Origin of the sequence: Algibacter pectinivorans (assembly GCF_900112595.1) — a bacterium.
Lineage (GTDB): Bacteria > Bacteroidota > Bacteroidia > Flavobacteriales > Flavobacteriaceae > Algibacter_B > Algibacter_B pectinivorans.
This window is the reverse complement of sequence record NZ_FOMI01000011.1, coordinates 22,269-79,939: the sequence shown is the minus strand read 5'-3', so window position 1 is coordinate 79,939 and position 57,671 is coordinate 22,269. Positions and strand designations below refer to the sequence as shown.

General features: G+C 33.4%; 45 protein-coding genes (1 of these 45 only partly in view). 21 read left to right on the top strand and 24 right to left on the bottom strand.

All coding sequences use genetic code 11. The annotated features are described in order from the left end of the window. From BMY96_RS14500 to BMY96_RS14470, 7 genes are all read right to left on the bottom strand, one after another. Nucleotides 1-87, bottom strand: partial view of a hypothetical protein gene (locus tag BMY96_RS14500; protein WP_092853463.1) — the 5' portion only. 357 nt of this gene lie to the left of the window's left edge; 87 of the gene's 444 nt are visible here — the first part of the coding sequence; its start codon is at nucleotides 85-87; its stop codon lies off the left edge, out of view. Between the two features lie 17 nt (nucleotides 88-104). Further along, entirely contained in the window at nucleotides 105-611 is a 507-nt protein-coding gene (locus tag BMY96_RS14495) for a hypothetical protein (protein ID WP_092853461.1), read from the bottom strand. A gap of 45 nt (nucleotides 612-656) precedes the next feature. Further along, a complete protein-coding gene (locus BMY96_RS14490) occupies nucleotides 657-1,199 on the bottom strand; it encodes an RNA polymerase sigma factor (RefSeq protein WP_092853459.1) in 543 nt (180 codons plus the stop codon). A 293-nt stretch (nucleotides 1,200-1,492) separates the two neighbouring features. Further along, complete coding sequence (locus tag BMY96_RS14485) at nucleotides 1,493-3,322, bottom strand: ABC transporter ATP-binding protein (protein ID WP_092853457.1); 1,830 nt, start codon at nucleotides 3,320-3,322, stop codon at nucleotides 1,493-1,495. 32 nt (nucleotides 3,323-3,354) lie between these two features. Continuing rightward, entirely contained in the window at nucleotides 3,355-5,085 is a 1,731-nt protein-coding gene (locus BMY96_RS14480; protein ID WP_092853455.1) for a phospho-sugar mutase, read from the bottom strand. Nucleotides 5,086-5,164: 79 nt separating this feature from the next. Next, nucleotides 5,165-6,112, bottom strand: a complete 948-nt coding sequence (locus tag BMY96_RS14475) for a glycosyltransferase family 2 protein (RefSeq protein ID WP_092853453.1) — start codon at nucleotides 6,110-6,112, stop codon at nucleotides 5,165-5,167. Nucleotides 6,113-6,150: 38 nt separating this feature from the next. Continuing rightward, entirely contained in the window at nucleotides 6,151-6,684 is a 534-nt protein-coding gene (locus BMY96_RS14470) for a DUF4199 domain-containing protein (protein WP_092853451.1), read from the bottom strand. A 229-nt stretch (nucleotides 6,685-6,913) separates the two neighbouring features. Here BMY96_RS14470 and BMY96_RS14465 point away from each other — a divergent pair, with 229 nt between their 5' ends. The 4 genes from BMY96_RS14465 (at nucleotide 6,914) to BMY96_RS14450 (ending at nucleotide 11,789) form a co-directional block, all read left to right on the top strand. Next, a complete protein-coding gene (locus BMY96_RS14465) occupies nucleotides 6,914-7,165 on the top strand; it encodes a type B 50S ribosomal protein L31 (RefSeq protein ID WP_092853449.1) in 252 nt (83 codons plus the stop codon). Between the two features lie 191 nt (nucleotides 7,166-7,356). Then, the gene (locus BMY96_RS14460) at nucleotides 7,357-8,532 is read left to right on the top strand and encodes a GlmU family protein (RefSeq protein WP_092853447.1); all 1,176 of its coding nucleotides are present in this window, start codon (nucleotides 7,357-7,359) and stop codon (nucleotides 8,530-8,532) included. 72 nt (nucleotides 8,533-8,604) lie between these two features. Next, complete coding sequence (locus BMY96_RS14455) at nucleotides 8,605-9,324, top strand: lysoplasmalogenase family protein (RefSeq protein WP_092853445.1); 720 nt, start codon at nucleotides 8,605-8,607, stop codon at nucleotides 9,322-9,324. 194 nt (nucleotides 9,325-9,518) lie between these two features. Beyond that, nucleotides 9,519-11,789 (top strand): aconitate hydratase, encoded by a 2,271-nt coding sequence (locus BMY96_RS14450; RefSeq protein ID WP_092853443.1) that lies wholly within the window; start codon nucleotides 9,519-9,521, stop codon nucleotides 11,787-11,789. Nucleotides 11,790-11,872: 83 nt separating this feature from the next. Here the strand turns inward: BMY96_RS14450 and BMY96_RS14445 are convergent, their stop codons facing one another. Continuing rightward, nucleotides 11,873-12,544, bottom strand: a complete 672-nt coding sequence (locus tag BMY96_RS14445) for a hypothetical protein (protein WP_139205269.1) — start codon at nucleotides 12,542-12,544, stop codon at nucleotides 11,873-11,875. 544 nt (nucleotides 12,545-13,088) lie between these two features. Between BMY96_RS14445 and mazG the strand changes: the two genes are divergently transcribed. The 6 genes from mazG (at nucleotide 13,089) to BMY96_RS14415 (ending at nucleotide 17,675) form a co-directional block, all read left to right on the top strand. Beyond that, entirely contained in the window at nucleotides 13,089-13,865 is a 777-nt protein-coding gene (mazG, locus tag BMY96_RS14440) for a nucleoside triphosphate pyrophosphohydrolase (RefSeq protein WP_092853439.1), read from the top strand. 326 nt (nucleotides 13,866-14,191) lie between these two features. Continuing rightward, nucleotides 14,192-14,647 carry a GNAT family N-acetyltransferase gene (locus BMY96_RS14435; RefSeq protein WP_092853437.1) on the top strand — a complete coding sequence of 152 codons (456 nt, stop codon included), beginning with the start codon at nucleotides 14,192-14,194 and terminating at the stop codon, nucleotides 14,645-14,647. 17 nt (nucleotides 14,648-14,664) lie between these two features. Further along, nucleotides 14,665-14,856: a hypothetical protein gene (locus BMY96_RS14430; protein WP_092853435.1), complete on the top strand. Its 192-nt coding sequence runs from the start codon at nucleotides 14,665-14,667 to the stop codon at nucleotides 14,854-14,856. 27 nt (nucleotides 14,857-14,883) lie between these two features. After that, nucleotides 14,884-15,690 (top strand): pyrroline-5-carboxylate reductase, encoded by an 807-nt coding sequence (gene proC, locus BMY96_RS14425; RefSeq protein WP_092853433.1) that lies wholly within the window; start codon nucleotides 14,884-14,886, stop codon nucleotides 15,688-15,690. A gap of 1 nt (nucleotide 15,691) precedes the next feature. After that, nucleotides 15,692-16,462 carry a glutamate 5-kinase gene (gene proB, locus BMY96_RS14420; RefSeq protein WP_092853431.1) on the top strand — a complete coding sequence of 257 codons (771 nt, stop codon included), beginning with the start codon at nucleotides 15,692-15,694 and terminating at the stop codon, nucleotides 16,460-16,462. 13 nt (nucleotides 16,463-16,475) lie between these two features. Then, nucleotides 16,476-17,675, top strand: coding sequence for a glutamate-5-semialdehyde dehydrogenase (locus BMY96_RS14415; protein WP_092853429.1), 1,200 nt, complete (start codon nucleotides 16,476-16,478; stop codon nucleotides 17,673-17,675). Nucleotides 17,676-17,746: 71 nt separating this feature from the next. Here BMY96_RS14415 and BMY96_RS14410 read toward each other — a convergent pair whose 3' ends face one another. From BMY96_RS14410 to BMY96_RS14360, 11 genes are all read right to left on the bottom strand, one after another. Continuing rightward, nucleotides 17,747-19,705 (bottom strand): DUF349 domain-containing protein, encoded by a 1,959-nt coding sequence (locus BMY96_RS14410; protein ID WP_092853427.1) that lies wholly within the window; start codon nucleotides 19,703-19,705, stop codon nucleotides 17,747-17,749. 85 nt (nucleotides 19,706-19,790) lie between these two features. Continuing rightward, nucleotides 19,791-20,531: a shikimate dehydrogenase family protein gene (locus tag BMY96_RS14405; protein ID WP_092853425.1), complete on the bottom strand. Its 741-nt coding sequence runs from the start codon at nucleotides 20,529-20,531 to the stop codon at nucleotides 19,791-19,793. Continuing rightward, on the bottom strand, nucleotides 20,528-21,544 hold the full coding sequence (locus BMY96_RS14400) for a DUF368 domain-containing protein (RefSeq protein WP_092853423.1): 1,017 nt from the start codon (nucleotides 21,542-21,544) through the stop codon (nucleotides 20,528-20,530). Before BMY96_RS14400 ends, BMY96_RS14405 begins: the two co-directional genes overlap by 4 nt. Next, nucleotides 21,544-22,461, bottom strand: coding sequence for a polyprenyl-phosphate transporter (locus BMY96_RS14395; protein WP_092853421.1), 918 nt, complete (start codon nucleotides 22,459-22,461; stop codon nucleotides 21,544-21,546). Before BMY96_RS14395 ends, BMY96_RS14400 begins: the two co-directional genes overlap by 1 nt. A gap of 71 nt (nucleotides 22,462-22,532) precedes the next feature. Next, entirely contained in the window at nucleotides 22,533-23,924 is a 1,392-nt protein-coding gene (locus tag BMY96_RS14390; protein WP_092853419.1) for a tetratricopeptide repeat protein, read from the bottom strand. Between the two features lie 145 nt (nucleotides 23,925-24,069). Beyond that, a complete protein-coding gene (locus BMY96_RS14385; protein ID WP_092853417.1) occupies nucleotides 24,070-25,266 on the bottom strand; it encodes an aspartate aminotransferase family protein in 1,197 nt (398 codons plus the stop codon). Nucleotides 25,267-25,310: 44 nt separating this feature from the next. Further along, a complete protein-coding gene (locus BMY96_RS14380; RefSeq protein WP_092853415.1) occupies nucleotides 25,311-27,473 on the bottom strand; it encodes an OstA-like protein in 2,163 nt (720 codons plus the stop codon). A gap of 115 nt (nucleotides 27,474-27,588) precedes the next feature. Beyond that, complete coding sequence (locus BMY96_RS14375) at nucleotides 27,589-28,863, bottom strand: adenylosuccinate synthase (protein ID WP_092853413.1); 1,275 nt, start codon at nucleotides 28,861-28,863, stop codon at nucleotides 27,589-27,591. Between the two features lie 9 nt (nucleotides 28,864-28,872). After that, nucleotides 28,873-29,331 (bottom strand): Fur family transcriptional regulator, encoded by a 459-nt coding sequence (locus BMY96_RS14370; protein WP_092853411.1) that lies wholly within the window; start codon nucleotides 29,329-29,331, stop codon nucleotides 28,873-28,875. A gap of 172 nt (nucleotides 29,332-29,503) precedes the next feature. Next, entirely contained in the window at nucleotides 29,504-31,729 is a 2,226-nt protein-coding gene (locus BMY96_RS14365) for a RelA/SpoT family protein (RefSeq protein WP_092853409.1), read from the bottom strand. A 55-nt stretch (nucleotides 31,730-31,784) separates the two neighbouring features. Then, nucleotides 31,785-32,372: a non-canonical purine NTP diphosphatase gene (locus BMY96_RS14360; RefSeq protein ID WP_092853407.1), complete on the bottom strand. Its 588-nt coding sequence runs from the start codon at nucleotides 32,370-32,372 to the stop codon at nucleotides 31,785-31,787. 168 nt (nucleotides 32,373-32,540) lie between these two features. On the opposite strand from BMY96_RS14360, the gene hpf reads away from it, so the two are divergent. Continuing rightward, nucleotides 32,541-32,840, top strand: a complete 300-nt coding sequence (hpf, locus tag BMY96_RS14355) for a ribosome hibernation-promoting factor, HPF/YfiA family (protein ID WP_092853405.1) — start codon at nucleotides 32,541-32,543, stop codon at nucleotides 32,838-32,840. 137 nt (nucleotides 32,841-32,977) lie between these two features. Here the strand turns inward: hpf and rlmH are convergent, their stop codons facing one another. Next, nucleotides 32,978-33,451, bottom strand: coding sequence for a 23S rRNA (pseudouridine(1915)-N(3))-methyltransferase RlmH (rlmH, locus tag BMY96_RS14350; protein ID WP_092853403.1), 474 nt, complete (start codon nucleotides 33,449-33,451; stop codon nucleotides 32,978-32,980). A 293-nt stretch (nucleotides 33,452-33,744) separates the two neighbouring features. Here rlmH and nadC point away from each other — a divergent pair, with 293 nt between their 5' ends. The 4 genes from nadC (at nucleotide 33,745) to priA (ending at nucleotide 38,530) form a co-directional block, all read left to right on the top strand. Continuing rightward, the gene (gene nadC, locus BMY96_RS14345; protein WP_092853401.1) at nucleotides 33,745-34,605 is read left to right on the top strand and encodes a carboxylating nicotinate-nucleotide diphosphorylase; all 861 of its coding nucleotides are present in this window, start codon (nucleotides 33,745-33,747) and stop codon (nucleotides 34,603-34,605) included. Between the two features lie 77 nt (nucleotides 34,606-34,682). After that, nucleotides 34,683-35,624 carry a YihY/virulence factor BrkB family protein gene (locus BMY96_RS14340; protein ID WP_092853399.1) on the top strand — a complete coding sequence of 314 codons (942 nt, stop codon included), beginning with the start codon at nucleotides 34,683-34,685 and terminating at the stop codon, nucleotides 35,622-35,624. 2 nt (nucleotides 35,625-35,626) lie between these two features. Beyond that, nucleotides 35,627-36,049 carry a DUF2147 domain-containing protein gene (locus BMY96_RS14335; protein ID WP_092853397.1) on the top strand — a complete coding sequence of 141 codons (423 nt, stop codon included), beginning with the start codon at nucleotides 35,627-35,629 and terminating at the stop codon, nucleotides 36,047-36,049. Nucleotides 36,050-36,079: 30 nt separating this feature from the next. Continuing rightward, nucleotides 36,080-38,530 (top strand): replication restart helicase PriA, encoded by a 2,451-nt coding sequence (priA, locus tag BMY96_RS14330; protein WP_092853395.1) that lies wholly within the window; start codon nucleotides 36,080-36,082, stop codon nucleotides 38,528-38,530. Nucleotides 38,531-38,750: 220 nt separating this feature from the next. Here the strand turns inward: priA and BMY96_RS14325 are convergent, their stop codons facing one another. After that, on the bottom strand, nucleotides 38,751-39,446 hold the full coding sequence (locus BMY96_RS14325) for a LytR/AlgR family response regulator transcription factor (protein WP_019388305.1): 696 nt from the start codon (nucleotides 39,444-39,446) through the stop codon (nucleotides 38,751-38,753). Nucleotides 39,447-39,656: 210 nt separating this feature from the next. On the opposite strand from BMY96_RS14325, the gene rpsF reads away from it, so the two are divergent. The 6 genes from rpsF to hisS all read left to right on the top strand — a co-directional run bounded on the left by rpsF (nucleotide 39,657) and on the right by hisS (nucleotide 46,088). Next, entirely contained in the window at nucleotides 39,657-39,995 is a 339-nt protein-coding gene (rpsF, locus tag BMY96_RS14320) for a 30S ribosomal protein S6 (RefSeq protein ID WP_092853393.1), read from the top strand. Beyond that, the gene (rpsR, locus tag BMY96_RS14315) at nucleotides 39,995-40,294 is read left to right on the top strand and encodes a 30S ribosomal protein S18 (protein ID WP_175473589.1); all 300 of its coding nucleotides are present in this window, start codon (nucleotides 39,995-39,997) and stop codon (nucleotides 40,292-40,294) included. The genes rpsF and rpsR overlap by 1 nt, the downstream gene beginning before the upstream one ends. A gap of 13 nt (nucleotides 40,295-40,307) precedes the next feature. Then, nucleotides 40,308-40,751, top strand: coding sequence for a 50S ribosomal protein L9 (gene rplI / locus BMY96_RS14310; RefSeq protein ID WP_092853389.1), 444 nt, complete (start codon nucleotides 40,308-40,310; stop codon nucleotides 40,749-40,751). Nucleotides 40,752-40,902: 151 nt separating this feature from the next. Beyond that, nucleotides 40,903-44,013 (top strand): TonB-dependent receptor, encoded by a 3,111-nt coding sequence (locus BMY96_RS14305; protein WP_092853387.1) that lies wholly within the window; start codon nucleotides 40,903-40,905, stop codon nucleotides 44,011-44,013. Between the two features lie 61 nt (nucleotides 44,014-44,074). Next, nucleotides 44,075-44,542, top strand: a complete 468-nt coding sequence (locus BMY96_RS14300) for a DUF6495 family protein (RefSeq protein ID WP_092853385.1) — start codon at nucleotides 44,075-44,077, stop codon at nucleotides 44,540-44,542. A 172-nt stretch (nucleotides 44,543-44,714) separates the two neighbouring features. Further along, nucleotides 44,715-46,088, top strand: coding sequence for a histidine--tRNA ligase (gene hisS / locus BMY96_RS14295; protein WP_092853383.1), 1,374 nt, complete (start codon nucleotides 44,715-44,717; stop codon nucleotides 46,086-46,088). A 90-nt stretch (nucleotides 46,089-46,178) separates the two neighbouring features. On the opposite strand, the gene BMY96_RS14290 is transcribed toward hisS, so the two are convergent. From BMY96_RS14290 to BMY96_RS14280, 3 genes are all read right to left on the bottom strand, one after another. Further along, a complete protein-coding gene (locus BMY96_RS14290) occupies nucleotides 46,179-49,361 on the bottom strand; it encodes a DUF8693 domain-containing protein (protein WP_092853381.1) in 3,183 nt (1,060 codons plus the stop codon). A gap of 140 nt (nucleotides 49,362-49,501) precedes the next feature. Next, on the bottom strand, nucleotides 49,502-56,794 hold the full coding sequence (locus tag BMY96_RS14285) for a choice-of-anchor D domain-containing protein (RefSeq protein WP_092853378.1): 7,293 nt from the start codon (nucleotides 56,792-56,794) through the stop codon (nucleotides 49,502-49,504). Nucleotides 56,795-57,059: 265 nt separating this feature from the next. Next, nucleotides 57,060-57,671, bottom strand: a 612-nt coding sequence (locus tag BMY96_RS14280) for a T9SS type A sorting domain-containing protein (protein WP_175473585.1), incomplete at its 5' end; no start/stop codon positions are given.

The following is a 57,671-nucleotide window of genomic DNA, read 5'->3' as shown; positions in this document are numbered from 1 at the left end:
TAAAGATTTTATTCGTTCTCTATTTTTATGTTGTGCAGATATGCTAAAGGACATAAAAAGCACTAGTATTAGTATTATTTTTTTCATTTTCGTTTTTCTTTTTTTTAATCTAAAATTAATGTCTCTATATCGACATTGTGTAATAGGTATTCTTCAATATTATCTTCATCAAAATTGTAATCAATAATATAGTCTTCATCTATTTGCTTATCGCTAAATAGTGCAGCAATTTCGTAGGTGCTTATGCTTTCGTCTTCTAAATAATTTTCAACGGTTTCAATATCTAAATTATCAAAAGTAGGTTTGCTGTCAAAAATAGATAGGTTGAATAATAACAAAATAGCGGCAGCAATACTGGATACGTAAATTAAATTTGTTCTGCTAAACAAAGAAATAACTTTTGTTTTCTCTTCGCTTATAGTTTTGTTTAATATACGCTCGTTTAAAGATTCAAAATAGTTGTCGGGTACTTTAAATCCAGGGGCATCGACACTGTCTAGAAGAGATTCGGTATTTAATTTACTGAAAATTTTTTCTTCAACAGAATCAAAATAATCATCAGGTGTTTTAAAACCTGTAGATTTAATATTATGTAATTCTTTATTATTCATTTTCTTTTAATTACTACTTATAAGACTAAATTAAAACGGAAAGGTTTAATTTTGAGTTAAGTAGGCTTCAATTTTTTTTACTGCTATATGGTATGATGCCTTTAAAGCGCCTTCGCTTGTTTCTAATATTTCAGACATATCTTTATATTTTAAATCTTCAAAATATTTCATATTAAAAACCAATTGTTGCTTTTCTGGTAAAGTTGCAATGGCTTTTTGAAGTTTTAGTTGAATGTCGTCTCCTTCAAAATAAATATCGGAAGTTAAATTGTTAATTGCAAGTTGCTGCACTTCTTCATTACTAATTTTTAAACGGTTTGCTTTCTTGTTTAAAAATGTAATGGACTCGTTGGTTGCAATACGGTACATCCATGAGAACAATTTACTATCACCTTTAAAATTATCGATGTTTTTAAAGATTTTTATAAAGGTGTTTTGAAGCACATCGTCTGCATCGTCATGCGATTTTACAATACCGCGTATGTGCCAATATAAGCGATCTTTGTATAGTTCCAATAGAACTTTAAAGGCTTTATTTTTTTGGGTTTTAGATTTTAATTGTTCTAATAGTTGTGCTTCTTCAATCACAAATATGGTTTATATATTGGACTATGAAATATACAAAAAGTTTAATCTGAATATTAATAATTTTTGCGAATATGTAAAAGGTTGGTTTTTAGGCTTTTGGTTAGTTTTTTATCGACGAACTGTTGTTAATAACCGATAAAATGCATTTTTTTCTTGTCAATTCGATTTGTCTGTTCTATATTTGTATCAGAAACCTACTTATGTTGTTAGTCGTCCCCAAGTCTAACAAAAACTAAAAAAGGATAGAAGCCCCCAAGTCTCTATCCTTTTTATATTTTAAAACAAGCTCTATTTTATTCGAAGCTTTGCATGTCTACTAGTTTTTTATAAATACCTTTTTTGTTTATAAGGTCGTCATGTTTACCTTGCTCTACAATCTCTCCTTTGTTTAAAACCACAATGTTATCTGCGTTTTGTATGGTAGAAAGCCTGTGAGCAATTACAATTGATGTTCTGTTTTTCATCATGTTCTCTAGCGCAACTTGCACAATACGTTCGCTTTCGGTATCGAGGGCTGAGGTAGCCTCATCTAAAATCATAATTGGAGGACTTTTTAAAACTGCTCTAGCAATACTTAATCGTTGTTTTTGTCCACCTGATAGTTTACCTCCAGAATCGCCAATATTTGTATGTATGCCTTCCGGTAAATCTTTAACAAATTCCCAAGCATTTGCAATTTTTAAGGCTTCAATAACCTCTTCTTCTGTTGCATCTTGTTTTCCTAGTTTTAGATTGCTAATAATAGAATCGTTAAATAAAATAGCGTCTTGGGTTACAATACCTAATTGTTGCCTAAGTGAGCTAGTGGTTAAATTATTAATGTTTATACCATCAATTAAAATATCACCTTCGTTAACATGATAAAAACGTGTTATAAGATTGGCAATGGTAGATTTACCGCTTCCTGATTGACCAACTAAAGCCACAGTCTGTCCCTTAGGAATTGTTAATGAGAAGTTTTTTAGAACATACTCGTCTTCATATTTAAACGAAATGTTTTTGAATTCAATTTGATTTTCAAACCCTTTTAAACTAGTAGCGTCTGGTATATCTTTAATAAGGTTTGGCGAATCTATAATTTCCTGAATACGCTCTGCTGCCGCATCACCTTGTTTTATATTGTAAAGCCCTCTAGAAATCGCTTTTGCAGGTACTAGAATGTTATAAGCAAGCCCCATATATGCAATAAAAGAACTGCCGTCTAGGGTTTTATCGACTAAAACTAATTGACCACCGTACCAAAGTAAAATAGAAATCACCAATATGCCCAAAAATTCACTTGCAGGTGAAGCTAAATTTTGACGGTTTAGTAATTTGTTGGAAAAGTGATAGAATTTGTTCGTAGAATCTGAGAATTTTTCATAAAACGTACCTTCAGCATTAAAACCTTTAATAATACGTAATCCGGTTAATGTTTCTTCTAAAGTTGAAAGAGTTATTCCTTGTTCTTTTTGAACACGGTCCGATTTTCGTTTTAAACTTTTACCAATTCTTGAAATAACTAAGCCTGAAAGTGGAATAAAAATAAAGACGAAAATCGTTAGTTTTACACTTATTAAAAGCATCATTATTATGGTGAAAATAATAGTAAGTGGTTCACGAACAATAAGTTCTAGCGCTGGAAGCATAGAGTATTGTAAGGTGGAAACATCGGCGGTAACCCGTGTCATGATATCGCCTTTTTTCTGTTCAGAGAAATACGAAAGCGGTAATTCAACTGTTTTTTTATACACCGTATTTCTAATGTCTCTAACTACGCCGTTGCGTAAAAACACCATAAAATAATTGGCTAAATAACCAAAAATGTTTTTTAAGAGAAACAAAACAATAATTAAGCTTACCACCATAAGAAGCGCTTTTTGCGGATCGTTATCTGTGTATAAGCTGACTTGATATGCTAAATAATCTTTATAGTAATCTTTTAAGTTAGAAAGGCCTTCGTAAACTGGTTCTACTAATGGTGTTATTTTGTCCTTTTTTTCAAACAAAATATCAAGCATTGGTATTAATGCTATAAAAGATAGTGCCCCAAATAACGCATAAAACACATTAGAAATAATGTGTCCTATTGCGAAATTTTTATATGGTTTTGCATACCGAAGTATGTTGTAAAAATGATTCATCTAAATGATGCTAATTATTTGTTTCATGAACCTTATATAAGGTTCATGCTTTTTAAAATATCTTCGGCTTTAGTATCAAGAGCAGCTTCGGTTGATTTGAATTTTTCAATTGCTGCTAATTTTGTGTTTACACTAACGTAGAATTTTATTTTTGGTTCTGTTCCACTTGGGCGTAATGCTACTTGGCTACCATCTTCAGTATAATAAATTAATACGTTAGATTTTGGTACATCAATCGTTATTTCTTCACCTGAAATCATGTTTTTTGAGATTGATAAATCGTAATCTTCAAATTTAACAACTTTAGAACCGTTAATAACTTTAAGTGTATTGTTACGCGCATCGGTCATCATTTGTTTGATTTCTTCGGCACCTTCAATACCTTTTTTAGTTAATGAAACTAATTTTTCTTTGTAGAAACCGTGTTCTGTGTAAAGTTTTATTAATTCATTAAAGAAAGAGCTTCCGTTAGCTTTTGAAATTGCTGCAATCTCGCAAGCTAATAGGGTAGAGGTTACAGCATCTTTATCGCGAACAAAATCGCCAACCATATAGCCAAAGCTTTCCTCTCCACCACCAATAAAATCTAATTCTGGGAAATCTTTTATAAGTTTAGCTATCCATTTAAATCCGGTTAAAACAATTTTGCTTTCAACACCGTAAGATTCTGCTAATTTTGTAAGCATTGGTGTAGATACAATGGTTGATGCAATAAATTCCTTTCCTTTTATTTTGCCTTCGGCCTTCCATTGTTTTAATAAGAAATCTGTCATCATTAACATGGTTTGATTTCCGTTTAAAAGCTGTAGTTCGCCATCGTTATTTCTAACTGCTACCCCTAATCTATCACAATCTGGGTCTGTACCAATTACAATATCTGCGTTTACTTTATCGGCTAATTCTAAAGCCATTTTTAGAGCCGCTGGTTCTTCAGGATTAGGTGATTTAACTGTAGGGAAGCCACCATCTGGTTTTTCTTGTTCTGCAACAATGTGAACATTTTTATAGCCAGCACGTTTTAATGTTTCTGGAACCGCTGTTATAGAAGTACCATGAAGTGACGTAAATACAATTGTTAAATCGTCTTTGGCATTTTGTGTAGCACCTACAGATCCATTTTTAACAGAGGCATCAATAAATACATCATCAACATCTTTACCTATATATGTAATAAGATCGTTGTTGGCTTCAAATTTAATATTAGCGTAATCTAAATCGTTAATTAAACTAATTACAGCACCATCATGTGGCGGAACTAACTGACCACCATCTTGCCAATACACTTTGTAACCGTTATATTCTGGCGGGTTATGAGACGCTGTTAAAACAATACCACAATGGCAATTTAAATGCTTAACTGCAAAGGATAACTCTGGAGTAGCACGTAAATCTTCAAATAAAAATACCTCAATTCCGTTTGCCGAAAACACATCTGCAACCACCTTAGCAAGGGTTTTACTATTGTGTCTACAATCATAAGCAATAACAGCCTTTGGCGTTTCGTTTGGAAATTGTTTATGTAAATAATTACTTAAACCTTGAGTGCTTTTTCCTAGTGTATATTTGTTTATACGATTAGTGCCAACGCCCATAATACCGCGCATTCCACCGGTACCAAATTCTAAATCTTTATAAAAACTCTCTTGAATATCTTTAGGGTTGTTTGCTATGCTATCTTTTATAGTAGCTTGAGTGTCTTCATCGAAAGATGGTGTTAACCATGCGTTAATTCGGTCTAAAATTTTTGGGTCAATATGTATCATATAGTTAGTTTTATAAAACAAAAATAAGAAATTCATTACTTTATAATGAATCCATATAGCTTAATTTGTTTGGTGTTAATTATATATTTAATTGGTCTTTAATGGTGTATCTTTTTTTGTCTGTTCTATTTCTTAAAATAAGCTCGCCTAAAAAGCCTGCTACAAAAAATTGCGTTCCTATAATCATGGTAGAAAGTGCAATATAAAACTGTGGTCGTTGTGTTATAAGTCTGCCAGCTCTATTAATAAATAGTTTGTCTATGCCTAAGTATAGCGCAAAACCAAAACCTATAGCGAACATAATAAATCCTAGGGCGCCAAATAAATGCATGGGGCGTTTGCCAAAGCGGGATAAAAACCAAATGGTAATTAGGTCTAGAAAGCCGTGTACAAAACGATCCATACCAAATTTTGTAACACCATACTTTCTGGCTTGATGTTGTACTACCTTTTCTCCAATATTTGAAAAACCAGCATTTTTTGATAGTACTGGAATATAGCGATGCATTTCGCCATTAACATCTATGTTTTTCACCACATCTTTATGGTACGCCTTTAAGCCACAGTTAAAATCGTGAAGTTTTACCCCCGATGTTTTTCTAGCTGCCCAATTAAATAGTTTCGACGGCAGGTTTTTTGCAATAATAGAATCATAGCGTTTCTTTTTCCAACCAGAAACTAAATCGTACCCATCTTTAACAATCATATTGTAAAGCTCTGGGATTTCATCTGGACTATCTTGTAAATCGGCATCCATTGTGATAATCACATCGCCTTTGGCTTTGTTAAAACCAGCATGAAGTGCTTGAGATTTTCCAAAATTTTTTAAAAAACGAATACCTTTTACCAATGGGTTTTTAAGAGAAAGCTTAGTTATTAAATTCCAAGAATCATCTGTACTACCATCATCAATAAAAATAATTTCGTAGGTATACGCTTCAGATTGCATAACTTTTGCAATCCAGTCGTGTAATTCGGTTAAAGATTCTTCTTCGTTTAGTAGTGGTATAACTACAGATATATGCATCTAGAATAGTTTCAAAATAAGTTTCAAAATTAAGGAATTTAAACGTCGTCTGGGTTATTTTTTTTCATTGCCGCTGCAACAATAAGTCCCACAACGCAAAAACCAACTATTTGAAATATTAAAGATTGAAAAACATTACCAATAGAAAACATATTGCCTTGCTCTTCCATCTTTTTCATGGTTTCATCTATAACTTCCACAGGCACGTTATAAGCTTCTAATCGCTCTATTTGCGAAACCATTACTTTTTCTTGGATTACAGTAGCCGCTTCAGGGTCTATAATGTTGAATATAATAATACTTATTACAGTGCTTATTATTAGTCCGATTAAAATGGTTATAAAATAGGACACAAAAGAGTTTTTAAAACTTAAAAAACCACCATTTGCAATTTTAGTTTTGTATACCGAAATAATACCAAAAACTATTATAAGCGCTAAAATTGTTAAACCAAACCAAATTTTGGTGTACAAATCTAAGCTAATAGTATAAGCTGTAACTGTTAATATTGCTAATGCGATACCCAAATATAGACCGTGGTTTATAGCAATGGACTTTAAAAATTTTTCCATAATAGTTTTATTTACCTAAGTTATTTTCTAGTTGGTATTCAAATATAGTAAAACGTTACATTTTTAATGGAAAAGAATTATATTTTGAATGGTAATTTTAGCTTCTTTTTTTATTTGAAAGCCAAGGGATTAAAAATTGAAATAAAAAAGGGAAAAAGTATTGCGCATTTATAAAAAATACCTAAATTTGCATTTCCAAAATTGAAAGTAATAAATAAAGCATTTAGCGATGAGAAAAGGTATACATCCAGAAAATTATAGAATTGTAGCATTTAAAGATATGTCTAATGACGATGTGTTTTTAACAAAGTCTACAGCAAATACTAATGAAACTCTTGAGGTTGATGGTGTTGAATATCCATTAGTAAAAATGGAGATTTCTAGAACATCTCATCCATTTTACACAGGTAAATCTAAATTAGTAGATACAGCTGGTCGTATTGACAAGTTCAAAAACAAATATGCTAAATTTAAAAAATAAGTTTAGTCTAAAATATATTTTTAAAAAGCCTTTCTGTAATGAGAGGCTTTTTTATTTTTACAACTTTAATTTTGTTACCTAACATGGGTAAAAAAGTAACAATGAACGAATTTAATAAGTTGAAATTAAGTTTGTTTGGTATAAATTGTAAGTTTGAAGGTAAAGCTTCTAACTTTTAACTAAAACTTTAAATGAATTACATTCTATTTGATGGTCCTTCACGTAACAATTTGTTACCGTTTACATTTACAAGACCAGTGGCCGATATTCGTGTTGGAATTTTAACCATTAGAGAAAAGTGGCAAATGTATTTAGGCACTGCAACAACAACGGTAACCGAAGATTATTTGTCTGAAAAATATCCAATGGTAGAACTGGAAGAAAACATTATGATTAACGCATCATGTCTTCCCAACCAAGAGTTAGTTGAAGCTATTACTAGTTTAAAAGAAAATCAAGCCATTTTTCAAGATGAAGAATTAATAGCATTTTTTGCTACTGAAGAGCAAGATGATATTAATTTTGATGATTTTGATTGTATAGAATACCAGCAGGATATTTTAAAAATAGAACATACTTGGGATATTTTCTCTAAAAATGATGAAGCTATTAAACAAGACTTTAGTTTATTAACAAAGGACAGAACTTCACAGGCTATTCCTGCTAGTAATAACATTATAGCTCCAGAAAACATATTTATAGAAGAAGGTGCACAATTAGAATTTACAACACTTAACGCTAGTAAAGGTCCAATATATATAGGAAAGAATGCCGAAATAATGGAAGGTGCCATTGTTAGAGGTCCATTAGCGCTTTGCGAAAACGCTGTTATTAAATTAGGAGCAAAAATTTATGGGGCAACAACTGTTGGGCCTTACAGTAAAGTTGGTGGCGAAATTAGTAATTCGGTTATTTTTGGGTACTCTAGTAAAGGTCATGATGGTTTTTTAGGAGATTCGGTATTAGGCGAATGGTGTAATTTAGGTGCCGATACTAATAATTCGAATTTAAAAAATAATTATGCCGAAGTACGTTTATGGGATTATCAATCACAAGGTTTTGCTAAAACGGGCTTACAGTTTTGTGGACTTATAATGGGCGATCATAGTAAATGTGGCATCAATACCATGTTTAATACAGGGACAGTTGTGGGTGTAAGTGCTAACATTTTTGGTAGTGGTTTTCCTAGAAACTTTATACCTAGCTTTAGTTGGGGTGGTAACGGTGGTTTTTCAACCTATTTAACAAAAAAGGCGTTTGAGGTGGCACCTATTGTTATGAAACGACGTAATGTTGAATTTACCCAACAGGACAAAGCGATCTTAGAGCATGTTTTTGAAGAAACAAAGCGCTTTAGACGTTATTAATAAGAATTATAAAAAACTATCTTTTTGGTTTTAACAAAAAAAAACCTACATTGCAGTAGTATATTTTTTTGAATGTTAAAGTTTAGTAAGGAAACAGTTGTTTTTTCTTTGTTGTTTATAATAGCCCTGATAATTGATATAATTATCAAAATTAATTGGGATGCTTCTGTGTTTCGTTATATTTCCAAAAGTTCGCTATCCATATTATTAATAGGCTATTATAGCTTCTTCCACAAAGAGACTTCAAGAGTAAAACAGTTTTTTATGACTGTAGCTTTATTATTTTTCTTTATAGGCGACATCTTTTTTATTTTATATCAAATAGAATTATATTACATTTTCGCTATTTTTTCTTTTGGCTTAGCTAAATTATTTTATGTATTTAGGTTTTCTAATCAAGGCGACTTTAGGGTAAAACAAATTACACCAGCACTTGTTTTTTGTTTCTTACTAATGATGCTGGTTATGTATTTAATTAATGATAATCTAGATAATTTTTTCTTTCCAACATTATTTTACTTTTTTATCTCTACGCTGTTTGTAGTATTCGCGTTTTTACGTCGAGATTATGTGGACACTCATAGTTACGCCCTAGTTATTGTTGGCGTATTTTTGGGTTTAGCGTCCGATACTTTAGCAGCGTTGGTTTCCTTTTATGATAGCGATATACCTTTTCAAAACATTGCGGTTATGCTTTTTTATGGTTTATCACAGCTTTTTATAGTGTTAGGTATAGTTAAAGAGACTAATTTTGAGCCTACTGCAGAGGATGTAATTAATGACAAGTCATAATAAAATTTGAAATACTTCCCAATCCTATATGTAGGACACTTTATTTGTAGTTTTTTCTTTAAAAAAAATAAATTTCTCTCTGCTTTTTACAATCCATAAGTTTAATGAAACTTTAACAGGATATACACTTGGCGTAAGAAGCTTTATTTTGTATATTGAGTACTTGTAGAATAATCAAAAAATAAATAAAATTTATGGCATTTGACATTGATATGATTAAAGGGGTTTACGCTAAAATGACAGAACGAGTTGATACAGCTCGTAATATTGTTGGGAAACCACTAACATTATCAGAAAAGATATTATACACACACCTATGGGATGGTTCACCTACCGAAGCATTTACCCGAGGTAAGGATTACGTAGATTTTTCACCCGATCGCATTGCATGTCAAGATGCAACAGCTCAAATGGCATTATTGCAGTTTATGCAAGCAGGAAAACCTAAAGTCGCTGTACCAACAACGGTACATTGCGATCATTTAATTCAAGCAAAAGAAGGTGCGGCAAAAGATTTAAAACATGCTAATAGCGTAAGTAGTGAAGTGTTTAACTTTTTAGAGTCGGTCTCTAATAAATACGGTATTGGTTTCTGGAGACCAGGAGCAGGTATTATTCATCAAGTCGTTTTAGAAAATTACGCATTTCCAGGAGGAATGATGATTGGTACAGATTCGCACACCGTAAATGCCGGTGGACTAGGAATGGTGGCCATTGGAGTAGGAGGCGCAGATGCCGTAGATGTTATGGCAGGTATGGCTTGGGAACTTAAATTTCCAAAATTAATTGGTGTTAGGTTAACAGGAAAACTTTCCGGTTGGACGGCGCCAAAAGATGTAATATTAAAAGTAGCCGAAATTCTTACCGTAAAAGGAGGTACAGGCGCTATTGTTGAATATTTTGGACCAGGAGCAACAGCTATGTCATGTACAGGAAAAGGAACTATTTGTAATATGGGAGCAGAAATTGGAGCTACCACATCTACATTTGGTTACGATGAGTCGATGGAACGCTATTTACGTGCTACAGATAGAGCAGATGTTGCCGATGCTGCAAATGAGGTTAAAGCACATTTAACTGCAGATCCTGAAGTGTATGCAAACCCACAGCAATATTTCGATCAAGTTATAGAAATCAATTTATCAGAGTTAGGGCCATTATTAAACGGACCATTCACTCCAGATTTATCTACAGAAGTAGGTACATCAATGACTGAAAAAGCAAAAGCTAACGATTGGCCAATAAAAGTAGAGTGGGGATTAATAGGGTCTTGTACAAATTCATCTTACGAAGATTTATCAAGAGCTTCATCAATCGCACAACAGGCCTTAGATAAAGGTTTAAAAATAAAAGCAGAATTAGGTATTAATCCAGGATCAGAGCAAGTACGCTACACCGCAGAACGCGATGGTATTCTTGGAATTTTCGAAAAGTTAGACGCCAAAATTTTCACCAATGCTTGTGGGCCATGTATTGGGCAATGGGCTAGATATAGCGACCCTAAAAACGCACCAAAAAATAGTATTGTACACTCTTTTAATAGAAACTTTGCTAAACGTGCCGACGGAAACCCTAACACCCATGCCTTTGTTGCATCCCCCGAAATAACAGCAGCTATTGCCGTAGCGGGACGCTTAGATTTTAATCCTTTAACCGATAAGTTAATTAACGAAAACGGCGAAGAGGTGATGTTCGATGAGCCAACGGGATGGGAGTTACCACCAAAAGGTTTCGAAGTTAAGGATAATGGGTATTTAGCGCCAGAAGCCGATGGTAGTCATGTTCAAATTTCTGTAAAAGAGGATTCAGAGCGTTTACAATTATTAACACCTTTTACACCACTAGGAAGCTCCATTACGGGTGCTAAACTTTTAATTAAAGCCTTTGGTAAATGTACTACCGATCATATTTCTATGGCAGGACCTTGGTTACGTTTCCGTGGGCATCTAGATAACATTGCAAACAATACTTTAATTGGAGCAGTAAATGCCTTTAACCAAAAAACAAACTTTGTTAAAAACCAATTAACTGGCGATTATGGCGGAGTACCAGATGTACAGCGCGAATATAAAAAAGCAGGTATAAAAACAGTAGTAGTTGGCGATCATAATTATGGCGAAGGGTCTTCTAGAGAGCATGCCGCAATGCAACCAAGACATTTAGGTGTCGCTGCAGTAATTGTAAAATCGTTTGCACGTATTCATGAAACAAACCTTAAAAAACAAGGTATGTTGGGCTTAACTTTTAATAATGAAGCCGATTACGATTTAATTCAGGAAAACGATACCTTTAATTTTATCGATTTAAATGAGTTTGCACCTAATAAACAATTAACCTTAGAGGCGGTTCATGAGGATGGATCTAAAGATCTTATTAAATTAAACCATACCTATAACGAAGCTCAAATTGCTTGGTATAACGAAGGTTCTGCACTTAATTTAATTAAAAAAGAAAATAATGCTTAATTAAGCAATAACAAATTATAATATTAATGCAAAAAGCCATTTCATTTAAGTAATGAAATGGCTTTTTTATTTCAGTCATGCTGTTATCTTAATTGGTAAATCGAGCAATAGCTTTCCGTATCACTACCAAGTATATCCACGTTAGGTAACGTAGATGTTATTCTAAATTCTATAGTATCAGTAGCAACTAAATCCACTGTCGTGCTAACATATCGTATAGGCGAAGATACCTGAACGCCCAAAACCACGATACTCGTAAAACGATGTTCAGCAATTAAAACATTGTTTTTATAAATACCTAAACCAAAGTCTGTACTTACGCCAATAACGGCATTTAGTTTTATTTGAGCGTTTATGGCGTATATGCCGTCTTGTTTAGCTGTAAAAGTATTGGTCGCGGGGTCAAACTCATTATTATTATCAACCTCTACATCATCAAACATTATTTTAGAGCTACCAATACTTAATAAGTGATTAATATTTCCTGTGCCTGTAAAAGAAGCCTTTACTACAGTAGGAAGGGCAACATTAATGATATCTGGAGCAGGAACGGTATTAACAGTACCTGTTTTAGATATTACTAAAATAGAGTCGTGTATAACACCTATATCAACCTCTTTAATAGTCGATCTAATTTTAAAGGTTCCATTAACATCTAAGGTTGCGGTTGGTGAAGTTGTGTTTATACCAATTTGCGCAAATATTCCATTTGTAATACAAAATAGAGGGATAAAAAGTAATACGTTCTTCATCATAATTAATTAAAAGTTTTTAAACTAAAACTATATATATGAGAGAATTATATTAGCAGTGCAAAATTACTATATCAGAATTAATATACAAAAAAATAATATAGAAACAAAAAGTTTTGTAGGTATATTCTAATTGTAGAGTGATATATTAAGGAGGTTTTATAACAAATTAGAACTTGAGTAGCAAACAGCCAGCAAATAAATCGTTTATAAAAAGTTTTTTCGAGGATCTAGCAATGTGGTTATCAATAATTATTTACTTTAAAGTTAAAATATAACCTACCATTTTTTTATGGGATGGCATTTAAATCCCTGAAGCAGGTATTATCTAGCTTTGATTTTGCAATATGAGTTGGATTTTCGTTGGAGTGGTTCGTTTATATTAAGTAGATATCAAAATCGTTTTAAAATTTTATATCCCACGTTAAACCAAGTTAATTGATTTTTCTAACGGAGTCAAGTATAAGTAAAATCACTAAAACTAATATAGAGCACATTATTTCTAATTTAAAAACATCAAAATTGTATTTTTGAAAAAACATCAAAAATGAATTCTAGAGCAAATCAATTAAAAGCATTCGATAGGTTATTAACCATAATGGACGAGTTACGAGCACAATGCCCGTGGGATAAAAAACAAACCATGGAAACCTTACGCCATCTTACCATTGAGGAAACTTACGAGCTTGGAGATGCCATTCTAGATAAAGACTTAGACGAAGTTAAAAAAGAGCTTGGAGATGTGTTATTACACATTGTATTTTATGCTAAAATAGGAAGCGAAACCAAAGATTTTGATATTGCCGATGTGTGTAATACCATTTGCGATAAACTAATACATAGACACCCACACATTTATAGCGATGTAAAAGTTGAAAATGAAGAAGATGTAAAACGCAACTGGGAAAACTTAAAACTTAAAGAAGGGAAATCTAGTGTTTTAGAAGGCGTTCCAAAAAGTTTACCAGCATTAGTAAAAGCCAACAGAATTCAAGAAAAAGTAGCAGGTGTTGGTTTCGATTGGGAAAAACCTGAGCAAGTCTGGGAAAAAGTAGAGGAGGAGTTAAACGAGTTTCAGGTAGAAGTAAAAGCTAAAGACGCCGATAAAATGGAAAGCGAGTTTGGCGATGTCATGTTTTCCTTAGTAAACTATGCGCGTTTTTTAAATATTAATCCAGAAAATGCTTTAGAGCGTACTAATAAAAAATTCTCTAAACGTTTTCAATATTTAGAGGAAAAAGCCAAAAATTTAAATAAACCCCTAAAAGACATGACACTTGCCGAAATGGATATTTTTTGGGAAGAAGCCAAAACAATGCAGTAACTATAACGTTTTAGTGTGTTTTGTTGGTATTATCTTAACACTATACATTTGATGGTTAGAGGCTATTTGTGTATTTTTGCACCATGGGAAAAGGAATACATGAAAAGCGAAATACACGAATCTTCAACTTTAATTTTCTGGTTTTTAGAAATCAGTCCGATAAATTCATTCCTCCTACTACGTAAGTAATCCTTAAACAGGAGTTTTACTAATTTCTTTAATATAACAAATTGCTAGAGCTGTTTTTACCTTAAAACTAGCCCTACGTCCTGTTATACTTTTTTACTGTAACATCTTTTTTTTTTAGATGTTAAAATACGGATTAAATGACTATTAAAACCTACGATGCCTTTACAAGGCTATCCTTTATGGATATTAATCGTATAACAAACTTTATACACGAAAATGCTGGTGAGTTTAAAGACTCTAAAAGTGCTATTACAAAGGCAATTAAGTACGCTGCCAAAGAAATACCTGGACTTGGTGGATATGTTTTTATTATGCAAGAAAACGATGATATACTTGGTGTTGTGGTAGTAAATAGAACCGGCATGAATGAGTATTTATCCGAAAATATTCTTGTGTATCTTGCTGTAAAACAAGGTTTCAGACAAAGCGGTATTGCTAAAGCATTAATTAAGCACACTATTGATTATTGTAGCGGAGAAATTTCAATACATATAAATATTAACGATCCTGTTATAAAATTATTCCAAAAACAAGGGTTCAAAGCCCGTAATATAGAATTACGATTGGATAGATTATCCTTTCTAAACAAATAAATCATTAAAAGTTAAACATGAAATTAATTCAAGTTAAGAGAGAAACAAAAGTAGAAAAAAGACACAGTATTAAAATGGGAGAACTCACCACTAAAGTAACATACGTTAAAAAATATTTGTTAGGCTTACCTATTAAAACCTTACATAAATACAGAGAAACTTACTACGGTGAAGTTAAAGACTGTAAGGACTGTTTCTTGTTTGTTTAATTTTTTTATCAACTAAATATATAAATAATGAAAGTACTAGTAATTGGAGCGGGTAACATGGGGCTTACTTATGCAGAAGGCATGTCGAAATCTAAACTCTTAAAAAAGAGAAACATTATGGTTTTAGATAAGTCTGAAGAGAAAATGGAAGCCTTAAACCAGATATCACACTTTGATGCCTTTAGCGAATTGGGTGATTGTGTTCCAAAGGCCGATATCATTTTTATAGCTGTAAAACCTTATCATGCCGAAACTGTTTTTAAAGCTATTAAGGGGTTTGTTAAGCCCGAGCAAATTATCATTTCTATAATGGCAGGTGTAACCATATCGACTATAAAAGATATAACGGGGTTAAATAAAGTTATTAGAGCTATGCCTAATTTACCAGCGCAAATTGGTAAGGGTTTAACCTCCTATGTAACATCGCCAGAGGTGTCTCGAATTGAAATGCTTACCGTTGAGAGTTTATTGGATACCACAGGAAAATCTGTTCGTGTATCTAATGAAAACTTGATTGATGCTTCTACAGGAATTTCAGGAAGTGGTCCAGCATATGTGTTTTACTTTATGCAAAGTATGATGGAAGCAGCAATGCAAATGGGATTTTCCAAAACCGATTCAACGGTGTTGGTAAGCCAAACGTTTACAGGTGCCGTAGAGCTGTTTAATCAATCTAATTTATCGCCAAACTCTTGGATGGAAAAAGTAGCGTCAAAAGGTGGAACAACACGAGCTGCATTAGATTCTATGGAAGATAATAATGTAAACGAATTAATTAAAGAAGCTGCTTTTGCGGCATTTAGTCGGGCAGTAGAATTAGGAAAAGAATACTAAAATGTATAAAGAAAAAATAGTTATAAAAGTTGGTACTAATGTAATGACCAACAGAGATAATAGAATAGTAAGACCTGTTTTAAGGCGTTTAGTAAAGCAAATAGCCGAATTACACGAAAGAGGTATTATGACTATTTTAGTGTCTTCGGGTTCTGTAATTGCAGGAAAGGAGGTTCTAGGTACATCAAACATAAAAGACAAAACACAACGTAGACAGGTGTATTCTGCTATCGGACAACCAAGAATGATGCGTTTGTATTATAATATTTTTCATGATTATGGTTTAAAGTGTGCCCAAGTGCTGCCTACAAAACGCGATTTTAGCCCTGGAGTACATCGACAAAATATGATTAATTGTTGTGAAGGCTTACTTGCAGAAGGTGTTATTCCTGTCGCTAATGAAGATGATGCGGTGTCTGTAACCATGTCTATGTTTTCTGATAATGATGAGCTAGCGAGTTTAATAGCGCAATTATTAAATGCCGATAAACTTATTATTTTAACCGATATAGATGGCCTTTACGATGGGCACCCAGAAGAAGATAACAGCGATTTAATTAAAAATGTAGATCCTACCGAAGATTTGGATAAGTATATAAAAGACTCCAATAAAAAAGATGGCGAAGGTAGAGGCGGCATGGGATCGAAACTCGATTATGCCCAACAAGCGGCGGCAAATAATATTCCAACCTTTATTGCCAACGGAAAAAAAGATAATGTTATAATTGATATTATGGACGGAAAAATGGTTGGTACCAAAGTATCATTGTAAAAAAAATATGAAAATGGAATTATTATCAGAAGATAAAAAAAATAAAGTTTTAACAAGTATGATTGCCCTTTTAGAGGAAAATCAAGATGCCTTATTAAAAGCGAATAAGAAAGATATTGAGGCTTTTAATAATGAGGATCAAGCCATGTACGATCGCCTTATTTTAAATAGTAAAAAGGTTGCAGGTATGATTACTGCAATTAAAGAGGTAAAAGCACAGGACGATCCTGTTAATAAAATTATAAGTAAAAATACCTTACAAAGTGGTTTGGAAGTAATTAATAAAACAGCACCTTTTGGTACTATTATGATTATTTATGAATCTCGACCAGATGTTACTGTTGAAGCTACAGTACTTGCTTTTAAAGCGAATAATAAAATTTTACTTAAAGGCGGAAAAGAGGCTGTACATAGTAATACAGCTATTGTAAAATTATGGCATAAAGCACTTGAAGATAATGGTTTAACTACAGATTATATTCAAATGTTAACCATGAATAGGCAAGAAACACAAGCCTTTTTAAAAGAGCCTACCCAACCTTTAGATTTAATTGTACCAAGAGGCGGTGAGCAGTTAATAAAATTTGTAAAGGAACATGCCAAATGTGCAGTTTTGGTTAGCGGACGCGGAAATAACTTTTTGTATGTGGATGAGCATGCCAATTGGAAACAGACCATAGCGGTTATTTTAAATGCTAAGACCGATAAAATTTCGGCTTGTAATGCTCTTGATAAGATATTAGTAAGTAGTAAGCTTCCGGATTATAGCAACAAAATAAAGGAACTAAACACCATCTTAAAGGCAAAACAAGTTCAGGTTTTAGTAGATGAGGTTACCAAAACGGTGTTACCTGAAGAACAAAGTATTGACAATACTCAAATTTGGTATCAGGAGTTTTTAGAAATGAAATGCTGTATTGGTACTGTAGATTCTATTACTGAAGTTATAGAGAAAATTAATGCCTTTTCTGGAAGGCATTCGGCTACTATAATGACCACAGAAAAAGCTCAAGCTAAAACCTTTATGGAACAGGTTGATTGTGCCGTTGTATATCAAAACGCATCGACCCGATTTACCGATGGCGGACAAATTGGTGTTGGAGCAGAATTGGCTATTAGTACAGATAAATTACACCATAGAGGGCCTTTAGGGCTTAAAGAATTGGTAACAAATAAGTATTATGTGTTTGGCGATGGCCACGTTCGTGTATAATAAAACAGTAAGAAGTAAAAAGCCTCATAATAATGATATTATGAGGCTTTTTTTGAATTTAAAAACGAATTTTAATACAATTCTTTTATTTTTCTAAGCTTCGATGTCCAAACTTTTAATTCTTCTTTATGCTTTTTTATATTGGTATGTACTTCTTTTACTAACGGGTTGTCGTCATCGACATTAGTAAAAAACTGCAAGTTGTTTTCCAATTGATTAATTTGCCCTTTTACTTCGTCTATTCTTTTTCTAATAAAATTACGTTCGTTATCTAAATTTCTGGTATCGTTCGGGTCAACTAAACTATCTAGTTTGTTTTCATATTTAATCATTTCGGCTTCAGTTTTGTCAACTTTTAATTTAGTTAACAAGCCATCAATAGATTTTTGAAATTTACCATCAATATAACGTTTATCGTTTGGTACGCGACCAATAGTTTGCCACTCTTTAATTTTCTCTTTAATAAGTTCGATGCCTTTTTCTTTATCTTCAGGTAATTCTAAGTCGTTTAAACTACTTATAAATTCGGTCTTTTTATTGTAGGCATCAACTTGTTCTTGGCTAGCGGCATTTCTGCTGGCATGAATTCTATCGAAATAATGATTACAAGCTGCTTTAAATTGTTTCCAGATTTTATCGCTGTTTTTTCTTGGTACATGACCAATTTTTTTCCAATCGCTTTGAATCTTTTTCATTAAAGGCGTAGTAGCTTCAAAATCTTCACTATCCTTATTATCCTCAGCAATTTTAATTAAATCTAGTTTTAACTGTAAGTTTTTATATTGATCTTTTTTAAGATTTTTATAAAATGCGTTTTTTTGTCGGTTAAACCTGCGAACAGCGTCTTTAAATTTTGCCCAGGTAGCCTCATTTACTTTTATTGGCACTTTCCCTGCATTAAAAAAGGCTTCTCTTAGCGCTTCGATGGCTTTAATTCTTTTTTGTAATGCATTATGAGAGTTATTTTCCTCTTTGGCAATCTCTTCTATTTTTGCAATAATCTCTAGTTTGTGTTCTAGATTTTTCTCGTAAATCTTATCTATTTCCTTATAATAAACCTGACGCTTATCGTTAATTGTTTTTGTTGCCGCTTTAAAACGCTCCCAAATACTTTCGCGATGTTCTCTAGATACTGGTCCAAGCTCTTCTTTCCACATTTTATGAAGTTCTTGTAACTCTCTAAAGGCACGCATAGCATCATCACTTTTGGCTAATTCTTCGGCACGCTCGATAATTAATAATTTCTTTTCTAGATTGTGTTTAAAATCTAAATCGCGTAAATCTCTATTAATATTTAAAAAATCGTAGAATATCTCGACATGGTGGTGGTAACTATTCCATGCATTATTGTATTTGTCTCTAGGAATAGGACCTGTATTTCTCCAGCGTTCTTGTAATTCTTTAAAGTGTTTGTAGGTGGTATTTATATTTTCTTCAACATTAATAAGCCCCTTTAATTCTTCAATAATTTCAAGTTTATCTGCTAGATTTTGCTTTAAGTTTTTTTCTAAACTTTTATAGTGGTCATTTACTTTTTTGCGGTATTGTCTGTATGCTTCCTTGAACCTTTTTTGAACAGGCGAGGAGTAGTAAAAATCTATCTCGTTTCCACCATCATTTATAAAGTCTTCTTTTTTCTCTTCAACTAAAGCCTCAAATTTTGTTTTAAATTCCGCATTAATACTATCAACATGTGTTTTAATAGCCTGAACCTTTTCATTTTTAATGAGTTTTTCTAATTCAATAGCTAAAGCTTCTAACGACATGGTATCGTATGCTTTTACCTCAATAGTATGGCGGTCTTTATTACCCTCGTCTTCGGCATCTTCAGCATTGGAGTCTTCAATTTCATTTAAGACCTCGTCATGATTTTCTCCATCATTTCGATCCGGGCCGGAAGTTTGAGCTTCAACTTCGGGTGTGTCAGAGGTTACTTCCTCGTTGGTATTATCGGTTATTGGAGTAGAATCGTCATTAGGTTTTAAAGCTTCGTTTCCGTCTACTTGTTCAGGTTTATTAATATCAGACATTATAAAAAATGTTAAGGTTCGTCAAAATTACTTTCGTCATTAAAGATACTAACAAGTATAGTATTTACAAAGCAGTATTAACTCTTTATTTAAGCCCCCAAATAGACCAAGATTTTTCGGCTTGTAGCCTAAGCATATTTAAACCATTAATTATGGTGGCCTTATTTTGTTTACCAAGGTTTAAGAACTTGGTTTCCTCTGGGTTATATATTAAATCGAAAAGAATGTGGTTTTTTGTAATGGCGTTATAAGGAATATTTGGGCACTCTTGAATGTTGGGAAAAGTGCCTAATGGTGTGCAATTTACTATAATTTGATGCTCTTCTATGTCTTGTTCTGTTAAGGTATCATAGGTAAACGTTACACCGTTTTTTAAACTTCTAGATACGTAATAATAAGAAATACCCATTTCATTTAACGAAAAAGCAACAGCTTTACTAGCACCTCCTGTACCTAAAATTAAAGCTTTTTTATGATGCGGTTTTATAAAAGGTTTAATGCTGTTTTTAAAACCAAAGCAATCTGTATTGTAACCAACTAACTTGCCTTTTTTTGTGATTTTTATGGTGTTTACGGCGCCAATAGTTTTTGCTTTTTTATTTATTTTATCTAGAAAAGGCATTACCTGTTCTTTGTAAGGAATGGTAACGTTCATGCCTTTTAGGCCTTCGGTTTCTTTAATTATCGAAGGAAATAAATCAATGTTTTTAATATCGAAATTTTCATATGAAGTATCCTTGATATTTTCATTTTCAAATTTCTTTTTAAAATATGTTCTCGAGAAGGAGTAAGATATGTTTTTACCTAATAAACCTAATTTATTCATGTTGCTTTTCTTGTTTTTTGTCCGTACCATTCCAATGCCAAAACTATTACTATTCCAAGGAAAATAAAACCAATAGCATAATAAGTTTCTGTTTTTAAACCAGGAATGAAACGTTGGTAATTTTCAATAACCTTTTCTTTTGCCGAATCTAATAAAAAATGTCCTGATTCGTCTAGTTTATAAATTGTTTTTTTCCAGGGCCATACTACACCTAAAGAGCCTATAATAAATCCTATTATGGCAGAAAGAGTAATGCTTTTGTAGTGTTTTAGGATATAACTTAGTATATGAGAAAAGGTTACTAAACCGGTTACCGAGCCTAAGGTAAAAACCACCAGCACTTTTAACATTCTAATGCGTTCTGTATTGTCAAGAAAGCTAAAGTCGCCGCTTATTATTTCTGTAAATGTATCGGATAATGCATTTACAGAATCTACTAAAAGCAATACATAATTTCCCAGAAGAATAAGAATGAAAGAGCCTGAGAATCCTGGTAAGGTCATTCCGGAAACGCTAATTATGCCGCAGAAAAAAACAAACCACAGGTTATCATTTTCTTTAGCTGGGTTTAAAAAGCTAATACCCACACCAAGCAATATGCCAATAGCTAAAGAGGTGTAAGTTTTAAAATTCCAATCTTTAAAATCTTTATTTATGTAATAAATGGAACCTATTATCATGCCAAAAAAGACACTCCAAATATAGAGTTCATAATGTTTTATTAGGTAGTCTAAAATTTTAGAGATACTAAAATAACTAACAACCATACCTAGAAAAAGCAGACTTAAAAAACGACCGTTAATATATTTATAAAAGCTTTTAAAACGTGCGTTAAATAATAACTTAAAGGCCGTTTTATTTACTTTTTTTAAGGAGTAGATAAACTCTTCGTAAAACCCAGCAACAAAAGCCACAACACCACCAGAAACTCCAGGAACTTTATTGGCAGCTCCCATACCTAACCCTTTTAAGATTAGAAAAATTTTATCTGTTAATGTTCTTGTACTTTGCATTATTTTTTAGAGCCCACGCGTTCAAGAATAAAAATAGTTAAAAAACCCAGAAGCATTAGTACTATGGCGTACATCATTTGATTTGGACCTTCAAAGGCTATTGGCGATACGCTTTCTTGTAACAAGGGCACTTCTATACCTTTAGAGTCTGTGTACCAGGATAATGTTTTTTTCCATGGCCAAACTTTATTTAGCGACCCGAAAATAAAGCCTGTTAATACCGCTAAAGTAATGTTATGATAATGTTTAAAGAGCCATTTTAAAACATGGCTAAAGCTTAATAAACCTATTACAGCTCCTGCAGCAAATATGACTATTTTTTTTAAATCTAGGTCGTGTATGGCATTACTAAGGGTTTTGTACGCACCAAGTATAATTAATATAAAAGAACCAGAAATACCTGGTAATATCATAGCACAAATAGCAATAGCTCCTGCTATAAATAAAAACCAAGGATTTTCGTTAGTGCCTAAAGACGGTAATTTACTTATATAAAAGGCTATGGCAGCACCAATAACTAGAGCGACTATAGTGCCTAAATTCCATTTTGTAATTTGTTTACCAACAAAATAAATACTGGCCACAATAAGTCCGAAAAAGAAGGACCATATTAAAACGGGATGGTACTCTAGTAAATATTTAGCCAGTTTCATAAAGGAAACAAAACTAATTATGATTCCTGTTAATAGTGCTAACAGAAAATTACCATTTGCCTGTTTCCAAAAGGCTTTTAAGCCATCTTTGAATAGGGTTTTAAAAAGTGCTGCGTTAACATTGCTGATGCTAGAAATGAGTTCTTCATAAATTCCAGAAATAAAAGCGATTGTGCCTCCTGAAACTCCAGGAACAGCATCTGCAGCGCCCATGGCTAATCCTTTAAAGGAGATAATAAGGTAATCTTTTAGGTTTCTTTGCATAATATTTTATAAGAAAACCAAAGGTATACAATTGGTCACTAAAAAAAAATTATTAGCACGAGATGAACCGCTTACTTTTCAATTTGTTTAAGGATATTTTTAACCAACAATTTGTTGGATACCTTAGGGAAAAGCTCGTCAATTATAAAAGCATAATCTTTATTATGTTTTAACGCGTTTTTAAGATGAAAAATACCTTTGTCGTTTTCCATTAAAAGAAAAAATAAACCTGCTAGGCGGTATTCTAGTTCGGCGTTTTCAGGATAAAACTCTATGGCTTGTTCAAAATTTAGTATTGCAGCTTGTGGCTCACCTAATTGAATTAATAAGTCGCCACGAGATAACCAGGTATTAAGTTCGTAGTTTCCAAGCTCGATCGTTTTTTTATAACCGCGTTCTGCTTCTTCATAAAAACTTAAACGGTGGTTTATTTGAGAATATAACTTCCAGTAGGTTACATTTTCAGAATCTATATTTATAGCCTTATTAATAAAGAAAAGCGCTTTTTGATAGTTTCCTTTTTTATTATAAAACTTTGTAATAGCAATCCAGCCTTTGTCCAGTAGTGGGTCTTCATGAACCGTTCTGTCATAATACTGAATGGCTAAATCGTCTTTATTTAATTTTTCATAGCAGCTACCAATACGAAGTAAAGCGAAAGAGGTAGGATCGTCTAAATTTAAAGTAATAGTATAGTTTGCTATAGCCTCATCATAACGTTTTAACTCTTCTAACACTTTACCAAGTTCTAGGTATGCCCCAACAAAAGTATCATCTGAAATAATAGCAAAATCGAATGCCGTTAATGCTTTTTCAAATTCTTTTAAGGTTACATATTGCTTACCTAGTTGATGCCAACCAACTTCACAATAAGGATTTTCGTTTAAAAAATCATTTAAGTAAGAAATAGCATCTTCGTTTTGGTTTAAAAACTCAAAGCAATAAATAACATTGTACAGTGCCGAGTAATCATTTGGATCGGTTTTTAAACATTTCATGAAATAGGTTTTAGCCTCTTCATAGTTGTCTAAAAATAAATACTCCATACCAATTAAAGAATATAAATCTACCAAATCGTCTGCTAATTTAGCAGCTTCCTTAAGTATTTTTATGGCCTGTTCATGGTCATCTTTTTTCGAGAAAATATTTGCTTTTTGAATGTATATTTCTTCGTTGCTAGGATCTATACTATATAATTCGTTTAGCAGATCGTCAGCTTCTTGAAGCTTGTCTTCAAAAACGTAAATTTCTACTTTAAAAAGTCTTAAATTAATAGATGTTGGGTGCTGACCTAGGCCAAGTTTAATTGCCTTTTTAGCTAAAGCAATTTTACCTTGATTTAAGTAATGGTGAATAATATTTTCAAATTCTTCAGAGTCAAAAAACAAAACATGGTTTGTTTTTAACATCGATTCAAACTTGGTGATTGGCAAATTGTTGTTGTCATCATGACTAAACTCCATAAGCACATTTAAAAATTACTAGTATTATAAATTTAAGCTACTATTTCTTGATATAGGCCAGATTGCATAAATGTTTTTAACAAAGTAATGAACATTTATAGGATTTACGAGTGGTTTTTTAGTTTACTCTTTGATAATCAGAGTGTTATTTTGAGGTTGTTGTTTGTTGAATTTCATCTAAAACACCTAGTATTATTTGGCAACCTTCTTTAATTTCATCCTTCGAAATAGTTAGTGGAGGCGTTATTCTTACCGCTTTGGGTTCAAATAAAAGCCAAAATAGTATTAAACCAAGTTTTTCACATTTTAGAATTAAAGCGTTTGTAATTTCGGCAGAAGGTGTTAAAAACGCTAGCATTAGTCCTTTTCCTCTTACCTCTTTAATTAATGGGTGAGCCAGCAGCTCTCTAAACAACTTTTCTTTTTCAAGGGTTTCTTCTATTAAATTACTTTCTGTAATTTCTTTAAGCGTGGCTAGGGCAGAAGCAGCAATAACAGGATGTCCACCAAAAGTGGTAATATGTCCTAGTTTTGGATTATCTTGAAGTAAGTCCATAAGTTTTCCCGATGCCGTAAACGCTCCAATAGGTAAGCCTCCGCCTAAACCTTTACCTGTAACTAGAATGTCTGGGACGCAATTATAATTTTCGAAACCAAAGAGTCTACCTGTACGACCAATTCCTGGTTGTATTTCGTCTAAAATTAACAAAGCACCAACTTGAGCGCAACGTGCTTTAACTTTTTCTAAGTAGTTAGGGGTAGGTTCAATAAACCCAGCGCCACCTTGTATGCTTTCTAAAATTACACCAGCTGTTTTTGTGGTTATTTTATTTAAATGGGCTTCGTTATTAAAGTCTATAAATTTTACATCTGGTAGTAGCGGTCTAAAGGCTTGTTTGCGTTCTTCGAAACCCATAACACTCATAGCTCCCATAGTGTTACCGTGATAGGCTTTATTAGCTGCTATAATTTCGCTACGCCCAGTAGCACGTTTTGCTAGTTTTAAAGCGCCTTCAATGGCTTCGGTTCCTGAGTTTGTTAAATAGGTTTTTTCTAAGTTTTCGGGTAAATGCTCTGAAAGAAGTTTTGTAAGTTCTACAGCAGGTTTTTGTATGTATTCACCATAAACCATAACATGCATATAGCTGTCCAATTGCTTTTTAATAGCTTTAACTACTTTAGGATGATTATGCCCTAAAGGACAAGCAGAAACACCAGCAACAAAGTCTAAATAAGCTTTATTGTTGGTATCGTAAATATAAGAACCGTTGGCATGTGAGATTTCCATAGCCAAAGGATGTGGTGAGGTTTGGGCTTGGTATTTTTTGAAATCTGCCTGCATGTTATTGTTTGTGAGAAACTGTTTTTTTTAGAAGGTTGTAAAAGTTATTTTTTGTTGTTATCTTTTTTTGGTTGGGATATTGATACCTGATCTTTAGGTATTTTAATTAGTGTTGCTCCCCAAGAATAGACGGTGTCGCCTTCAACAATATTACTAATTGCACACCTTATTTTATGGCCGTCATTTTCTTTTGTGGCATTAATTTCATATAACTTCCAATTGGTTGTTAGATTAACATCTAATTTATTGTATACGGTAAAGTCGCCGTACATTTCTTGAAGGTTGATTTTAACGTGGCCTTGTCCTTTTAGCCAAATAGAATATTTAAAACTTCCATTGGTTTCATTAATAGATTGTGTAATAAATCCAACCTTTTTAGAGGTGTTTTTTATTTGGTCTGCCTCCATATTACCATTTGGTGCATATTCTGTATTTTTTATTACTGTAATATTGTTTTTAATCCATTTTAGGTTGTCGAAATCATTTGGGTAAAGCAATAAGCTTTTTTGTTTTTTTGGATTGATTTTATAAATACGTTTAGAAGCATTAATACGGTCGTTTAATGACTGGTCAAAGAAATCGTCTTGAGGAATGTAATCTTCTAATCCTTTTATAACGGCTAATTTTAATGGCGGATCGTCTTTAAATAAATCTTCAACACTACGCGGACGCTCATCGTCTCGCCAATCGAAACCTTTTAAGAATTTTTCTTTTTCAGGGAATTTAGATTCTGGAAATAAATTTCCATCAATTTGATTAAATCGTGTATATTCATCTATATCGCCATCAGTAAACAAAATAGAAATGCTTCCAGATTTAGATTTATCGATACCTATAAGTTCTTGTTTATCGTTTCTAGCGTAGAAAATAGACTGGGCATTTTTAGTAACATCTACTTTGTTTAATTCATTTTTGTCATTAAATAAACCTACTAATCGCTTTCCGTTAATTTGATTATATCCGTTTTGGCTTAGCGTGTCTTTACTTATAACAAAGGCGTTTTCGAATACTAGTAGAGAATCTATTTTTTCTGATTCAGGGTTTGAAATTAAATGAATCGTGTCGCCCGTCATTTGATTTTCTAAATTCCAAAGAATAGGTTTTCGTACTACTGAAAATTTATCGCCTTTAGAGAGACGCGGAATATTTATTAATTTGGTGATGCCTGTTTTCTCATCGGAATGAATAGAGTCTGCTTTTCCACTAAGGTCCGTTTTAAAAATTCTTGCGTTGTAGTATGCATTAATAATGCGATGTTCTGGTTTTCCGGTAACCATTATTTTATCGGCATGAATATAAATAGAATCGTTTTCTTGAACGGTAATGGCCAGTGCTCGCTTTGTTATAAATAAAGAATCCTTTTCCTTAAATACTTCGGCATAATGTCCTTTAACAATACTGTTATTTATAGTATCTGTAATTTTTATATTATTGGAAGCCGAAGCAAAACTTTTATTATTATCAAAAAACAAACTATCACCTTCAATGATTCTATCATCATAATCGATTCTAGCTTTTTTAAGAGCATATCCTATTTTGTTTTCGGTATCGTAGAATCCTTTTTCACAATAGGTTTTACTTTCTTCAGTGGTAATGGTTGATGGTCCAAAAAGGTAAGCATAACCGGTGTCTGAATAAAAATCGAAGTAATTTGAATTTATGGTTGATTCTTCACTCACCAAAACAACATCTTCGACAAATTGATACTTTTTTTGATCCATATAATACCTTCCAATTTTACTGGTAATAGTACCCGATGAATCTTTTACAACCGTTCCGCCGCTTCTGTAAAATGCCTGTTGTCTTGTGCGATCCATATAAAGCGTATCTGATGTAATGGTGGAATTTGGGTCTGTCATAACCACATCGCCACTTGCAAACGCTAATTCGGTAATCCCGCTGTACTCAATATACTTAGAAGTCATATTTATAGTATCGCCTTGTTTTAACTTTACATTACCATAAGCTTCAATAAAGTTGTCTTTACTGTAATGTATAGCCTTGTCGCACCACATGTTAGCACCGCCATGTTCTATATGTACTTGTTGAGCATCATCTCGTGTTAAAATTTTAGCGCCGGGGTAATTTTCATTGTCAATGGTTAGTTTACCAGCATATTCTATTTTAATTTTCTTTTGTTCTTGAGCACTTGTTATGGAACTTATACCAATAATAAGTGTAAAAAGTAAAAGCTGTAGTTTGTTCACAGTTTAAATAATTTATAGCAAAAATAACGATAAATATGATGTATAATTGTTTTGATACAAAAAACGCTCCAAATTGTTTTGGAGCGTTTTTTTGTAACTAGTATGTTGGTGAAAATTATTTTCTAAAAATAGTTTGTTTTCTATCTGGTCCAACCGAAACTATAGTAATAGGAATTTCTAATTCTTTTTCTAAGAATTCAATATACTCGTTTAGTGCTTTAGGCATTTGTGAAGCTTCAGACATTTCTGTTAAGTCTTCGTTCCATCCGCTAAAATCAGTATATATAGGTTCAACATTTTCAGGTTCAATATTATATGGTAAGTGTTCAATTACTTCACCTTTATATTTATAAGCGGTACACACTTTTAAGGTTTTAAAACCAGAAAGTACATCGCCTTTCATCATCATAAGTTGTGTAACTCCATTTACTTGACAAGCATATTTTAGGGCTACTAAATCTAACCATCCGCAACGTCTTGGGCGTCCTGTTGTAGCTCCAAACTCGTTACCAACTTTAGCCATAGTTGCACCATCTTCATCAAATAACTCGGTAGGGAAAGGGCCCGAACCTACACGTGTAGTGTAAGCTTTAAAAATACCAAACACTTCGCCTATTTGATTAGGTGCTACACCTAAACCAGTACAAGCACCTGCCGCAGTGGTGTTACTTGAGGTAACAAATGGGTAAGTTCCAAAATCGATATCTAGTAAAGAGCCTTGAGCACCTTCAGCTAAAATGGTTTGTCCAGATTTTTGTGCTTGATAAATATATTCCTCAGAATCTATAAACTTTAAAGATTTTAAAACTTCGACAGCTTTAAAAAACTCGGTTTCTAATTCTTTTAGATCGTATTCAATTTCAACATTATAAAAAGAAATCATAGACTCATGCTTATCTGCCAATGCTCTATAACGTTCTTTCCAATCGCTTAATTCTAAATCGCCAACACGAATTCCGTTTCTACCGGTTTTATCCATATATGTTGGGCCAATACCTTTTAAAGTAGAGCCAATTTTAGCTTTTCCTTTAGAAGTTTCACTGGCAGCATCAAGTAGTCTGTGTGTTGGTAAAATGATGTGTGCCTTTCTAGAAATCATAAGTGATTTTCTATAATCAACATTTTGTTCTTCTAATTTATCTAGTTCACCTTTAAAAATTACAGGATCTATAACAACACCGTTACCAACAAGGTTGGTTGCATCGTCATGAAAAATTCCTGAAGGAATGGTGTGTAATACATGCTTTTTACCGTTAAATACTAAAGTGTGTCCTGCATTTGGTCCACCTTGAAAACGGGCAATAATATTGTAGTTAGAGGTAAGTACGTCAACAATTTTTCCTTTGCCTTCGTCTCCCCATTGTAGTCCAAGTAGTAAATCTACTGCCATCTTAAAATATTAGTTATTAGTTGTTGATTTTCTATTTCCGTAAAAATAGAGCGAGTGGTTATTAATTTCAATATCGAAAACCTCTTCGATAGTTTTTTTTATAGATTGTATTCTAGGATCACAAAACTCAATAACTTCACCAGTATCGGTAAGTATAACATGATCATGTTGTCTATCAAAATAAGATTTCTCGTAGTGTGCTTGGTTTTTGCCAAATTGATGTTTTCTAACCAATTTACACTCTAAAAGTAATTCGATAGTATTGTATAGTGTAGCACGAGACACACGATACTTTTTATTTTTCATGTTAAGATATAGAGATTCTATATCAAAATGTTCTTTGTTATTGTAAATTTCTTGAAGTATGGCATAGCGTTCAGGTGTTTTGCGATGCCCGTTTGTTTCTAAAAAGCTAGTAAATACGCTTTTAACAATCTCTTGATTTTTCGAATCTATATTTTCATCCATAATTCGTTGCAAATTTACACTTTTTTTATAGACTGTTTAGAATATGTTATTGTAATTTATTAACTAATTTTTTAGGATTACAATCTCATAAACACAAGTGCGACATGGAAATGTGTTAAACTATTAACAATATTTAATTAAAAAGTGTTTGAGCAAAAATAGATGTTTTTAATTAAACTCTCCTAACTTTGTCTATGCCGTTAATTTTTTTAAGTTTTTCAATAAGTTTTCTAATAATGGTGTTATTTTTAACAACAACATTAATTTTTCCTGAAAATAGACCTGCATTAGTTTCAAAACTAATACTTCTCATGTTTACGTGCATGTTAGCAGATACAATTTTAGTAATGTCGTTTACAAGTCCAATGTGATCTATACCTGTTAATTCTATTTTAACTAAAAACTCTTGCTGAGAGGAGTCTATCCACTTAGCCTCCATGATTCTGTAGGAGTAATTGGATTGTAAACTTACGGCATTAGGGCAATTTTTTTTGTGCACTTTTATGCCTTCCTTAACGGTTAAGAAGCCAAAAACGCGATCACCAGGGATTGGATTACAACAGTTTGATAGTTTATAATCCAGGGTTTCTTCATTTTTTCCAAAAACAATAGAATCGTATTTTAATGTTATTTCCTGTTTTTCTAAGTCATCTTTGGAGATGGTTGTCTTTCTAGAAATTTTATTTTTTATAAAACTCATTAAAGCGTTACTTCTTGATGAAGCGTAGCTTTTTAGCATAGTATTATCTATGGAGCCAAGACCAATTCTGTAAAATAAGTCGAGACTGGTTTTGAGCTTAAAATAACTGACCATTTCGTTAACGGAAGATTCATCTAGCGTAATTTTTAACTGTTTTAATTTACGACGTAGTATTTCTTTTCCGTCTTCAGCAATTATTTTTTTGTCTTCTTTTAGTGCCGATTTAATTTTACTTCTAGCTCTTGCCGTTGTGGCATAATCTAACCAGTTAGGGTTGGGTTTTACATTATCGGAAGTTAAAATATCGACTTGGTCGCCACTTTTTAAAATATGACTTAAAGGTTCTAGTTTACCATTTACCTTAGCGCCACGAGTTTTCATTCCTACTTCGGTATGTATGCTAAAGGCAAAGTCTAGAGCAGTTGCTCCTTTAGGTAGTGACTTTAAATCTCCACCAGGTGTAAATACAAATATTTCTTTGGAGTATAGGTTGAGTTTAAATTGTTCAACAAAATCTACAGCATTCATGTCTGGATTTTCTAAGGCTTCTTGTAACCTGTTAATCCAGCTTTCTAAGTTGTCTTCTTTTTCGTTACCTTGTTTGTATTTGTAATGAGCCGCATAACCTTTTTCGGCTATTTCGTGCATACGTTCACTACGTATTTGTACTTCTACCCAACGTCCTTTTGGCCCCATTACAGTAATATGTAGGGCTTCGTATCCAGTTGATTTTGGCGATGAAATCCAATCACGCAGACGTATAGGGTTAGGTCTAAAATGGTCTGTTACTATGGAGTATATTTTCCAAGCAATAAACTTTTCATTCTGCGGGTCTGCGTCACACTTGTAAATTATTCTAATAGCAAATTTGTCGTATACTTCATCAAAGGTAACACCTTGATTTGTCATTTTCTTTCTAATAGAAAAAATAGACTTAGGTCTTCCTTTAATGTTATATCGTAAATTTTCCTTATCGAGCGAATTTTTTATAACATCGCTAAACTGAGTAATATACTCGTCTTGTTCTTCTTTGCTTTCCTTTATTTTATTAAGAATGTCGTTGTAAACTTCGGGCTCGGTATATTTTAGTCCTAAATCTTCAAGCTCGGTTTTAATGTTATACAAACCAATTCTATGTGCTAGTGGTGCATAAATGTATAGGGTTTCAGATGCAATTTTTATTTGTTTATCTGGACGCATAGAGTCCATGGTTTGCATATTATGAAGCCTATCTGCAATTTTTATAATTATAACTCTTACGTCATCATTTAGAGTTAAGAGCATTTTACGGAAATTCTCAGCTTGCAAGGATACATCCATATCCTTTTCTTTACTTAAGGAAGATATTTTTGTAAGACCATCGACAATAGTTGCAATGGTTTTTCCAAACTTTTTTTCAATGTCCTTAATTTCATAATCAGGACTATCTTCAACCACATCATGAAGTAAAGCCGCGGCAATAGAAGTTGCATCTAGTCCAATTTCTTGCGCCACAATTTTTGCCACAGCAATAGGGTGGAAAATATAAGCTTCTCCAGATTTTCTTCGTTGGTCCTTATGGCCATCTAAAGCTACTTCAAAAGCACTACGAATTAGTTTTTTGTCGTCGTTAGAAAGCGTGGTATAACTAACTTTTAATAATTCTTTGTAGGCTTTGGCAATAGTGGCATTCTCTTTTTCTATAGCTTCCTCTGTCATAAATTAAAAGTAAGATAAAGAAAATTAATAGCCAACATCGAAATTACTTTTTTTGCTATTTTTTTTCTTTTAGAAGTTTTAAAAACTGGACCAATTTAGTAACAGCTTTTCCGCGGTGTCCAATGCTGTTTTTTGTGGATAAATCCATTTCGGCAAACGTAATGTTATAGTTGTTTGGTTTAAATATGGGGTCGTATCCAAAACCCTTATCGCCATGTTTAGAGCTTGTTATACTACCTTTGCATATTCCCGTAAACGTTTGTGTTTTATTATTAATATTTAGTGCTACTACGGTTTTAAATTGCGCATTTTTATTAGTTTCGTTTTGCAAGGCTTCTAGCAATTTATTCATGTTGTCGTTAGCATCCTTTTGTTCGCCCGCATATCGAGCGGAGTAAACTCCAGGAGCACCGTTTAGAGTTTCTACCTCTAGACCTGTGTCATCGGCAAAACAATCATAACCGTAATGGGTTTTTATATATTCGGCTTTTTGAATGGCATTACCTTCTATAGTGTTTTGCGTTTCAGGAATATCCTCAAAACATTCTATATCTTTTAAACTAAGTATTTTTATTTCAGAAGGTATTAAAGCCTGTACTTCTTTAACCTTATTTAGGTTGTTGGTTGCGAAAACGAGTTGCATAAATTTTTTTTTATACCATCAAAAGTACTATTTCTTGATTTTAAATAACAACAGGAGCCTTTATTTTTCTAAATAAAATTTTAGCACCATTTTATGATTTTTGTTTCTTTTTCTTATGTAAAAAACCTGTATATTGGGGTAATAATTAAACATTAAAAGACAAGGACTATGACAGTAAATTTTCAGTACGTAGGCGTGGATGTAAGTGAGACACTTTCATCATTCACAAAGGAGAAGTTAGAAAAATTGTTTAACAGATATGAGTTTTTAATAAATGCTGCGGTACATTTTAAGCAAGATGAAAAAGACCACGATAAAGGTAAAATTTGTAATATTGAATTAAGCTTACCAGGACCTCGAATTTTTGCCACGTCTAACGAACATAATTTTGAAGTTGCGGTAAGGGAAACAGTAAGCGATTTAGAGCGACAGCTTAAAAAGCGCAAAGAGATATATAAAACACATTAGCGTTTAGTAGGAAGACCTTAAAACCGAAGAAAAAGATGGCTACAACATTATGTTTAGTCATCTTTTTTTGTTTAAAAGGAGTATTATAAGCCTGAGTAACTACCGAATACTCAAAACTGAATACTGAGACTGTAAATTTACCTATGGTGGTAAGGTTCATTCTTTAGGATAGTGAAGCCTCTGTACAATTGCTCTATAAAAAACAAGCGAATCATTTGGTGCGAAAACGTCATTTTAGATAAGGATAGTTTGCCGTTTGATTGTTTATAAATGGTTTCGGAAAACCCATAAGGGCCTCCAATAACAAACACAAGGCGTTTTATTCCAGAATTCATATATTTTTGTAGGTAGGTTGAAAGGGCTACAGAATCTAACTGTTTACCGTTTTCATCTAACAATATTACGGTGTCTGTAGGTTTAATTTTATTTAAAACTAATTCACCTTCTTTTTCTTTTTGCTGGGTTTGGCTTAAGTTTTTAGCGTTTTTTATATCCGGTATAACCTCCAAATTAAATTTAATATAGTGTGTTAAGCGTTTTGTGTATTCCGTTATTAAGGCTACAAGGTTTTTATTGTCGGTTTTACCAATTGTAATTAATGTAATAGTCATTTATTAGAAATAAATAGGTTTTGGGCGTAATTGAATATATTCAATTACATTTAGCATTTAGTAAATAGCAAAATAAGTATATTTTAAGTTAGTATCATAATCCACTTATAGTTTAAGCCTAAATAGTTAAAGACAATGATTTTTAAATGATTAGTTGTTTTAAAATGAAAAAAAAGTAGTTTAAATTTAGGAATAATATATTTTAGTTAGAAAAAAAATATAAAATTCGTAATTGTAAAATATAATTTAGTTAATCTATTTCTTATTTTTGCTTGTATTAATTTATAAGTATTATGATAACACAAGAGCAGTTTGACACAGAAGTTAAGATGATTATTGAAAATGCTATCCGAGAAGATGTTGGAGATGGCGATCATAGTTCTTTGGCTTGTATTCCGGCAAATGCCAGAGGAAAAGCTAAGCTTTTAGTTAAAGATAAAGGGGTTATTGGTGGTGTTAATTTTGCAAAAAAGGTGTTTGCTTATGTTGATAAAAATTTAAAATTAGATGTGCGTTTAGAAGATGGTACCGAAGTTACATACGGCGATGTTGTAATGTACGTTGAAGGACCATCGCAATCTATTTTAAAAGCAGAGCGTACCGTGTTAAACGCTATGCAACGTATGAGTGCTATTGCTACTAAAACTAGAATGTTTGTTGATTTAGTTAAAGGTACTAAAACTAGAATTTTAGATACTAGAAAAACGACACCGGGAATTCGCGTGTTAGAAAAATGGGCCGTAAAAATTGGTGGGGGCGAAAACCATAGGTTTGCTTTATACGATATGATTATGCTTAAAGACAACCACATTGATTTTGCAGGAGGTATTACAAAGGCCATAGAAATGACTAAAGATTATTTGAAGGAAACGAAAAGGGATCTTCAAATTATGGTCGAGGCTAGGGATTTATTAGAGGTTCAAGAAATACTGAATAACGAAGGGGTATATCGAATTTTGTTAGATAATTTTGACTATGAAGATACTAGAAAAGCCGTGAAGTTAATTGGCGATAAATGTCTTACCGAATCTTCGGGAAATATAAACGAAAGTACCATTAGGCACTATGCAGAATGTGGTGTAAATTATATTTCTTGTGGTGCTTTAACGCATTCTGTACACAATATGGATTTAAGTTTAAAAGCTATTAAGTAATTAACCTTTTTTAAATCTGTTTTTACTTTTTAATTTTAATAACTTTGTTATATACACAATTATAACATAAATTATTAATGTCCAGAAGTCTTGAGGAAAAACTAGATAAAATACCCGTAGTTAATGTCTTGGTTCGTTTTTTTAAGCAAATAAAGCTTCCAGGGCTTGAGGGACTCTCATTTTACGATTTACTTGAGTTGTATATAACGGGTATTGTAAAAGGCGCTTTAACCACTAGGGCTAGTGCCATAGCTTTTAGTTTTTTTACTGCAATTTTTCCTTTTTTACTATTTGTTTTAATTATAATACCATACGTGCCTATTGATGATTTTAAAATTGAATTTTTACAATTTCTAGAATCGTTTTTACCTCCAAGTACCTCAGATTTTTTCTTTGAAAATATTTTCGAAAATATAGACCAATCGCAACGTGGTGGGTTATTATCTTCCGTTTTTGTGTTGTCGGTAGCGTTAATGGCAAATGGTGTAAACGCTGTTTTTTCTGGATTCGAAAATTCTTATCACGAGCAATTAACGCGTAACGTATTTAAGCAATATATGTATGCCTTAGGTATAGCTTTAATATTAGCTTTTTTACTTATTTTTACCATTATCGTACTTGGGTATATTCAAATATACGTAGTGCAAGAGTTAATAACGGTTTTCGAGGATAGAGGTTATCATGTAGATTCCGAAGGGGTTTTTTGGACCAATGTGGTGCAATATCTGTTTTTTGTAGTTATGGTGTATATGGCAACAGCTACCTTGTATTATTTTGGAACAAGAGAAGGGCGAGAGTCTAAATTCTTTTCTATAGGTGCTATATTTACAACGTTGCTTATTATATTAACGTCTTATTTGTTTGGTATTTACATTGAAAATTTTGGACAATACAACAAACTGTATGGTTCTATTGGCGCGTTATTAATTTTATTATTTTACCTGTGGCTTAACTCTAATATTTTATTGTTGGGTTACGAATTGAATGCCTCATTAAATAAACTTAGAAAAAGCTTTTAGTTATGAAGAATTATATGTGTTTTATAGTGTTATATTGTTTGTTGCTAACGGTGCAATCTCAAGGTGTTTTAGGACAATGGAAAACGGTTGATGATGAAACAGGCGCACATAAATGTATTGTAGATATTTATGAAGAAAACGGTAAGATTTTTGGCAAGGTTATAGAAATACTAGAGCCGTTTGATAAAAATACTTTGTGTCAAAACTGTGAAGGTGATAAAAAAGATAAACCAATTTTAGGTATGGTTATTATTAATGAGCTGGAAAAGCAAGACGAATATTATAAAAACGGAACTATTTTCGATGCTGAAAATGGAAAAGAATATAAGTGCAGAATAAAGTTAATGGAGGATACAGGAAAGCTTCAAGTACGTGGCTATATTTCTTTTTTATACCTTACACAATATTGGATTCGCCATCAATAATTCTTTTTATAATATTAAATCTTAAGCCGTTTGCACTTTATAGACGTTATAATTCCTATACCGCTTCAAAAGCTATTTACGTATAGCATAACTGCTGCCGAAGCCAATTTTTTAAAAGTTGGTATGCGCGTTGCTGTGCCTTTTGGAAAATCTAAAATATATACCGGTGTTGTTTTTAACATACATGAGAATGCACCTGCAGCTTATGAGGCGAAAGACATTGAACAAATATTAGATGAATCGCCTGTAGTAAATGAGTACCAGTTAAAACTTTGGCATTGGATCTCGGAGTATTATATGTGTACTATGGGAGATGTAATGCGGGCTGCATTGCCAAGTGCTTTTATTTTAGAAAGCGAAACTGTAATTACTAAAAACAATGTTAATACTATTGATGAGTCTATATTAAAAGATGATGAGTTTTTGGTTTACGAAGCGTTGCACCATCAATCCTCTTTAAAGATTCATGATATTGCTAGTATTTTAGATAAAAAGAATGTTCTTCCTGTTATTAAAAGGCTTATTGAGAAAGAGGCTATTACTGTAGAGGAAGAGGTTTATGAAAAGTATAAACCAAAATTGGTGCGTTATGTTAAGTTAGATCCGCATTACACGGCCGAGGTAGAGCTTCATAAATTGTTGGATGATTTGAGTAGAGCACCAAAACAACGCGATGTTGTTATGACGTTGTTTTCTATTTCTGCCAAAACAAAAAAGCCTGTAAAGGTTAGCGATTTAACTACCGAAAGTGGTGCCTCTAGCTCGATCATAAAATCTTTAATTAATAAAGGTGTTCTTAAAGAATATTATATTCAAAGGGATAGGGTAGAGTATTCTGGCGAAGAAACCGAAGCTTCAAAACGACTTAATGAGTATCAACAGGCAGCCTTAACAGAAATAAAAGCGTCTTTTGAAAAACATCACGTTACCTTATTACATGGTGTAACATCATCAGGTAAAACCGAGGTGTATGTAAAACTTATAGAAGATGTAATCCAACAAGGAAAGCAGGTTTTATATTTACTTCCAGAAATAGCTTTAACCACACAATTGGTTACAAGATTACAAAATTACTTTGGCGAGCAGGTTGCTGTTTTTCACTCTAAATACTCAACGCACGAGCGTGTTGAGGTGTGGAATAATGTACTGCACAATTCCGCGAAAGCGAAAATAATACTAGGCGCACGCTCGTCTATATTTTTACCTTTCGATAATTTAGGCTTAATTATAGTGGATGAGGAGCACGAACAATCGTTTAAGCAATTTGATCCTGCACCGCGTTACCATGCGCGCGATACTGCTGTAGTTTTAGCGCACATGCACAAGGCTAAAACGCTCTTGGGTTCTGCTACTCCAAGTCTAGAAAGTTACTTTAATGCGCAACAAGATAAATATGGGTTTGTTGAAATTACAAAGCGTTATAACGACGTTTTAATGCCCGATATTGAGTTGGTTGATATTAAGGATAAGCTAAAAAGGAAGCGCATGAAAGGGCATTTTAGCGATAGGTTAATTGAGGAAATGCAAGAAACCCTAAGTGAAGGCCATCAAGTAATATTATTCCAAAACCGACGAGGATTCTCCCCAATTGTGGAGTGTAATACATGTGGGCACTCGCCGCAATGTCCTAATTGCGATGTGAGTTTAACTTACCACCAATATAGAAATCAATTGCGCTGTCACTATTGCGGTTATAATTCTGCTATGAAGCAAAATTGTGAAGCCTGTGGCGGTCAAGATTTAGACAGTAAAGGTTTTGGAACAGAGCAAATAGAAGGGGAAGTAAAATTGCTTTTCCCGGAGCACAAAGTAGCGCGAATGGATTTAGATACCACGCGCGGCAAATATGGTTACGAGAAAATAATTACTGCATTAGAGCAACAAGAAATTGATATTCTGGTAGGCACCCAAATGCTAACTAAAGGTTTAGATTTTAGAAACGTAAAGCTGGTTGGTATTATGAATGCCGATAATATGCTTAATTTTCCAGATTTTAGAGCGCACGAGCGTAGTTTTCAGCTTATGCAGCAAGTATCTGGTAGGGCAGGACGTACCGAAGAGCGTGGTAAGGTTTTAATACAAACGTATAATCCATACCATAATATTTTGCAACAAGTATCTACTAATAATTATATAGATATGTTTAAGGAGCAAATGGATGATAGGTATAATTTTAAATATCCGCCGGTTTACAAGCAGATAAAAATTACTTTAAAACATAAGGATTATAATAAGGTAGAAACCGCTTCTATATGGTATGCAAAGTCGCTTAGGCAGGTGTTTAAAGATTATGTGTTGGGGCCGGAGTCGCCACCAGTGGCCAGAATAAGGAATCAGTTTCATAAAAACATTTTGGTTAAAATTCCAAAACAACAATCGTTAGCAAAAACAAAAGAAGCCATTATGAAAATTAATAACAGCTTTATGAGTGTTAAAGATTTTAGGTCGGTAAGGGTTGTTCTAAATGTCGATAATTTCTAGTTGTCTCCTTGCTAATTTGTTTGTTATTAGTCTGAGATTAAAAATAAAAGAAGCTATTATTAAAATGTAATAATAGCTTCTTGATTATAAAAGATTTTCCGTTTGTTAGGGTAATTCTAAATGACGATAACTTTTAATGATATATAAATTTATAAACAAATTTTATAAATGATTCGGTCCAGACTTATGTAAGGAGTTTATCATAATTTTTTTAAAGTCCTTAAATATTGTTTAAGGCATCAACCAATTGGGTCTTTTTATTTCTACTTAACGGAATTTCGTATGCGCCAACTTCAACATTTTTACTGTTAAATCTGTCAATCTTATCTAGATTCACAATATAAGATTTATGAATTCTTAAAAATTTCCCTTCGGGTAATTCGGCTTCAAAAGATTTCATTGTAGAAAGTACTACTAAGCTGTTTTCTTCAGTAACAAGTTTTACATAATCACCAAGGGCTTCAATCCATTTAATATCCTTAATATATACTTTACGTTTTTTAAGGTTGCTTTTTACAAAAATGTGCTCGCCTTCCTCTTCATTAAAGTCTAAAGTCAACCTATGTTGCTCTAGCGCTTTATCTACAGAGGTATTAAAACGTTCTCTTGTAATTGGTTTATGTAAATAATCGGTAGCATCATAGTTAAATGCTTTAAAAGCATATTCAGTTTTACCGGTTACAAAAATAATTTGAGGTTTGTTGTTTAATACGTCTAATAGTTCAAATCCATTTAACACTGGCATTTCAATGTCTAAAAAAATTAGGTCTACTTGATGCGTATTTAAACCATTTTTAGTTTCTAAAGCGCTACTGTATTCTGCTATTAAGTTAAGAGAAGGGTGGTTCTCGACCAACTTAACAATAGACAGACGTTGTATCGCTGAATCATCTACTACTACACAGTTTAAAGTCATAACATTTATATTATTTCGGTTAAGATATCGACAATAGTACGATTTTTTCGGTTAAAAACCAAAAATCATCGTTTAAATACGTTATTTAACATTTCATTAACAAATAAAATGTAGCTGTTAAACTTTTTAAAATAGGAAGAAATAATATTGTGTAATATACAGAATTTAATTATTTTTGCAGCCAATTTTTAACAATAAAAATAGATTTTTATGAATCATTATGAAACTGTTTTCATCTTAAATCCCGTTTTATCTGAAGACCAGATAAAGGAAACAGTAAAGAAATACGAAGATTTTCTTGTTTCTAACGGCGCTAAGATGGTATCAAAAGAAGATTGGGGGCTTAAAAAATTAGCTTACCCAATTCAAAACAAGAAAAGTGGCTTCTACCATTTATTTGAGTACACTGTACCAGGAGAAGTTATTACACCTTTAGAAGTTGAGTTTAGACGTGATGAGCGTTTTATGCGTTATTTAACAGTAGCGTTAGATAAACATGCTATTTCTTGGGCTGAAAGAAGAAGAGTTAAACTTAAACAAAAAGCTTAATTATGTCATCAATAGAACAACAATCAAAAGGAAAAAAGGACGGTGAAATTAGATATTTAACACCGCTTAATATTGATACAAGCAAGACTAAGAAATATTGTATGTTTCAAAAGTCTGGAATTAAGTATGTAGATTACAAAGATCCAGATTTTTTAATGCGTTTTATTAACGAACAAGGTAAAATTTTACCTCGTCGTTTAACAGGAACATCATTAAAGTATCAAAGAAAAGTGGCTGTAGCTGTAAAAAGAGCACGTCATTTAGCATTAATGCCTTACGTAGGAGATTTATTAAAATAAAATACCGATAACAATGGAACTTATATTAAAACAAGACGTTGAAAATTTAGGATTTAAAGACGATGTTGTAACAGTTAAGAACGGTTATGGTAGAAACTTTTTAATTCCTCAAGGACAAGCGATTCTAGCTACAGTTTCTGCAAAGAAAGTGTTAGCAGAAAATTTAAAGCAACGTGCTTTTAAAGAAAAGAAAATAGTTGATGATGCTAATACAACTGCAGAAGCACTTAAAGCATTAGAAATTAAAATACCTGCAAAAGTTGGTACTGGAGACAAATTATTTGGATCTATTAACAATATTGATGTTGCTGCAGCTTTAGAAAAAGAAGGACAGTCAATAGATAAAAAATTCATAACTGTTACTACGGTTAAACGTTTAGGTAAATATACAGCAGTTGTACGTTTACATAGAGAAGTATCTGTAGATTTAGAATTTGAAGTTATTGCTCAAGCTTAATTAATTAATTAATTAATTAACAAAAAGTTAATAAAAGCTTAAAATAAAGATAAGCCACTCTTACGAGTGGCTTTTTTTTGTGCTATTTTTGTTTTGAAAAATTATTATGTACGCATAATATGTATCGACTAACTCAAATAACGTATTCAAAATGAAAAAAACAACCCTTACCTTTTTTTTAATATGTTTTAGTGTTCTTGCCTTCTCGCAGGTAACAACTTCTAATATTAAAGGATTGATTTTAGACGAAACTTCCCAGCCACTTCCTGGGGCTAATATTGTTGCAATTCATACCCCAACAGGGACTAAATATGGTGCTGCATCTAATATTGATGGTAGATTTAACTTGTTAAATTTAAGAGTTGGAGGGCCTTACTCCATTACAATTACTTTTGTGGGTTACAAGGAGCAATCTTATAATGATGTGTTTTTAACTTTAGGAAAAACACAAAATATAGATGTTGTTATGCAAGATGATAGCGAACAACTCGATGCCGTGGTTATTCAAGCAGGACAAGGTACTGGTACTTTTGGTAGCGATAGAACGGGAGCCGAAACTAGTGTAGGAAGACGCGAATTATCCCGTTTACCAACTATTTCTAGATCGGCATCAGATTTTACAAGGTTAGAACCTACTGCAAGTGGAAACTCATTTGGAGGTAGAAACGACCAGTTTAATAATTTCTCTTTAGATGGTGCTATTTTCAATAACCCATTTGGATTGGATGCTGCGACACCGGGTGGACAAACAGATTCGCAACCCGTATCACTAGATGCTATAGATCAAATTCAAGTATCTACAGCACCTTACGATGTTACACAATCCGGATTTACAGGTGCTTCTGTAAATGCGGTTACTAAAAGTGGAACTAACGAGTTTCATGGAACCGTTTATGGATTTACAAGAAATGAATCTTTAACTGGTAATAAAATAAAAGGTGAAGAAGTTGCAAGGCCAGATTTGAATCAAACACAATATGGCGTTAGTATTGGAGGGCCAATAGTAAAAAATAAATTATTCTTTTTTGCGAACTTCGAAAAAGATGAACGTGATGATTTAGGGACTAATGGCTGGACACCAAACACAGGTTCTGGTGGTATTAGCGAATCTAGAGTTTTAGAAAGCGATTTAATTGCAGTTAGAGATGCATTATTAGCTGTAGGATACGATCCTGGTGCTTACCAAGGGTTTACACATTCGGCAAGATCTACAAAAGGTATTTTTAAATTAGATTGGAATATTAATGATAATAACCGTTTAGCTGTTATTTATAATTTCTTAAATGCTTCAAAAGAAAAGCCAGCGCACCCAACGGCTATTACATTTAGAGGGCCTAATGCAAATACCCTGCAATTTCAAAACTCTGGTTACGAAATTAATAACGAACTTAAGTCTGTACAATTAGAGTTAAATTCTACACTTTCAGAATCTTCAACAAATAAATTGCAAGTGGGGTACACGCACTTTAACGATTTTAGAAATCCGTTCTCTACACCGGCGCCTTCCATTAATATTACAAAAGATGGCTCAAACTATATAATTGCTGGTCACGAACCATTTTCTGTACATAATAGATTGGACCAAAAAGTATTTCAATTTTCAAATAATTTAAACTTTTTTCAAGGCGATCACACGTTTACTGTAGGCTTCTCATTTGAAAAATTTGAATTCGATAACTCATTTAATTTAACAAGTTACGGATTTGATCTTTTTGGCTCTGTTGATATTAATGATTTTGATGCTACGAGTTATGATTTTGATTCGCCACAAAACACATTTAATGCTAATAATTCAGTGCCAGATGGCGAAGGTTGGGCATTAGCCGAAACTAATGTAGGGCAGTTATCCTTCTACATGCAAGATGAGTGGAACGTTACCGAAAAATTAAAATTAACCTATGGCTTACGTTTTGATAAGCCTATGTTTTTTGATTCTGCACAAAAAGCGCAAGATGTTATTGATAGAGGGTTTGTATTACCAGATGTACAATACGAAGACCCAAGTACAGGAGAATCTGTTACTATAGACAATACACAAATGCCAAATAGCGATTGGTTAGTATCTCCAAGAATCGGGTTTAATTACGATGTACACGGCGACGATACGGTTCAACTTCGTGGAGGTTCAGGGTTATTTACAGGACGTTTTCCTTTTGTTTGGTTAGGTAACCAAATTGCGGCACCAGATGCTTTCTTTTTACAAGCTGTAGATCCAGATTATAAATATCCACAGGTTTGGCGTACTAACATTGGTGCAGATAAAAAACTAGAAAATGGTTTAATTTTAACCGCCGATGTATCGTATACTAAAGATATAAATGGAGCTCATGTACAACATTGGGGGCTATCAACACCGTCTGGAACTTTACAAGGTGTAGATAACAGACCTATTTATACAGCTGCCGATATCCTTACTTTTGATGGAAATCCTGCCGATGGTGCATTTGTTTTTACAAATTCTGATAAAGGTAGAATATGGAATGCTTCGTTAAAAGCACAAAAAACATTTGAAGGTGGTTTCTATACCATGTTAGCTTATAGCTACTTAAACTCTAAAGATGTAAATTCTATTGAAGCAGAAATTACTAGCGATGCGTTTGCCGGTAATCCAGCTTTAGGAAATGTAAATAACGATGTGTTATCGTATTCTAAATATGGCGATACACACCGTTTTATTGGTGTTGCTAGTAAAAAATGGAATTACGGAAATGATAAATGGGCAACAACTATTTCTACCTTTTTTGAATATGCACAAGGAGGACGATTTAACTATACTTATGGCGGAGACATAAATGGTGATGGTTCTGGAATTAACGATTTAATTTACATTCCAACAGCCAGCGAAATTGGGCAAATGCAATTTGCAAGTACCGGAGATGCTGCAGCACTAGAAAGCTATATTCAACAAGATGATTATTTAAACGGAAGACGTGGGCAATATGCAGAACGTTATGGCGCTTTAGCACCTTGGAGAGGACGTTGGGATATTAAGTTTTTACAAGATTATAATATTACGGTAGCTGGCGATAAAACCAATACTATTCAATTTAGTATTGATATCTTGAATTTTGGTAACTTATTAAGTTCAGATTGGGGTATTATCCAACAACCAAACAATGTACAACCAATTGGTGTGAGTGTAGATGGTTCTGGAGTACCAACTTATACCTTTAATGGCGATGAAAATTCTACAACATTTGGTTTTGACTCTAGTTTAGCTTCTAGATGGCAAGCTCAAGTAGGTTTACGCTATATTTTCTAAGAAAATAGCATATATATTCTTAAATTTGCGCTCCTAATTAAGGGGCGCATTTTTTTTTATTATGAAGTATCGTAGACTTACAAAAGAACAATTTGAAGAATTACACCAAGAATTCATCAACTTTTTAGCAACACAATCTATAACAGCAGATGAGTGGGCAAACTTAAAAACCAATAAGCCGGAATTGGCAGAAATGGAATTAGATGTATTTAGCGATTTAATTTGGGAAGGTGCTTTAAATAAAGCAGAATACCTAGAGCATTTTGCACCGCAACACATGTACTTGTTTCATTTAAAAGAAGACAAAATGCATGCTATTGTAGTTAACCTAAAAAATGATGTAGATATTACAACCCAAGAAGGCTATGATTGGTTGCGTGAAAACTTAATGGACGATAATGTCGAGTTTTTACAAGCAGACAAAGCATACTCCGATGATAAAAATGTAGATAAGTTTAAAATGATTGAGCAAGGCGCTTCTATTACTAAAGGCGAATTGTATAACTATTTTTATAAGCTTATAAATTAGCTGTAATTCAAATTCAGTTTTTATTTAAGAGATTGCCAAGTTTTTTTTCTGAGGAAAAAACACGTAATGACAATTGATTAATTATTTTTGTTATTCCTGCTTAGGCCGGAATCTACATTATAAATAAAATTTAGTAATTATTAAAAAGTTACCTGCTTTTGCAGGCATTAATATGGCTCAAAAACCAAGCATCCCAAAAGGAACCAGAGATTTTAATCCAGAACAAGTAGCAAAACGAAACTATATTTTTAACACCATTCGTGGTGCTTTTGAAACTTTTGGATTTCAACCTATTGAAACACCAAGTTTTGAAAACTCGGAGACCTTAATGGGTAAATATGGCGATGAAGGCGATAGACTTATTTTTAAAATTTTAAATTCTGGAGATTATTTAGCCAAAGCAAATGAGCAGGCTTATGCTGAAAAAGATGCGTTAAAATTAACGTCTTCAATTTCGGAAAAAGCATTGCGTTACGACCTTACTGTGCCTTTTGCACGTTACGTTGTGCAACACCAAAACGACATAGAATTTCCGTTTAAACGTTACCAAATACAACCAGTTTGGAGAGCAGATAGACCTCAAAAAGGTCGTTTTAGAGAGTTTTTTCAATGTGATGCCGATGTGGCTGGAAGTAAGTCGTTATGGCAAGAGGTGGAGTTTATTCAATTATACGACACGGTTTTTTCGGCATTAAAATTAGAAGGTGTTACCATAAAAATTAATAACAGAAAAATATTATCTGGCATAGCCGAAGTTATTGGCGCTAGCGATAAACTTATCGATTTTACGGTTGCTTTAGATAAGTTGGATAAAATAGGCGAGGAGAAGGTAAAAGAAGAAATGCGTGCTAAAGGTATTTCAGATGAAGGGATCAGTAAACTGCAACCTTTATTTACGTTGTCTGGTTCTTTTGAAACACAAATGGAAAGTTTAAAAGGTATTTTAAATACCTCTGAAGAAGGAAAGAAAGGTATTGAAGAATTAGCCTTTATAAATACAGCAATTACAGAGTTAGGTTTAACAACAGCGGTATTACAACTAGATGTAACGCTTGCTCGTGGTTTAAATTATTACACGGGTGCTATTTTTGAAGTTTCTGCTCCGGCTCAAGTAAAAATGGGCTCTATAGGTGGTGGTGGTCGTTACGACGATTTAACGGGTATTTTCGGGATGAAAGATGTAAGTGGTGTAGGTATAAGTTTTGGTTTAGATCGTATTTATTTAGTGCTTGAAGAATTAAAATTATTTCCGGAAACGGTAAATAAAAATGTTGATGTTTTATTTATAAACTTTGGCGATAAAGAAGCATTGTTCAGCTTAAAAGCGATTAAACAATTGCGTTCTCAAGGTATTAATGCGGAGCTTTATCCGGATGCTGCTAAAATGAAAAAACAAATGAATCATGCTAATAAGCGTGCCATTCCTTTTGTGGTTTTAGTGGGCGATCAGGAAATAGAATCCAATACCTATACTTTAAAAAATATGGTTTCTGGAGAGCAAGATAAGGTGTCTTTAGAAACGCTAATAGTTCAAACTAAAAAGTAAAAAGTCCTGAATTTTTATTCAGGACTTTAAATAAGTTAAGTTACAGATTTATAAATACTAACTTAAAATTTTGAATATAAACTCAACTTATTACTTGATAAACACTTTTTTAGATACACTTCCGTATTCCGAATCTATCTTTAAAATGTAATTACCTGGTGTTATTTGTTGGGTATTATATTCAAGATGATTTTGTGTAGTGTTAGCATGATATTTAAAAAGAGTTTGCCCTAAAAGGTTAAACATTTCAACCTTTTCAATTTGTTTAGATTTTGGGTTGTTTATAACAATGTTTGCATTTTCGTTTGAATAGTAAACCTCAATTTGATCCATACTATTTTCTACAATATCTAATGTTTGGCCTTTTTGGAAAGTAAGCTCAAATCTATCTAAATGCTCGCCAGCTTCTAGGTAAGTTTCAAATTTACCTTGGGTTAAATCATGATAAACACCTAATGCTTTGTCATGTAAGTACAAGTCGAAATCTACTTGAGGATTTTTTATTTCATCTATCTGTATACTATTATAACCATCGGTTTTCGTGTGTATTCCTAAAGGAAAAGCCAATTGTTTTGAAAACTCATTAACACCTTGTATGGTATATTTTTGATTGTCTATTAACCAATACATATCATCGGCTTGGGTATCAATGTATTTTGAGTCGTAACCCCAATCGTATCCTGTAGAGGCATTTTCATCTACAGTTACTAAAAGTTGACGCTGTAAGCCTCCCACAGAGTTAAAACCAAGGCGTAGTTTGGTTCTAGGATCGTCATTGTTTTCTGTTACATTTTTTGAAGACGTGCTTTTGCTTGCCGTATTACTGTTAGTATAATAAGCACGTTGGCTATTGTTAAATGTAATTTTCCCATTGGTTTCTGCGGTAGCATAAAACCCTTGCCCAACAGGAATATATCTGCTTGGAAGTTCTGTTTGTGTGCCTCCAGTAGAAAAAATACTTTCATCTTCCATTTTTCCTGCCGCTGGTACAGCTCCAGAAAGTGAATATGTAGCATAACCACCTTGATATTCGCTTGCTAAATGAGAACCACCGCCCCAATGTTTCCAGAAATAAAGCGTGCCATCTGTTGCACCTTCTCCATTAATAACCGATTTGTTATCTTGAATAAACTTAACAGCATCAATAGCCGAAGGGTAGGGGTTACCAATTAAATAATCGTTGCCGGCATATACAGGTAGGCTAATTTCTCCATTATTTGGTTTTCCTTGTAGCACATAATCTTGCGATTCACTTATTGTTCCGGTACCTGGGCCTTTCATTGTAAAGCCTTCACCTGGTAAAATCTCGCCAGAGCTACGTACTTGTTGCCATGTGGAATATTTATCGCTTAGCATATTGTTATATTTCCAAATCCAATAATCTGCAATCGACAATGGTGAGATAATACCATTGTATCCAGTGCTTATAAAGGTGATATCTTTAAATATATCTTTTACAGTATATGGGTTGTTTATGGAGTGGTTGTTTGTTTTTCCTACTGGCGATGACCAATAATTATAAGTATATGTATCGGCTGTACCTTGAATGTTTCTTTGTAATATACCGGAGCTAGTTGGGTTTAATGTACTAGTTGATGTTTGAATAAGTTGAGAGTTGTTTTCTAAATCTAAAACGCCATCAAGTGCTAAATACCACGTGTTAATTAAGGCCGAATTATTAATTATTTTCAACGTTTTGTTATTGTCAATTATTAATCCTGTAGTTTCAACACTGGTGTCAATTTCCAAATCGCCTTTTATTTTAATAATAGCGTGGCTTGGTATTTTGGTGCTTATATCCAAATGAGAGCCATTTTCCCAGTTTTCTTTATTTTTCCAGTTTCCTTGACTTGTTTTTGTGGTTACATAAGGCAAGGGCGCAGTAAAATCTTGTCTGGTTTGGTCGGGTTGAATATTGTTAATTTTACCATCTCTACCATGGCTAGATAAATCTGTAACATTTCCGTTTTCTGTATTTGACATGTTATAATAGAGGAGGAGGTCGCTCCATAACAAGCCTTCAATATCTTTTGGGATTATAATGCCTCTAACATGGCCATCGTTGTTCTCAATTTCTTGATTTATCTGTTGGTGCAATTGGTTTTCGTTTAAAGCGGTTTTGAAAACCTTCGATTCGTAAATAGAGCCTTCAAAATAATCGTTTTTAGTTTCTGGGTTTCTACCTATTTCAAAATCATAAACATGCCCTTCGGTATTGGCGGCAATACTATTATGTATTAAATTATCATTGCTGTAGGTCCAAATAGCATTTCCATTAAGGTATAATATGGCGGTACCTGAATTACTATCAAATTTTAGAGCCACATGGTACCATAGGTTTTCTTGTAAAGAATACTCCGATAAATCTGGAGATTTAATTGGTGTGCCTTCATTAGTCTTAATATGTGCCCGTATTTTTTTGTTTGAGTCTATAGCCATATTAAAATTAGGTTGCCCCATAATATAACCACCATCAGATTTTTTGTCTAGTTTTATCCAAGACATCATGGTAACTTCCTTTTTGTCGTTAATAAAAGGAGATGTACTAATATAATCGTCTTTACCATCAAAATCTATGATTTGAGGCATACAAAAGTTAAAACTTCCTAGTCCTGTTGCATGTGGTAGGTTATTGTTGCAGGTATCGCAATCTTCCCATAAAAAAGAAACACTTTTAATATAGTTAGGGGTGGTGTAGTTAACACCAATTATGGCATTATCTCCAGATATTTTGTTTGTAAGTGCATTTACAATACCGGTATTGCTATCGGACTCGTAGGAAGGCGAACTAGAATGTGTAAACTCAGGGTAAAGGGTGTTTCCGTTTACATCTTTACCTGTAAAGGTATATTTGTCACCATTAGTGTTCCATTTATTTATATGATGAATATCGAAAGAAAATGCATAAACAGGTTTGCTAAATGTTATAGTGCATGTAATACCTGGGCCCGAAAACCCATTGGATAGTAAATCTATTCCTTTATATAAATAACTGGATTGCGATCCTACTTTAGGTGTGTTGCCATACCAAAAACCTAAAGTGTTTGTTTCTCCAGTAAAGGAAATCGTAATATCGGTACCGGAGTTATTTACATTTTTATAGGTGTTTGATAATTTTCCTGGTGGCCAAAAATTTTCGTTGGCCATGTTTGTAGACCAATTTAAGTTGTAATTCTGTGCGCAATTAGGTATAGAATGTACTTGGGCATATGTTTTTTTAATACCAATAATGAGGGATAACACTACAGATATTATTATAACAAAGTGCTTCATGGTTAGGTTTTTGTTTAGGCCTTGAAAATAGAATTTACTTACTAAGCCGGTTTAGAATTAATTAATTTTTTGTGTAAAACACACGAGTATTTTACAAGTGTTTTAAACTAGCCCTAGGTTTTTAGGGCTAGTTTTAAGGGTTAATCCACCAGTATTTTTTTTGAGATTTTATTGTTATCAGTCGTTAGATTGATAATGTATACTCCAGAAAGAATTTGCTTAACTTTAAATTCAAGATAGCTTTCATTAAGTTTATCGTTTTCTGCGTTTAGCTTGAAAACAGACTGACTTAATATATTATGCATTTCTACAGCTTTAATATTTAGTAATTTTGGGTTGTTTATTATCAAGCTTTCTTTATTATTTGAAAAATATACATCTAGGTCTATTTCTTCAATACTTTCAACACTTAACGACGCTTGGTTAGCGAATGTAATTTCGAAACGATTTGTGTATTCTCCTGGGCTTAGCTCGACGGTATACGCACCATCTTGTAAATTGTGATACGTGTTTAGTTCTAAATCATGAACATAAATGTTTTTGCTAGTGTCTAGGTTTTCTAAATTATCAATTCTTACAGTAGCTAAACCTTTTTTAGTTATTTTCATACCAAACGGAATGTTTTGAGTATCATCAAAATTATTTACCGCTTGGGTTATTAATTTAGAATCTCCTAGACTCCAATACATATCTTCTTGATTGTCTTCAATAAGTACAGCGTCGTACCCTAAATCGAATCCATTAGTTGTGTTTTGGTCTACACCAGTTAATAACTGACGGTGATATCCACTTGGAGAATCGAACATTAATCTAATTTTTTCTCTTGTATCTCCTACAGCGTTCGAATTGCTTTTAGATTTTTTAGAGCCTTTAAAGAAAACAGAACCTGAATTACTTCCAGATACGGTTTCTTTTTGAAAAACACGTTGTCCGTTTTTAAAGTTAATATCGCCATCTATTATAGGTTGTGTTAATCCTGTTAGTCCACCATCGTCTGATGATACAAAGAATCCTTGTCCTACACCAATATAGCGCTCAGGTAGTTTAGTTCCAGAAGCATATGTGGCATTAATTCTTGAATCTGTAGATATAGCTACTGTACCTCCCATAAGAGTGTAAACTGCATATCCACCTTGATAACTTGATAAATTATGACTATCTACGGCAAAATGATCCCAAAAATATAAAGCTCCATTAATAACATTTCTGTCGTTATTACCACCATCGGCAGTATGGAGGTTATCTCTAATAAATTGATCTGCGTCCATAGCCGAAGGATATGGGTTACCAACTAAGTAGGCGTTTCCTTCGTTAATAGATGTTGTGAAATCACCATTGTTTGGCTGCCCTACAAAAACGTAATTTTGGTCTGGTGTTGCAGTTCCTGGGCCTTTCATGGTAAAGCCTTCTCCTATTGCTAGAGATCCTGTGCTTCTTACATGTTGCCATTCAGAATAGTTGTTACTAGGTCTGTTAGTGTATTTCCAAATCCAGTAATCTGCAATTTGAACTGGAGAACTAGTACCATCATATCCCGATGTTAAGAATCCTACGTTATCTAATACATCTCCAACGGTATAATTTGCGTTGCTAGTAGTAGAAACAGGTGAAGACCAATAGTTATATAAATAAGTGCTAGCATACCCTTGTTGGTCGCGCTCTAATAATCCTGTACTAGAAGCATCAAACTCACTACGATCTGTTTGTACTAATTGCGACTCGCCTTCTAAATCGATGGTTCCGTCTAGCTTTAAGTAATGCGTTACAGTTAAACCAATACCGTCGTTAGAGGCTGTACTTCCGTTAACTTGTAAGTTTCCGTTAGTATTAATTATTAATCCTTCTACAATACAATCTCTACTTCTTACATCCGCTGGTGTCGTACTTGTACCTAAATACACATCATGATTTATTTCAACTATATTCCAATCAATAGGGGTAGTACCATCAATAATAGAAAAGGCATTAGGTAAAGTTTGTACCGTATTGTTTAACCAAGTAGCATCTGCATCCCACAAGCCTGTAGCTTGAGTTTGGTATGGTAGCGGTGCTGTTTGATAGTCTACGGTATTTAGGTTTCTTAATGCCCCTTGGTTACCGTTACCAGACATATCGTCTGTATTAGTATAGGTATAAACAGTCATTGGGTAGTATCCTGCTAAATCTGTCCAAGGAATCGAGTTTATTTCATTTTTTGTAATTGTTGTAGGAATAACATCTCCATGTTCCAGAGCTAGAGATACATCGTCCATGATTTCTTGATTCATAATGTATCTTAATTGAACAGGAGTAAGTGCTGTATTCCATACTCTAACTTCGTCTATATTACCTCCAAAATAATCGGTGGTATTAGGGTCCCATCCATCTGCTGCTGCAATTAAGAATTTTTGAGATGTAGGGGTTGGAGCAGTTAAAGAATTTGCAACTGTATCCGGAACACCGTCAATATATAACGTGGCAGTTCCGTTATCATAAATTACAGCTACTTGATGCCATTCGTTTTCTGGAATGGCAACCGATGATGTTAAGGATTCTGAACCACCATTCCATGTCATTTCTACATGTCCTGTTGCATTAATTCTTAAGTCGTAACCTTCAGAAAATGCTGAATTTCTTTTTGAAACAATAGAAGCATTTACGGTTCCTGGGTCTCTTTTTATCCAAGCAGATATTGTAAACGCATTGGCGTCTAGATTGATTTTGTTATCAACATCAATATAATCTGTAATACCATTAAAGTAAATAGAACGTTCAACTATTATTTGTGGTGCATATCCAAAAGTTATGTATTTGGTGCCATTAAAATCATAATTCGTTTCTAAATTACCATTACCATCGCTAGTCATGACTCTATAATCGGCAGTTGGATCGAAAACATTGCTATCTGAGATAAACATATAGAAATGACCAGGAGGGGTTATGTTTCTTATGGTGTTTTCTGGTATTCGTATTTTACAAGAAGGGATATCTCCGCGGTTTTCTACTACTTTCCATACACGTTGCATAGCTGTAAATGTAACAGGTGTACTTAATCCTGCTATACCAGAGCTCATATCTACAGCAATAGAAGAAGAGGCAAGGTTAATGTCTGCTCCGTTATTACCCCAAATTAAATACTCTCTATCGTTTAAAGTGGTAGCGTTGGAAGCTATATTTTCGTTATTTGTGTCATAAACATCAGAAAGACCAATGGTTAAGAATCCATTTGTTAAGGTTGGACCATAAGCATCTGTTCCATCTGATTCTATATTTTGACTCTTCGATTGTTTTTGGTTTAATTGTGAGGCGTCGTCACGACCAATACCTGCTATATCAAAGTTATGACCAGCGTTGGCACTTGCATCCCAAATAACTGTGCCTTGAGAGTCAACATAATCTGTATCACATTCGTAATCGAATGGATCTTTGGATGTTCCAAATTCTTTTAATGTTACCCCGTATTTAATAGCTAGGTAACTTTGTATTTTCTTTTGGTCTGGAGTAGAATTAGGACTAGAATAACTTGCCACCTCTGTTATTTTTCCATCCAAATAAGAGCTTAATGCATGCCCATTTATTGAGAATTGACCTGCTCCTAAGATGTATCTTAAATTCTCGAATTCATCATGTATAAGAGGTGTTCCAGTACCAGTAGAACCATTGGTTCCTGCGTGGTTATCTATACGTTTTCCATTATAATAGATTTCACTTCTAGCCGGTGATACCGCGGTATTAGATTTTACATTAAGTATCATTACATCCGTCCCAATATTATTAGTTGAGCTAGGAGCATAAGATCTTCCGTAGGAGTTTAAGCCTGGTACATCTGTTCGCTTATAAGTACTTAGTGTGTGTGATATAAGATTATCACTGTTAAATCTAGAAGATATTCTACCAAAACCTAATCCAGTACCATCAACATCAAATCCAATTTTAGTAAATTTTCCTGATATTGGAGATTGAGTATTTGATGTTGTTTTGTCGAAAGTGTCATTAGTTTTTACTACTATCCAATAATCTTGAGTCCAATATCCACCTTTACCTTTAAGGATATTACCGTTGTTTTTATCAAAATCAATAACAGGGTTAAAGTTTATGTTATCTGAGGCGTTGTCTTTATATACAGGGCTTTGAGTTCCAAAGGCATGAGCATCATTACTATATGCTTGATCTCCCCAAGAGGTAATAGCTGTATTATCAGTTGTTGTACTTGTTCCAACATCAGATTTTAACCATAATTTTAAATTATTATTTGCGTTTCCAGGACCGTAAGTTGGGTCTAATGGAGGCGTTATATAGTCTCCTTTTATAAAAACATTATCTATAGCAACACCTAAATCGGTTGTTCCACCATCACTAGCAAAAAGCACTCTAAACCAAACAGTTGCTTGGTTGTCTAGGGCTGCACTGGATATAGAAGCTTCCATAAACTTATTGTTTGAGTCAGTCCCGTTTTCAGCATTTAAACCAGTCCATCCGTGCTCATTAGTATTAATGGCACTAACATCGTTATCGTTATACCAATTTGTTCCGGCACCATCATCTCCTAATCTTGTCCAACCAAAAATTCCTAAAGGGTCTGTGGTGTATTGTACTTGAACACCATCATCAATATCAGAACTTGTGTCGTGTCTAATATCCATGTAAAAGGTAACATTAAAAAAGCCAGTAGTTGAAATTGCCGTTGGGCTGGTTAAGTATGTTGTATAATTATTTCCATAATTATTAAAACTGTTCACTCTCCAATAATTTCCTTCTGAAACTAAGGTTGGAGATGTTTCGTAAACCCAAGACCCATTTCTAAAAGGTGCGGTACTTGAATTCCAACCACCATCATTTTCATCAAAATTTTCATAAAAGATGGTATGGCTTTGTTGATCTCCTATTACACCTGTACCTTGAATATTGAATGTGTATGATGCTTCATCGCCATCATTATTTAATATAGTTAGTGTTGCACTTCTAATACCTGTATTTGTAGGTGTAAATCGAATATCAAAAGTTGTAAATGAACTTCCATTAATTATGGCGTTTGGGTTTTCAATAATGGAATAGTCTGATGCATGCGCTCCTGTTATAGTTACGTAAGGAGATGCTCCCGTTAAATTTAAAGGTGCTGGTCCTAAATTTCTAATAGTGAATGTTGTTGTGTTAGTACCTCCAATATTTGTTGTGCCGTAATCTGTGTCATCAAGTAAACTTGGTGTGGTATCTCCATTTGCAATACTAAGACCATTACCTTCAATATCAATTTCTGGGTCTCCAGGAATAGCAGAACCTTGAACAACAAAAGTATAAGGGTTTTCGTCGCTATCGTTATTATCAATAGAAATTGTTGCTTGGGCATTTGTTAAAACAGTAGTTGGAGCAAATCTTACTACAAAAGTAAGGCTACCGCCACTATTTATGTTATTTGAGGTAGGTTGAGTTAGTATAGAAAAAGCTGTGTTTCCGCTAATATCAACTATTGGACTACCACCGGTTAAACTTAAAACAGATGTACCCGTATTTTGAATGGTAAACGTATGGTCAATAAATGTTGTAACTGCAGTTGTACCAAACTCGGTATCGTCTCCAATAGCAGGAGTTGTGTCTCCATTAGATATACTTGATCCGTTACCGGTAATATTAATTTCTGGAGAGGGTACAAAACCATTACCAGTAATATTGAAGTTGTAAGTGGCTTCATCGGAGTCGTTACTTGCAATATTTATAACTGCCGATTTTGCTCCTAGAGATGATGGGCTAAACTTAACGGTAAATGTAATTGCGTTACCCGCGCTAATTGTAACTGGAACAAACGGTGATGGTACTGTTGAAAATTCACTTGCATCGACTCCGGTAATTAGTATTGAATATATATCTAAATCTGTAGAACCGTTATTTTGTATAGTAAAAACTCTATCAAGATCGCTAGAAATATTAACGTTTCCATAATCTGTATGATCTGCAGTTGATGGTGTTGTATCTTCATCAGAAATTGAAAGGCTGTTACCTTGTACATTAATTTCTGGACCAGAAGTAAAAGAAGACCCTTGAATAACAAATGTATATGGGTTTTCGTCACTATCGTTATTATCAATAGAAATTGTTGCTTGTGCATTTGTAAGGTCTGTAATAGGGGCAAACCTAACCGTAAAAGTAAGGTCTGTACCACCGCTAGCTATACTGTTAGCACTAGGTTGAGTTAAAATAGAAAAGGCAGCATTACCACTAATATCAACTAGAGGAATACCTCCTGTTAAGTTTAAAACATCGGTTCCTGTATTTTGAATAGTAAAGGTACGGTCTAATGTGGTTGCGTTTGCAATAGTACCAAATTCGGTATCATCGGTTATAGATGGTGTTGTATCTCCATCTACAATTGTAACAGCATTACCTTGAACATTAATTTCAGGTTGTGCCATTGGCGTTAATGATATATCATCGATAGCCATATCACCTCGGTAATCATTCCCCGTTTCACCTCTAAAACGTATCCTTACAACTTGTCCAAAATAGGCGCTTAAATCAATATTAGCTTCATTCCATGCTTGACCACTACTAGTTTGGTCTTGTCCCAATTGACTCCATAGTAAATTTGGATAGGTTTCACCATTGTCGGTACTTAATTCAACAAATAGATCTCCCATACCAAAACCATACATATGATAAAAGAATGAAAACTCCATTGATGATTGAGCGGTAAGGTCTATACATGGGCTATTTAAAATGAACGTATCATTAAAGTTAGGGTTACTAGATTCTGTAAATAAGTAGCGCGTGCCTTGGTTAGCGCCTGAAGGACCGGTATTAAGTGATGGAGTTCCGCCATTTTGTCTAGTCCAATTGTTATCATCGCTGACTGATTGAGTCCAAAGACCTAACCCAGATTCAAAGCCCTCATTATAAGGAAAGCTGTCTATTGTGTTGCTGCAACCATTACCTATAATCTCTATATTGTCGTAAAAGTTGTATTCATTATCGTTATTACCATTACCAGAAAATCGAAACCTTGAAGAATCAGAAAATGTATAACTAGCAGAGTTTAGTGTGTAGTTAAGGGTATAAGTGGCTGCCCCTGTTCCTGTAAAATCGATGCCTCTTAGGTAGGTTTCAACAAGGTGCCAAGTAGTACCATCAAAGTATTCTAAATCGAAACCTTCACCATTTTCAAGTTCATAATTTTGATTACACCATTCCATAGTAATAGTACTATATGGTGTAAAATCATAGGTTGGAGACGTCATTCTGTTATTTCCAAGTTGATCGTCCTTACTGTAGATAGAATAATCTCCTGCACATGCCCAATCTGAATTAAAAAATAATCCGGCATCATTACCTCCATCAGTCCAGTTTTCTAAATTCCCAGATTCAAAATCATGGTAGGCAATGGTTGTTTGTGCAAATAATGAATTGCTGCCAAGTGAAATTAAGGACAGCAAAATTATACTGAAAGTGTAAAGTTTTTTCATGAGAGGTTAAATTTTTTAGCTTGGGACTAATTAATATGGGACAAAATTAGATTAAAACTCCATGAAATACAAATTTAATCGATGAAATACATTGTGTAAATGTAATTAGTTGGTTTTAAGGTATTTGTGTATGGGTATAATTTGTGTATAAAGTATTTGTTAATAAAGAATCCTTTTTATTTTTATTGATTATTTGATTACTTTATAAAAAAGAGGCTGAATTTTATATAAAATTCAGCCTCTTTTTATCTAAAAAAAACTATGGTTAGTACTTTATCAATCTTTTGTAAATTGTTTCTCCTGAATTTAAATCCGCGATTTTGAACACATAAAGCGCTTGATCGAGTTTACTTAAGCCAACAACTTTTACTTGTCCATTTTTAGAAGAAAATTTTCTATCATATACAAGCCTTCCATTTAAATCAAATACCTTAATATTAAAATCGCTGTTATTTAGGCTTGAAGGTAACTGGATGTTCACATTATCTTTGAATGGATTTGGTGTAACAGCAATAAGATTTATCTCTTGAGTGCTGTTATCCAATGTTGTTTGATCTGAACCATCACAATCTTGATCAATACCATCGTTTGTAACTTCTGGAGCTCCAGGGTAAATGGTGTTATCTGTATCATCGCAGTCTGTTGTTGGCATTACCGTAGTTGTATAGCCAACGCCTGGAGATGAACAAGCCGTTATCGAAGAGTCTGCATAGTTATCGTTATCTGCGTCTAGGTACCAAGTTGTAGCTGGCGTTACTGTTAAGTTAAGCACTTGATCTGCAGTACAACCATCGTTAGTAATGGTTAACCCAGATTGACTAGTAGTATATGTTGTGCCGTTAGCACTCCAAGTGTAAGATTCACCAGAACAAATCGT

What these genes read in the sequence shown, in the direction of transcription:
- proB (WP_092853431.1), top strand. Translation starts at nt 15,692, where the DNA reads ATGTATAAAGAAAAAATAGTTATAAAAGTTGGTACTAATGTAATGACC.
- hisS (WP_092853383.1), top strand. Translation starts at nt 44,715, where the DNA reads ATGGCTCAAAAACCAAGCATCCCAAAAGGAACCAGAGATTTTAATCCA.
- mazG (WP_092853439.1), top strand. Translation starts at nt 13,089, where the DNA reads ATGAATTCTAGAGCAAATCAATTAAAAGCATTCGATAGGTTATTAACC.
- BMY96_RS14370 (WP_092853411.1), bottom strand. Translation starts at nt 29,331, where the DNA reads ATGGATGAAAATATAGATTCGAAAAATCAAGAGATTGTTAAAAGCGTA.
- rpsF (WP_092853393.1), top strand. Translation starts at nt 39,657, where the DNA reads ATGAATCATTATGAAACTGTTTTCATCTTAAATCCCGTTTTATCTGAA.
- proC (WP_092853433.1), top strand. Translation starts at nt 14,884, where the DNA reads ATGAAAGTACTAGTAATTGGAGCGGGTAACATGGGGCTTACTTATGCA.
- BMY96_RS14290 (WP_092853381.1), bottom strand. Translation starts at nt 49,361, where the DNA reads ATGAAGCACTTTGTTATAATAATATCTGTAGTGTTATCCCTCATTATT.
- BMY96_RS14460 (WP_092853447.1), top strand. Translation starts at nt 7,357, where the DNA reads ATGAATTACATTCTATTTGATGGTCCTTCACGTAACAATTTGTTACCG.
- BMY96_RS14285 (WP_092853378.1), bottom strand. Translation starts at nt 56,794, where the DNA reads ATGAAAAAACTTTACACTTTCAGTATAATTTTGCTGTCCTTAATTTCA.
- BMY96_RS14395 (WP_092853421.1), bottom strand. Translation starts at nt 22,461, where the DNA reads ATGCAAAGAAACCTAAAAGATTACCTTATTATCTCCTTTAAAGGATTA.
- nadC (WP_092853401.1), top strand. Translation starts at nt 33,745, where the DNA reads ATGATAACACAAGAGCAGTTTGACACAGAAGTTAAGATGATTATTGAA.
- rplI (WP_092853389.1), top strand. Translation starts at nt 40,308, where the DNA reads ATGGAACTTATATTAAAACAAGACGTTGAAAATTTAGGATTTAAAGAC.
- BMY96_RS14365 (WP_092853409.1), bottom strand. Translation starts at nt 31,729, where the DNA reads ATGACAGAGGAAGCTATAGAAAAAGAGAATGCCACTATTGCCAAAGCC.
- rlmH (WP_092853403.1), bottom strand. Translation starts at nt 33,451, where the DNA reads ATGACTATTACATTAATTACAATTGGTAAAACCGACAATAAAAACCTT.
- BMY96_RS14475 (WP_092853453.1), bottom strand. Translation starts at nt 6,112, where the DNA reads ATGCATATATCTGTAGTTATACCACTACTAAACGAAGAAGAATCTTTA.
- BMY96_RS14435 (WP_092853437.1), top strand. Translation starts at nt 14,192, where the DNA reads ATGACTATTAAAACCTACGATGCCTTTACAAGGCTATCCTTTATGGAT.
- BMY96_RS14445 (WP_139205269.1), bottom strand. Translation starts at nt 12,544, where the DNA reads ATGATGAAGAACGTATTACTTTTTATCCCTCTATTTTGTATTACAAAT.
- BMY96_RS14480 (WP_092853455.1), bottom strand. Translation starts at nt 5,085, where the DNA reads ATGATACATATTGACCCAAAAATTTTAGACCGAATTAACGCATGGTTA.
- hpf (WP_092853405.1), top strand. Translation starts at nt 32,541, where the DNA reads ATGACAGTAAATTTTCAGTACGTAGGCGTGGATGTAAGTGAGACACTT.
- BMY96_RS14405 (WP_092853425.1), bottom strand. Translation starts at nt 20,531, where the DNA reads ATGAATAAATTAGGTTTATTAGGTAAAAACATATCTTACTCCTTCTCG.
- BMY96_RS14375 (WP_092853413.1), bottom strand. Translation starts at nt 28,863, where the DNA reads ATGGCAGTAGATTTACTACTTGGACTACAATGGGGAGACGAAGGCAAA.
- BMY96_RS14495 (WP_092853461.1), bottom strand. Translation starts at nt 611, where the DNA reads ATGAATAATAAAGAATTACATAATATTAAATCTACAGGTTTTAAAACA.
- BMY96_RS14455 (WP_092853445.1), top strand. Translation starts at nt 8,605, where the DNA reads ATGTTAAAGTTTAGTAAGGAAACAGTTGTTTTTTCTTTGTTGTTTATA.
- BMY96_RS14340 (WP_092853399.1), top strand. Translation starts at nt 34,683, where the DNA reads ATGTCCAGAAGTCTTGAGGAAAAACTAGATAAAATACCCGTAGTTAAT.
- BMY96_RS14410 (WP_092853427.1), bottom strand. Translation starts at nt 19,705, where the DNA reads ATGTCTGATATTAATAAACCTGAACAAGTAGACGGAAACGAAGCTTTA.
- BMY96_RS14470 (WP_092853451.1), bottom strand. Translation starts at nt 6,684, where the DNA reads ATGGAAAAATTTTTAAAGTCCATTGCTATAAACCACGGTCTATATTTG.
- BMY96_RS14360 (WP_092853407.1), bottom strand. Translation starts at nt 32,372, where the DNA reads ATGCAACTCGTTTTCGCAACCAACAACCTAAATAAGGTTAAAGAAGTA.
- BMY96_RS14335 (WP_092853397.1), top strand. Translation starts at nt 35,627, where the DNA reads ATGAAGAATTATATGTGTTTTATAGTGTTATATTGTTTGTTGCTAACG.
- BMY96_RS14465 (WP_092853449.1), top strand. Translation starts at nt 6,914, where the DNA reads ATGAGAAAAGGTATACATCCAGAAAATTATAGAATTGTAGCATTTAAA.
- BMY96_RS14485 (WP_092853457.1), bottom strand. Translation starts at nt 3,322, where the DNA reads ATGAATCATTTTTACAACATACTTCGGTATGCAAAACCATATAAAAAT.
- BMY96_RS14415 (WP_092853429.1), top strand. Translation starts at nt 16,476, where the DNA reads ATGGAATTATTATCAGAAGATAAAAAAAATAAAGTTTTAACAAGTATG.
- BMY96_RS14325 (WP_019388305.1), bottom strand. Translation starts at nt 39,446, where the DNA reads ATGACTTTAAACTGTGTAGTAGTAGATGATTCAGCGATACAACGTCTG.
- BMY96_RS14400 (WP_092853423.1), bottom strand. Translation starts at nt 21,544, where the DNA reads ATGCAAAGTACAAGAACATTAACAGATAAAATTTTTCTAATCTTAAAA.
- BMY96_RS14300 (WP_092853385.1), top strand. Translation starts at nt 44,075, where the DNA reads ATGAAGTATCGTAGACTTACAAAAGAACAATTTGAAGAATTACACCAA.
- BMY96_RS14430 (WP_092853435.1), top strand. Translation starts at nt 14,665, where the DNA reads ATGAAATTAATTCAAGTTAAGAGAGAAACAAAAGTAGAAAAAAGACAC.
- BMY96_RS14450 (WP_092853443.1), top strand. Translation starts at nt 9,519, where the DNA reads ATGGCATTTGACATTGATATGATTAAAGGGGTTTACGCTAAAATGACA.
- BMY96_RS14390 (WP_092853419.1), bottom strand. Translation starts at nt 23,924, where the DNA reads ATGGAGTTTAGTCATGATGACAACAACAATTTGCCAATCACCAAGTTT.
- BMY96_RS14305 (WP_092853387.1), top strand. Translation starts at nt 40,903, where the DNA reads ATGAAAAAAACAACCCTTACCTTTTTTTTAATATGTTTTAGTGTTCTT.
- BMY96_RS14385 (WP_092853417.1), bottom strand. Translation starts at nt 25,266, where the DNA reads ATGCAGGCAGATTTCAAAAAATACCAAGCCCAAACCTCACCACATCCT.